Source organism: Mesorhizobium sp. B2-7-2, assembly GCF_006440775.1.
Classification (GTDB): Bacteria; Pseudomonadota; Alphaproteobacteria; order Rhizobiales; family Rhizobiaceae; genus Mesorhizobium.
Genome location: NZ_VFTZ01000022.1, coordinates 1 through 53,869, shown reverse-complemented (window position 1 = coordinate 53,869; position 53,869 = coordinate 1). Strand labels below are relative to the sequence as shown.

At 63.7% G+C, this 53,869-nt stretch carries 59 protein-coding genes and 1 pseudogene (1 of these 60 cut by a window edge); 34 read left to right on the top strand and 26 right to left on the bottom strand.

The window, feature by feature from the left end; translation table 11 throughout:
* The 4 genes in view from FJ425_RS24840 to FJ425_RS24825 are tightly spaced (at most 2 nt apart) and all read right to left on the bottom strand, a layout consistent with a single transcriptional unit that may run on beyond the window.
* A protein-coding gene (locus FJ425_RS24840) for an ABC transporter ATP-binding protein (protein WP_140631749.1) crosses the window boundary here: on the bottom strand, window positions 1-680 show its start. Its footprint begins 1,099 nt before the window's first position; only the first 680 of its 1,779 coding nucleotides appear in the window; it begins with the start codon at window positions 678-680; its stop codon lies off the left edge, out of view.
* Window positions 677-1,696, bottom strand: a complete 1,020-nt coding sequence (locus tag FJ425_RS24835) for a glycosyltransferase (protein WP_140631753.1) — start codon at window positions 1,694-1,696, stop codon at window positions 677-679. Before FJ425_RS24835 ends, FJ425_RS24840 begins: the two co-directional genes overlap by 4 nt.
* Window positions 1,693-2,802, bottom strand: coding sequence for a glycosyltransferase family A protein (locus FJ425_RS24830; protein WP_140631756.1), 1,110 nt, complete (start codon window positions 2,800-2,802; stop codon window positions 1,693-1,695). Before FJ425_RS24830 ends, FJ425_RS24835 begins: the two co-directional genes overlap by 4 nt.
* A 2-nt stretch (window positions 2,803-2,804) precedes the next feature.
* The gene (locus FJ425_RS24825) at window positions 2,805-3,959 is read right to left on the bottom strand and encodes an acyltransferase (RefSeq protein ID WP_140632072.1); all 1,155 of its coding nucleotides are present in this window, start codon (window positions 3,957-3,959) and stop codon (window positions 2,805-2,807) included.
* 458 nt (window positions 3,960-4,417) lie between these two features.
* On the opposite strand from FJ425_RS24825, the gene FJ425_RS24820 reads away from it, so the two are divergent.
* The 4 genes from FJ425_RS24820 to FJ425_RS24805 are packed head-to-tail and all read left to right on the top strand — an operon-like array spanning window position 4,418 to window position 8,421.
* On the top strand, window positions 4,418-5,296 hold the full coding sequence (locus FJ425_RS24820) for an ABC transporter permease (protein ID WP_140631759.1): 879 nt from the start codon (window positions 4,418-4,420) through the stop codon (window positions 5,294-5,296).
* The gene (locus FJ425_RS24815) at window positions 5,293-6,132 is read left to right on the top strand and encodes an ABC transporter permease (RefSeq protein ID WP_140631762.1); all 840 of its coding nucleotides are present in this window, start codon (window positions 5,293-5,295) and stop codon (window positions 6,130-6,132) included. The genes FJ425_RS24820 and FJ425_RS24815 overlap by 4 nt, the downstream gene beginning before the upstream one ends.
* Entirely contained in the window at window positions 6,129-7,271 is a 1,143-nt protein-coding gene (locus FJ425_RS24810) for an ABC transporter substrate-binding protein (protein WP_140631764.1), read from the top strand. The genes FJ425_RS24815 and FJ425_RS24810 overlap by 4 nt, the downstream gene beginning before the upstream one ends.
* Window positions 7,264-8,421, top strand: coding sequence for an ABC transporter ATP-binding protein (locus FJ425_RS24805; RefSeq protein WP_140631834.1), 1,158 nt, complete (start codon window positions 7,264-7,266; stop codon window positions 8,419-8,421). The genes FJ425_RS24810 and FJ425_RS24805 overlap by 8 nt, the downstream gene beginning before the upstream one ends.
* Before the next feature lie 230 nt (window positions 8,422-8,651).
* On the opposite strand, the gene FJ425_RS24800 is transcribed toward FJ425_RS24805, so the two are convergent.
* Complete coding sequence (locus FJ425_RS24800; RefSeq protein ID WP_140631837.1) at window positions 8,652-8,867, bottom strand: hypothetical protein; 216 nt, start codon at window positions 8,865-8,867, stop codon at window positions 8,652-8,654.
* A gap of 639 nt (window positions 8,868-9,506) precedes the next feature.
* Between FJ425_RS24800 and FJ425_RS24790 the strand changes: the two genes are divergently transcribed.
* Window positions 9,507-10,352, top strand: coding sequence for a hypothetical protein (locus tag FJ425_RS24790; protein ID WP_140631840.1), 846 nt, complete (start codon window positions 9,507-9,509; stop codon window positions 10,350-10,352).
* 57 nt (window positions 10,353-10,409) lie between these two features.
* The gene (locus tag FJ425_RS32180) at window positions 10,410-11,180 is read left to right on the top strand and encodes a hypothetical protein (protein WP_140631842.1); all 771 of its coding nucleotides are present in this window, start codon (window positions 10,410-10,412) and stop codon (window positions 11,178-11,180) included.
* A gap of 33 nt (window positions 11,181-11,213) precedes the next feature.
* Here FJ425_RS32180 and FJ425_RS24780 read toward each other — a convergent pair whose 3' ends face one another.
* Window positions 11,214-12,191, bottom strand: coding sequence for a GlxA family transcriptional regulator (locus FJ425_RS24780; RefSeq protein ID WP_140631845.1), 978 nt, complete (start codon window positions 12,189-12,191; stop codon window positions 11,214-11,216).
* 267 nt (window positions 12,192-12,458) lie between these two features.
* Here FJ425_RS24780 and FJ425_RS24775 point away from each other — a divergent pair, with 267 nt between their 5' ends.
* Window positions 12,459-13,175, top strand: coding sequence for a hypothetical protein (locus FJ425_RS24775; protein WP_140726718.1), 717 nt, complete (start codon window positions 12,459-12,461; stop codon window positions 13,173-13,175).
* On the opposite strand, the gene FJ425_RS24770 is transcribed toward FJ425_RS24775, so the two are convergent.
* A complete protein-coding gene (locus FJ425_RS24770) occupies window positions 13,113-13,982 on the bottom strand; it encodes a tetratricopeptide repeat protein (RefSeq protein ID WP_140726715.1) in 870 nt (289 codons plus the stop codon). The two genes, FJ425_RS24775 and FJ425_RS24770, sit on opposite strands and share 63 nt — an antisense overlap.
* 198 nt (window positions 13,983-14,180) lie before the next feature.
* Between FJ425_RS24770 and FJ425_RS24765 the strand changes: the two genes are divergently transcribed.
* The 4 genes from FJ425_RS24765 to FJ425_RS24750 all read left to right on the top strand — a co-directional run bounded on the left by FJ425_RS24765 (window position 14,181) and on the right by FJ425_RS24750 (window position 18,266).
* A complete protein-coding gene (locus tag FJ425_RS24765) occupies window positions 14,181-15,041 on the top strand; it encodes a xanthine dehydrogenase family protein subunit M (protein WP_140726712.1) in 861 nt (286 codons plus the stop codon).
* The gene (locus FJ425_RS24760; RefSeq protein ID WP_140631856.1) at window positions 15,041-15,517 is read left to right on the top strand and encodes a (2Fe-2S)-binding protein; all 477 of its coding nucleotides are present in this window, start codon (window positions 15,041-15,043) and stop codon (window positions 15,515-15,517) included. The genes FJ425_RS24765 and FJ425_RS24760 overlap by 1 nt, the downstream gene beginning before the upstream one ends.
* 3 nt (window positions 15,518-15,520) lie before the next feature.
* Window positions 15,521-17,785 carry a xanthine dehydrogenase family protein molybdopterin-binding subunit gene (locus FJ425_RS24755; RefSeq protein WP_140726709.1) on the top strand — a complete coding sequence of 755 codons (2,265 nt, stop codon included), beginning with the start codon at window positions 15,521-15,523 and terminating at the stop codon, window positions 17,783-17,785.
* A gap of 235 nt (window positions 17,786-18,020) precedes the next feature.
* Window positions 18,021-18,266, top strand: coding sequence for a MoaD/ThiS family protein (locus FJ425_RS24750; protein ID WP_140726707.1), 246 nt, complete (start codon window positions 18,021-18,023; stop codon window positions 18,264-18,266).
* A gap of 192 nt (window positions 18,267-18,458) precedes the next feature.
* Here FJ425_RS24750 and FJ425_RS32400 read toward each other — a convergent pair whose 3' ends face one another.
* The 3 genes from FJ425_RS32400 to FJ425_RS32175 all read right to left on the bottom strand — a co-directional run bounded on the left by FJ425_RS32400 (window position 18,459) and on the right by FJ425_RS32175 (window position 19,225).
* A complete protein-coding gene (locus tag FJ425_RS32400) occupies window positions 18,459-18,590 on the bottom strand; it encodes a hypothetical protein (RefSeq protein ID WP_281405771.1) in 132 nt (43 codons plus the stop codon).
* A gap of 78 nt (window positions 18,591-18,668) precedes the next feature.
* Window positions 18,669-18,893, bottom strand: a complete 225-nt coding sequence (locus tag FJ425_RS24745) for a DUF768 domain-containing protein (protein ID WP_140726704.1) — start codon at window positions 18,891-18,893, stop codon at window positions 18,669-18,671.
* Complete coding sequence (locus FJ425_RS32175; protein ID WP_246677998.1) at window positions 18,890-19,225, bottom strand: hypothetical protein; 336 nt, start codon at window positions 19,223-19,225, stop codon at window positions 18,890-18,892. The genes FJ425_RS24745 and FJ425_RS32175 overlap by 4 nt, the downstream gene beginning before the upstream one ends.
* A gap of 296 nt (window positions 19,226-19,521) precedes the next feature.
* Between FJ425_RS32175 and FJ425_RS24735 the strand changes: the two genes are divergently transcribed.
* On the top strand, window positions 19,522-19,701 hold the full coding sequence (locus FJ425_RS24735; RefSeq protein WP_246676305.1) for a hypothetical protein: 180 nt from the start codon (window positions 19,522-19,524) through the stop codon (window positions 19,699-19,701).
* Between the two features lie 283 nt (window positions 19,702-19,984).
* Window positions 19,985-20,173, top strand: coding sequence for a hypothetical protein (locus FJ425_RS24730; protein WP_140726701.1), 189 nt, complete (start codon window positions 19,985-19,987; stop codon window positions 20,171-20,173).
* 424 nt (window positions 20,174-20,597) lie between these two features.
* Here FJ425_RS24730 and FJ425_RS24720 read toward each other — a convergent pair whose 3' ends face one another.
* Window positions 20,598-21,083, bottom strand: coding sequence for a hypothetical protein (locus FJ425_RS24720; RefSeq protein ID WP_140726698.1), 486 nt, complete (start codon window positions 21,081-21,083; stop codon window positions 20,598-20,600).
* Window positions 21,080-21,922 (bottom strand): hypothetical protein, encoded by an 843-nt coding sequence (locus FJ425_RS24715; protein ID WP_140726695.1) that lies wholly within the window; start codon window positions 21,920-21,922, stop codon window positions 21,080-21,082. The genes FJ425_RS24720 and FJ425_RS24715 overlap by 4 nt, the downstream gene beginning before the upstream one ends.
* Before the next feature lie 329 nt (window positions 21,923-22,251).
* Between FJ425_RS24715 and FJ425_RS24710 the strand changes: the two genes are divergently transcribed.
* Window positions 22,252-22,917: a hypothetical protein gene (locus FJ425_RS24710; protein ID WP_140726692.1), complete on the top strand. Its 666-nt coding sequence runs from the start codon at window positions 22,252-22,254 to the stop codon at window positions 22,915-22,917.
* Window positions 22,918-22,989: 72 nt separating this feature from the next.
* Here the strand turns inward: FJ425_RS24710 and FJ425_RS24705 are convergent, their stop codons facing one another.
* Together FJ425_RS24705 and FJ425_RS24700 are read right to left on the bottom strand one after the other, a co-directional pair.
* Window positions 22,990-23,412 (bottom strand): DOPA 4,5-dioxygenase family protein, encoded by a 423-nt coding sequence (locus FJ425_RS24705; RefSeq protein ID WP_140726689.1) that lies wholly within the window; start codon window positions 23,410-23,412, stop codon window positions 22,990-22,992.
* A 595-nt stretch (window positions 23,413-24,007) separates the two neighbouring features.
* Window positions 24,008-26,143 carry an ABC transporter ATP-binding protein/permease gene (locus FJ425_RS24700; RefSeq protein WP_140726686.1) on the bottom strand — a complete coding sequence of 712 codons (2,136 nt, stop codon included), beginning with the start codon at window positions 26,141-26,143 and terminating at the stop codon, window positions 24,008-24,010.
* Between the two features lie 252 nt (window positions 26,144-26,395).
* Between FJ425_RS24700 and FJ425_RS24695 the strand changes: the two genes are divergently transcribed.
* From FJ425_RS24695 to FJ425_RS24680, 4 genes are all read left to right on the top strand, one after another.
* Entirely contained in the window at window positions 26,396-27,544 is a 1,149-nt protein-coding gene (locus FJ425_RS24695; protein WP_140726683.1) for an amidohydrolase, read from the top strand.
* Between the two features lie 41 nt (window positions 27,545-27,585).
* Window positions 27,586-28,143 (top strand): DNA-3-methyladenine glycosylase, encoded by a 558-nt coding sequence (locus FJ425_RS24690; protein ID WP_140726680.1) that lies wholly within the window; start codon window positions 27,586-27,588, stop codon window positions 28,141-28,143.
* A 79-nt stretch (window positions 28,144-28,222) separates the two neighbouring features.
* The gene (locus FJ425_RS24685) at window positions 28,223-28,522 is read left to right on the top strand and encodes a DUF2934 domain-containing protein (protein ID WP_181176042.1); all 300 of its coding nucleotides are present in this window, start codon (window positions 28,223-28,225) and stop codon (window positions 28,520-28,522) included.
* A 7-nt stretch (window positions 28,523-28,529) separates the two neighbouring features.
* Window positions 28,530-28,709 (top strand): hypothetical protein, encoded by a 180-nt coding sequence (locus FJ425_RS24680; protein WP_140631886.1) that lies wholly within the window; start codon window positions 28,530-28,532, stop codon window positions 28,707-28,709.
* A 55-nt stretch (window positions 28,710-28,764) separates the two neighbouring features.
* Here the strand turns inward: FJ425_RS24680 and FJ425_RS24675 are convergent, their stop codons facing one another.
* Window positions 28,765-29,079, bottom strand: coding sequence for an EthD family reductase (locus tag FJ425_RS24675; protein ID WP_140541711.1), 315 nt, complete (start codon window positions 29,077-29,079; stop codon window positions 28,765-28,767).
* Between the two features lie 199 nt (window positions 29,080-29,278).
* Here FJ425_RS24675 and FJ425_RS24670 point away from each other — a divergent pair, with 199 nt between their 5' ends.
* On the top strand, window positions 29,279-29,638 hold the full coding sequence (locus FJ425_RS24670) for a hypothetical protein (protein ID WP_140631889.1): 360 nt from the start codon (window positions 29,279-29,281) through the stop codon (window positions 29,636-29,638).
* Between the two features lie 21 nt (window positions 29,639-29,659).
* Here FJ425_RS24670 and FJ425_RS24665 read toward each other — a convergent pair whose 3' ends face one another.
* Both FJ425_RS24665 and FJ425_RS24660 read right to left on the bottom strand, forming a co-directional pair.
* Window positions 29,660-30,271 carry a dihydrofolate reductase family protein gene (locus FJ425_RS24665; RefSeq protein ID WP_140631892.1) on the bottom strand — a complete coding sequence of 204 codons (612 nt, stop codon included), beginning with the start codon at window positions 30,269-30,271 and terminating at the stop codon, window positions 29,660-29,662.
* 1 nt (window position 30,272) lies between these two features.
* Entirely contained in the window at window positions 30,273-30,803 is a 531-nt protein-coding gene (locus FJ425_RS24660) for a cupin (RefSeq protein ID WP_140631894.1), read from the bottom strand.
* 80 nt (window positions 30,804-30,883) lie between these two features.
* On the opposite strand from FJ425_RS24660, the gene FJ425_RS24655 reads away from it, so the two are divergent.
* Complete coding sequence (locus FJ425_RS24655) at window positions 30,884-31,423, top strand: hypothetical protein (RefSeq protein WP_140631897.1); 540 nt, start codon at window positions 30,884-30,886, stop codon at window positions 31,421-31,423.
* A 138-nt stretch (window positions 31,424-31,561) separates the two neighbouring features.
* Here FJ425_RS24655 and FJ425_RS24650 read toward each other — a convergent pair whose 3' ends face one another.
* The 4 genes and pseudogenes from FJ425_RS24650 to FJ425_RS24640 all read right to left on the bottom strand — a co-directional run bounded on the left by FJ425_RS24650 (window position 31,562) and on the right by FJ425_RS24640 (window position 34,680).
* Entirely contained in the window at window positions 31,562-32,578 is a 1,017-nt protein-coding gene (locus tag FJ425_RS24650; RefSeq protein WP_140631899.1) for a zinc-dependent alcohol dehydrogenase family protein, read from the bottom strand.
* 27 nt (window positions 32,579-32,605) lie between these two features.
* The gene (locus tag FJ425_RS24645) at window positions 32,606-33,001 is read right to left on the bottom strand and encodes a cupin domain-containing protein (RefSeq protein WP_140631902.1); all 396 of its coding nucleotides are present in this window, start codon (window positions 32,999-33,001) and stop codon (window positions 32,606-32,608) included.
* A 19-nt stretch (window positions 33,002-33,020) separates the two neighbouring features.
* Window positions 33,021-33,451: pseudogene (locus tag FJ425_RS31705) on the bottom strand (cyclophilin-like fold protein).
* A 29-nt stretch (window positions 33,452-33,480) separates the two neighbouring features.
* Window positions 33,481-34,680 carry an MFS transporter gene (locus FJ425_RS24640; RefSeq protein ID WP_140632075.1) on the bottom strand — a complete coding sequence of 400 codons (1,200 nt, stop codon included), beginning with the start codon at window positions 34,678-34,680 and terminating at the stop codon, window positions 33,481-33,483.
* Between the two features lie 177 nt (window positions 34,681-34,857).
* Here FJ425_RS24640 and FJ425_RS24635 point away from each other — a divergent pair, with 177 nt between their 5' ends.
* The 7 genes from FJ425_RS24635 (at window position 34,858) to FJ425_RS24605 (ending at window position 42,382) form a co-directional block, all read left to right on the top strand.
* Complete coding sequence (locus tag FJ425_RS24635) at window positions 34,858-35,751, top strand: LysR family transcriptional regulator (RefSeq protein ID WP_140631905.1); 894 nt, start codon at window positions 34,858-34,860, stop codon at window positions 35,749-35,751.
* A gap of 126 nt (window positions 35,752-35,877) precedes the next feature.
* Window positions 35,878-36,456, top strand: a complete 579-nt coding sequence (locus tag FJ425_RS24630; RefSeq protein ID WP_140631908.1) for a TetR/AcrR family transcriptional regulator — start codon at window positions 35,878-35,880, stop codon at window positions 36,454-36,456.
* A 38-nt stretch (window positions 36,457-36,494) separates the two neighbouring features.
* Entirely contained in the window at window positions 36,495-37,790 is a 1,296-nt protein-coding gene (gene fabF, locus FJ425_RS24625; RefSeq protein ID WP_140631911.1) for a beta-ketoacyl-ACP synthase II, read from the top strand.
* Window positions 37,791-37,851: 61 nt separating this feature from the next.
* Window positions 37,852-38,667, top strand: a complete 816-nt coding sequence (locus FJ425_RS24620) for an oxidoreductase (RefSeq protein ID WP_140631914.1) — start codon at window positions 37,852-37,854, stop codon at window positions 38,665-38,667.
* 564 nt (window positions 38,668-39,231) lie between these two features.
* Window positions 39,232-40,059: a transporter substrate-binding domain-containing protein gene (locus FJ425_RS24615; protein WP_140726674.1), complete on the top strand. Its 828-nt coding sequence runs from the start codon at window positions 39,232-39,234 to the stop codon at window positions 40,057-40,059.
* Between the two features lie 51 nt (window positions 40,060-40,110).
* Window positions 40,111-41,391 carry an FAD-binding oxidoreductase gene (locus tag FJ425_RS24610; RefSeq protein WP_140726671.1) on the top strand — a complete coding sequence of 427 codons (1,281 nt, stop codon included), beginning with the start codon at window positions 40,111-40,113 and terminating at the stop codon, window positions 41,389-41,391.
* Window positions 41,392-41,410: 19 nt separating this feature from the next.
* Entirely contained in the window at window positions 41,411-42,382 is a 972-nt protein-coding gene (locus FJ425_RS24605; protein ID WP_140726668.1) for an amino acid ABC transporter permease, read from the top strand.
* A 3-nt stretch (window positions 42,383-42,385) separates the two neighbouring features.
* Here FJ425_RS24605 and FJ425_RS24600 read toward each other — a convergent pair whose 3' ends face one another.
* Entirely contained in the window at window positions 42,386-43,198 is an 813-nt protein-coding gene (locus FJ425_RS24600) for a PfkB family carbohydrate kinase (RefSeq protein WP_140726665.1), read from the bottom strand.
* Window positions 43,199-43,238: 40 nt separating this feature from the next.
* The gene (locus FJ425_RS24595; RefSeq protein WP_140726663.1) at window positions 43,239-44,252 is read right to left on the bottom strand and encodes an SIS domain-containing protein; all 1,014 of its coding nucleotides are present in this window, start codon (window positions 44,250-44,252) and stop codon (window positions 43,239-43,241) included.
* A 185-nt stretch (window positions 44,253-44,437) separates the two neighbouring features.
* Here FJ425_RS24595 and FJ425_RS24590 point away from each other — a divergent pair, with 185 nt between their 5' ends.
* Window positions 44,438-45,169: a GntR family transcriptional regulator gene (locus tag FJ425_RS24590; RefSeq protein WP_140631931.1), complete on the top strand. Its 732-nt coding sequence runs from the start codon at window positions 44,438-44,440 to the stop codon at window positions 45,167-45,169.
* A 58-nt stretch (window positions 45,170-45,227) separates the two neighbouring features.
* Here FJ425_RS24590 and FJ425_RS24585 read toward each other — a convergent pair whose 3' ends face one another.
* The 3 genes from FJ425_RS24585 to FJ425_RS24575 form a co-directional block, all read right to left on the bottom strand.
* Window positions 45,228-45,593 carry a hypothetical protein gene (locus tag FJ425_RS24585; RefSeq protein WP_140541729.1) on the bottom strand — a complete coding sequence of 122 codons (366 nt, stop codon included), beginning with the start codon at window positions 45,591-45,593 and terminating at the stop codon, window positions 45,228-45,230.
* 130 nt (window positions 45,594-45,723) lie between these two features.
* A complete protein-coding gene (locus FJ425_RS24580) occupies window positions 45,724-46,470 on the bottom strand; it encodes an SDR family oxidoreductase (RefSeq protein ID WP_140631937.1) in 747 nt (248 codons plus the stop codon).
* Between the two features lie 37 nt (window positions 46,471-46,507).
* On the bottom strand, window positions 46,508-46,969 hold the full coding sequence (locus FJ425_RS24575; RefSeq protein ID WP_140631939.1) for a VOC family protein: 462 nt from the start codon (window positions 46,967-46,969) through the stop codon (window positions 46,508-46,510).
* 135 nt (window positions 46,970-47,104) lie between these two features.
* Here FJ425_RS24575 and FJ425_RS24570 point away from each other — a divergent pair, with 135 nt between their 5' ends.
* From FJ425_RS24570 to FJ425_RS24545, 6 genes are all read left to right on the top strand, one after another.
* A complete protein-coding gene (locus FJ425_RS24570; RefSeq protein ID WP_140631942.1) occupies window positions 47,105-47,992 on the top strand; it encodes a transcriptional regulator GcvA in 888 nt (295 codons plus the stop codon).
* 64 nt (window positions 47,993-48,056) lie between these two features.
* Window positions 48,057-48,284, top strand: a complete 228-nt coding sequence (locus FJ425_RS24565; protein ID WP_140631945.1) for a hypothetical protein — start codon at window positions 48,057-48,059, stop codon at window positions 48,282-48,284.
* Between the two features lie 310 nt (window positions 48,285-48,594).
* Window positions 48,595-49,593, top strand: coding sequence for a L,D-transpeptidase (locus FJ425_RS24560; RefSeq protein WP_140631948.1), 999 nt, complete (start codon window positions 48,595-48,597; stop codon window positions 49,591-49,593).
* A gap of 147 nt (window positions 49,594-49,740) precedes the next feature.
* Window positions 49,741-52,179 carry an FAD-dependent oxidoreductase gene (locus FJ425_RS24555; protein ID WP_140631951.1) on the top strand — a complete coding sequence of 813 codons (2,439 nt, stop codon included), beginning with the start codon at window positions 49,741-49,743 and terminating at the stop codon, window positions 52,177-52,179.
* A gap of 55 nt (window positions 52,180-52,234) precedes the next feature.
* Window positions 52,235-53,344: a mandelate racemase/muconate lactonizing enzyme family protein gene (locus FJ425_RS24550; RefSeq protein WP_140631953.1), complete on the top strand. Its 1,110-nt coding sequence runs from the start codon at window positions 52,235-52,237 to the stop codon at window positions 53,342-53,344.
* A gap of 115 nt (window positions 53,345-53,459) precedes the next feature.
* Window positions 53,460-53,789: a DUF2934 domain-containing protein gene (locus tag FJ425_RS24545; protein ID WP_140541736.1), complete on the top strand. Its 330-nt coding sequence runs from the start codon at window positions 53,460-53,462 to the stop codon at window positions 53,787-53,789.
* Window positions 53,790-53,869 lie beyond the last annotated feature (80 nt).

Sequence of the window (53,869 nt, the reverse complement as noted above, 5' to 3'; positions counted from 1 at the left end):
ACGAGATGCAGCATTTGCGAGGCCAGGGCGCTGTTGCGCGCCGAAACATTGCGGCTGGGCGCCCTGAGATGCGCCGACAGCGCCATATGCGCCGCTTGCACCAGCGCCAGCCCCAGCATCACCAGGAGCGTCATCGGCCACGAGAGCAGCAACAGAAAGGCGAGCAGGATGAGCGCCGCCGAGGCGCTGACGATCGCGCTGAGCATACCCTGGATGGCGTCCGACGCCCGCCAGGATTCGCTGGAGATGATGTTGAGCAAGCGGCCCGGGCTTTGCCTGAGAAAGAAGGGATAGCCGACATTGAGCAGCCGCTCGGCCAAGGCGCCGCGTATCGCTTGGCTCGCCTTGCCGTAGATATGAGCGGTCAGCACCGAATTGGCGAAGGCGAGGAGGTTCTTGAGCAGGATCGAGCCGAGGATAGCGGCCGAAATCGCAATCAGCCGCTCACGCTCGCCTAGCCCGGCGCCGACCTTCTGCAGGAGGGCGGAGAGGCCGGCCATGCCCGTCGTCGCGCCATGGCCCATGATGATGCCAAGCAGCGGGATGATCAGCCCGATGCCGAGCCCTTCGAGCGCGGCACTTGCAAGCCCGAGCACGACGACGACGGGCATCAGGCCGAGCTGACGCCGTCCGAGCGCGCGCTGCAATATCGACAAGATAGGGGCTTTGGGTTCGATCATCGCGCGCCGGCCTCGGCCCTGGCCTCGGTGGTTTCCTGGGCGGGCCGCTCCTGCCGGTCAGGCCGCCCGGCAAGCACCAAGGCCATGAACTTCGCCGCGCCCGCCAGGTTCATCAGCACGATCGGCCAGTGCGACAGGCTGAGCTCCTGGTCGAAGCGCGGACCGCCGAAGAGCTCGCGCGTGGCCGCCCGCGTTGCCCAGTAAAAGTGACGAAGCAGCCACGGGGCGCGGCGCATGTGTTTCAGGCAGAGCGCACCGTTGCCGAAGTGATAGTCGCGGTGCAGCCGTTCGATCGCCCTGCGGTCGCGCCTTCCATGATGGTGGAAGATCGTCATATCCGGCACATACTCCACCGCCATGCCGGCCAGCATGGCGCGCACCAGGTAATCCGTATCCTCGGCCGAGCGCAGCGCTCCGCCGGCGCCGAAGCGTTCGTCGAAGGGACCGATCAAGGCGGCAACATCGCGATGCATGGTCATGTTGCAGCCGAGCACGAAGCCGCCCGGATGGACGGCGCGCGTCAGCCGCTTGCGCTGTTCGCAGCGCTTGATGGTGAAGGGCAGGTCCCCGGCGTCGCCGATCTCGACGCGGCCGCCGCGGATTAGCCATTTCTCGCCGCTCGCATAATGCCGCTCGAGGTCGACGAGATAGTCGCGGTCGAGCCGGCAATCGTCGTCGACGAAGACCAGCACGCGCCCGCGCGCCCGCGCCATCCCGGCATTGCGCGCCGCCGCCAGTCCGGGCCGTGGCTCACAGATAGCCGTCAGCGCCATGTCGGACGTCGTGGCGATCCGCGAGAGATAGTCGGCCGTACCGTCGCGCGAGCCATTGTCGACCACCACCAGCTCGGCGGCGAAGGCAGGATGCGTCCGGCAGGCGGCGCGGATCGAATCGATGCAGGACTTCAGCACCGCCGCGCGATCACGCGTGCAGACGATGAAGGAGACCTCAGGCCGCGGGTTCGGGCCGGGAGGCGAGCGTAGATGCTGCAGCAGCGGATGGCGATCGGCGTTCATGCCGCCCCCATCCGATAAGGCGCAAGCACGGACGCCGCCGGCGCGGATTTGAAGCGATAGGCGACCCTGTCCGCGCGTTTGCCAGCCCATATCGAAGCCTGGCTCAGCCAGGGCGCCCAGGCGCCGGCGCGCAGCGCGTATTTCTCGCGGCGGCGGATGACGTCCCACTTCGCCGTCAGCGTCAGCAACTCATGCGCCAACGCCGGCCGCTGCTGGTCGTTGACGAGCTGGTAGAGGAAATAGAACAGGTTCAGCGCGCCGGCCTCGAAGCTCGGCCGCGATGCGGCCGGCAACTCGGCGATCCGCTCCTCCAGGCTGCGGATGAACGCGGCCGCGCGGCGCACGGTATCGAACGAAACACTGTCGCCAATGGCGCGCAGATCCTGCGTTTCGTCCGCCAGCCCCTCGCGCTCGAGATTTTCGCCGACAATCCGGAGGTGCGTGCGCCGCATCTCGCTTGCATGCAAGCTGGTCACGCTGCCGGGATGCAGGCGATAGACGAGCAGGCTATCCGGCATCAGCGCCGCCGGATAGCGGTCGGCAAGCCGCCGGAAGAGATCGAAATCCTCGGCGTGCCGGTAGCGGCCATCGTAATGCAGGTCTGCCTCGCCGATGACCCGGCGGTTGTAGACCACCGTCGGATGCATGAAGATCGTGAAGAACTTCGACAGCACGGGGAGGAGACCGAGGCCGAACACCGGATCCAGCCTGCCTCGCGCGACGCGGCCGTGCAGCAGCGTGTCGACAAGCGAGCCGCAGAAGCCGAGTTCGGGCCGCGCGGCAAACAGCGCCGCCTGGCGCGACAGGCGCCAAGGATAGGCAAAGTCGTCGGCATCCATCCGCGCCACCAACTCGCCCCGGGCTATTGACAGCCCCTCGTTGAGGCTGGCGACGAGGCCGCGATTCTCGCGCGAGATTATGGATACGCGGCCGTCCGCCTTGCGGAAGCGCTCCAGGATTTCCAGCGACCTGTCGGTCGATCCGTCATTGATGGCGATGACTTCGAGCCGCTCGTAGTCCTGCCGCAGTATCGATTGGATTGCAGCGCCGACATAGAGCTCGGCATTGTAGATCGGCAGCACGACGGAGATGAGCGGGCGTATCATTGTCAGCTCCGGTCCGTCGGCTGCAGATCGAGCGCCGCTTTTGCGCCGGGATATGTGGCGCCGAACCGCCGGGCCTCGCTCGGCGCACGAGCGCGTGGCCGCGCGATATAGGGGAAATAGCGCTTGAAGCTGTTGAGCGGCTTTTCGAACAGCACCCAGGACAGCGAGGCGACAATCAGCGTGGCGGCGCCCGCGACCAGGAAGCGGCCCGGCCCCTCCTCCGAGACGTTGAGCGGGATCCACGGCTGCGCCTTTACGGTATAGGCGAGGAGGATCGCGTGATAGAGATAGACGCCGTAGCTGATGCGGCCGAGGAAAAGCAGCGGAGGCAGTTCGGCCAGCCAGCCGAGCGTGCCGGGAAGGCCGTTCGAGCACATCGAGACGATCGCCACCAACGGCACCAGCGGCAGCACCTGCACCAGGAGCCAGCGCGGCCATTCCCATGTCGAGTTCGCCGGCCCCGGGTCGGACAAGACGACGAGTAGGAAGAGCGCCACGAAGGCCGGCCAGCCGAACCGCATCCAACGCGGCACGCCGGCGCCCCTGGCGCGACGTACGGCAAGCAGCGCGCCGCAGGCAAGCGCATCCATCGAGGCCGGCGGCAACAGGTCTCGGGCCAGCGCCGGGTTGGCGGCGATCGGCCAGTAGAAGCGGTAGGCGAGCGAGAAGCAGATGAGGCCAATGGTGATCGCCTCGATGCGCCTGCGCGGCGCCAGGAGCACGATCAGCGGCCAGGCGATGTAGAACTGCTCCTCGATGCTGAGGCTCCAGAAATGGCAAAGCAGCCAAGGCGTCCAGTCGTTGCGATGCGCGTACCAGAAGTTCGACAGATAGAGCGCGTGCCAGACGAGCGACGATCCAGCCTGTTCAAGATCGGTGAACCAGACGAAGGCCAGTACCGCGAAATAGGGCGGGAATATTCGGATCGCGCGCCTGGCATAGAAGGAGCGCAGCGCCGATCCAGCCGCGAATTGGTCGGCGTCGCGCGCCTCCAGCAAAAGCCTGGTGATCAGGAAGCCGGAAAGCACGAAGAACAGCCGCACTCCGAGATGACCAAGGAAGGACGTGCCGCCGGGCGCGAAGAAATGCGAATAAAGCACAAGCGTGACGGCAGCAGCCCGGAGCGCGTCAAGCTGGAGGTCGCGACCGCCGGGCATCATTCGCAGCCGCTGGTGCTGACGACATGGCCCGGGCCGCCGGCCGCAACATCCGTGCCGGTCAACGGAAAACGCAAGCGTGCCGACTCCTAAACCGTATATTCGCCTACGCTAAAGGACTGCGGCACAAAATGGTGCGGTGCAACACAGAATAGTTATCAGGCTGAATGAAAACGTGACTGTTCGTTCCAGGAAATGACACATCTATGCCGCTATTCTGCCTCTTTTGACGAAGCGGCAGGCTCTAACCAATGCGGATGCATCAAGCTCTTCGAGGCTGCTGGAGAACTGCTCAGACAACGCCACAATGTACCCGGCGACATACCAAAAGGGGTTACCCTCCTCGCTTCCATCTCTCTGGCTCAATCACCGCCTGTAGACATAGAGGCGGCAATGAAACAATCTTCACTGCGGGAACATAAGCGCGCCTCGAAGAAGGCGCCTAGCTCCGGGTGCGCATGAACAATCGCTGGACCTTGTACGATCCGCGCCTGGCCTGGATGCTGGTTGCACCGGTGCTCTTGCTGCTGATCTTCTTCCTGGTGCTGCCGATCGCGGTGATGGCGGCCTATACGTTCTTCACCTTCGTCACCGCAGGCGTCGAAACCAGCGCGCTGACCACCGCCAACTGGCAGGAATTCTTCACGGACAGCTATTATTCCGGCTTCCTTCTGAAGACGCTGAGAGTCGGCGCGATCACCGCGCTGCTGTGCGGCGTGCTCGGCTATTTCCCGGCCTATTTCATCTGGGCGACGAGCTTCAGGCACAAATGGCTGCTCTTGCTCCTGCTCATCGTGCCGTTCTGGATCAGCTTCACCATCCGCACCTTTTCCTGGATCAACATCCTTGGCGAACAGGGCGTCATCAATGTCGCGCTGCTCAAAATGGGCATCATCAATGCGCCGCTGCCGATGCTCTACAACGAAGGCGCGGTGATCCTGGGACTGCTGCACTTTCTACTGCCCTACATGATCCTCAACGTCTATGTCAGCCTCGAGGGCATCGACCGAACGCTGATCTCGGCGGCGCGCTCGATGGGCTGCACCAGCGCACAGGCGTTCCGCGAGGTGACCCTGCCGCTGTCGCTGCCGGGCCTGGCGGCGGGGCTGCTGCTGTGCTTCGTGCTGGCGGCCGGCAGCTATGTGACGCCGCAGCTCTTGGGTTCGGGCCGCGACGCGCTGTTCGGCAATCTGATCTACGACACCATCATGAGCGAATTGAACTGGCCGATGGGCGCAACGCTGTCGATCGTGCTGTTCCTCTTGCTCGGCTTCTTCGCCGCCATCTACACCCGCTACATGGGCATGTCGCAGATCGTGAAGGGGTTGGGCGGATGAAGGCGCGGCGCAAGGAGGAAGGCAGATGGGCCTGGCGGCTGACCGGCTTCGTCACGCTCTGCGTCTACATCTTCATGTTCGCGCCGATCGTCGCGACCGTCATCCTATCGTTCAACGCCTCGATGTTCGGCGGCTTCCCGATGACGGGCTTTTCGCTGCAATGGTACGCTAAGCTGATGGGCAATGAAGCCGTGCTGGCCGCCTTCCGCACCTCGCTGTGGATCGCGCTGGTCACTGCCGCCGTCACCACAGCCATCGGCGTCGTCACGGCGTTCGCGCTGGTGCGTTTCGAGTTTCCCGGCAAGCAGGCGCTGAGCACGCTGGTGATCCTGCCGGCGCTGGTGCCGGAAACCATCCTCGGCGTCGGCCTTCTGGTGCTGATCAAGGCGATCGACCAGCCGCGCACGATGCTGCTTCTGGTGCTCGGCCATATCCTTTTAGCCGTGCCCTATGTGGTGCTGATCGCGCAGGCGCGCATGGTCGGAATCCGGCGCGTCTATGAGGAGGCGGCGCTTTCGCTGGGCGCCTCGCGCTTTTCGTCCTTCCGCGAGATCACGCTGCCGCTGCTCATCCCGGCGGTCGTCGGCGGCGCGCTGCTCGCCTTCACCATCTCGTTCGACAACACGTCGGCCAGCCTGTTCTGGCGGCCGGCAGGCGTCGAGACCATGCCGACGCAAATCCTCTCGATGCTGAAAATCTCGATCAGCCCGGAGATCAACGCGCTCGGCACCGTGATGATTGTGGTGACGGTCGGCATCCCGCTGATCGGCGGCCTGCTGATGCAAAGCCTGACAAAACTGAGAAGACGTAGCGAACCCAAGGAGGAAGCACGATGAAACTGACCACCACCAAGCGGCTGGAGCGGCTGCACGACCGCTATGTCAACGGCGATCTCAGCCGACGGACGTTCCTGAGCCTGACCGCGGCTGCCGCGGCCTCGGCCGGCCTCTCCATGCCATGGATGAGCCGGGCGCTTGCCGCGGTCGAGCAGGTGCGCTTCGACGGCTGGGGCGGGACCGTGCAGGACGCGATCGACAAGTTCGCCTTCCAGCCCTACACGGCCAAGACCAAGATCAAGGTGGTCCAGGGCACGTTCGGCGACGAGGACGAGATCATCACCAAGATCAAGACGGCGAAGCCCGGCGACTACCAGGTCATCCATTCCTCGGGCGTCAACTACTACATCAAATACGTCAATGGCGGCCTGACCTCGGAAATCAACGAGGCCAACATTCCCAACATGGTGAATGTGCTGCAGCCGATGATCGAGCCGTTCCGTAAGCTGACGCCGAAGCTTTCGGCCGTGCCTTACGACTACGGCACCACCGGCATTGCCTACAACACCAAGGTGATCTCGCCGGAGGAAGCCAAGGAAAAGGGCGCCGCACTTCTGCTCGACAAGAAATATGCGGGCAAGGTCGGCGGCTATTCCGACATGACGACGCGCGTCTGGTACGCGGCTCTCGCCACCGGACAGGACCCCAACAACCTCAAGGACATGGACACGATCTGGGCCAAGGTGCGCGAGACGCGCGACCTCGCCAAGAAGTTCTGGAGCTCCGGCGCCGAGCTGATGGACCTGCTGTCCAAGGGCGAGATCGTGGTGACCGATGCCTGGTCGGGCCGGGTCGCCGCTTTGCAGGATCAGGGCCACCCGATCGGCTATCTCGATCCGGCCGGCTCCTATGCCTGGATGGAGGACATGCTGATCCTGAAAGGCTCGCCGATGGCTGAGTGCGAGGAGCTGATCAACTTCATGCTCGATCCGGCGACCTCGATCGCGGTGGCCGAGGGCCAGAGCTATCCGCCGTCGCTCGACCCGAACAGGGTCAAGCTGACCGACAAGATCGCAAAGCTGCCGGCATTCGATCCGACCGGCACGATGAAGGCGTTGACCTTCGCCGATCCGACCTACTGGGCGACCAACGAGGACGCCTGGACCAAGCAGTGGAACAGGATCTCGAAAGGTGCCTGACAGCCAGGACACGAAAATCCATCCCCGGCCGGCCTCGGCCGGGGCGGAAGGCGCGGGCACGGCCGCCGGGGCGAACAGCCCCGCGGTCGAGTTCCGCAACATCGATATCGCCTACGGCAAGTTCGTCGCGGTGCGCGATTTCTCCCTGTCGATCGGCAAGGGCAGCTTCGTCACGCTGCTCGGCCCTTCGGGCTGCGGCAAGACGACGATCCTGCGCTCCATCGCCGGGCTGGTCGACATTTCGGCCGGCCAGATCATGATCGGCGGCCGGCGCGTCGACGACGTGCCGATCTACAAGCGCAACATCGGACTGGTGTTCCAGAGCTATGCGCTGTTTCCGCACAAGAGCGTGTTCGACAATGTCGCCTTCGGGCTGAAATATCGCAACGTCGCCAAGCCCGAGATCAAGCGCAAGGTCGGCCAGGCGCTCGACATGGTGCGGCTGCCGGGCAGCGAGAAGAAACTGCCCTCGCAATTGTCGGGCGGCCAGCAGCAGCGCATTGCGCTGGCGCGCGCCATCGTCTTCGAGCCGCAGGTGCTTCTGCTCGACGAGCCGCTCTCAGCGCTCGACGCCAACATGCGCGAGGAGATGCGCGTCGAGATCAAGAAGATCCAGAAGGAAACCGGCATCACCGCCATCTTCGTCACGCACGACCAGGAAGAAGCGCTGTCGATGTCGGACCGCATCGTGGTGATGAATGCCGGCTCGGCCGAGCAGGTCGGCACGCCGGAAGAGGTCTATGAGCGGCCGGCCACCGCCTTCGTCGCCGACTTCCTCGGCAAGGCCAACATGCTTTCGGGCACGGTGAGCAGAACCGACGGGCCGACCATTGTCACGCTCGCCGGCGGCCAGACGATTAATGTCCTGTCACCCAGGCCGCTGCCGCAGGGAAGCGCCGTCACCGTCGTGGTGCGGCCGCAGAAACTGTCGGTCGGTGGAACGAGCGCCAACCGGTTGTCCGGCCGGGTCGTGTCGGCCTCCTATCTCGGCGGCAGCGCCATCTACGAGGTCGACATGGGCGGCAAGGCGAACATCCGCGCCAACGCCCCGATCGACGGCCGCGTGCTGCGCGAAGGCGAAGCGGTCGAACTCGGCTTTGACGCCGACGACTGCGTCTTGCTGGACGAGGCCGGGCTGCGAATTTCCTGAAGCCAGCGACCGCGTTCCCCCAGGCATGGGCGGTTGCCACGCGTCCCGTTCTGATCGATGCACCACGGCGGCGGCCTTTCGTCGGTCGCGGTGCCTGGAGCGGTTCACCGTTTCACCGAAACAGCGAGCGGGTCCATGTCCTTGCTTTGACGCAATTCCGGACGGAGAACCACCTTGGCGGTCCGTAGGTCTGCCGAGTAATCAGTACGATCCTTGGCGGCTATTACAGCTCATTTCTTGGAGAGAAACGCCTTGCAGGCAGGAGTGAGCTCACTGATATGCTGTTTAAGACAGCTTAACCCCTTTGCGTTGTCGACCATCTTGCACAGTCGTTGGGCATCCGCCCTGCATGGTGTTTTGTAGGCGTCTTTCGCTAAAACGGCGTCGGCGAGGAAAAGCGATATAGAAGCAAGAAGTGCCAGTCCAAGCGATTTCTGTTTGCGCATGATTTAATTCCCCTCTGAAAATGAGCATAGTAACGCAGCCTTATATACGCGACTCCTGATATAATGGGAAGGCAAACAACTTCGTGACGACGCGGTCACCGGATTGGCCGTGAATGTGCCGCCATGCGGCAGCGTGGTCCTTGCCTGCGGTCGGATCGAACACCGCCGTGACATCGGCGCGCCCGCCGACGGCACCCGCCGGGAAGCCGCCGCCGATGATCTTGCCAGCGCGCCGTCAGGTCCCTGCCGCCACAAGTTCTGCCGCGAAACGATCGACATGAGGTCTAGTCCATTTGGATGATGCTTCCTACGCCTGAAAGCGTATTTGGTATAAGCGGCCGGAACGATTTCGAAAAATACAGATTATTCAGCGGTATAAATCAAAACGGAGCGAACTGTTACAACAAGAACCGCAATTCATGCACAGAGCCGCTATGACACGTTCTTGAGCATCGCGAGGAATGCCCAGTAGACAGAGGACCGTGGCCAGTGACGTCCATACATGGATCTTACGAGGAGTTCGAAGACGACCCGCGCCCGGCATGGGTTCGCTTCAGCATGCGCCACTGGAGGTGGAGCGCCGTTCCCGGATGCATCCTCCTCTTGGCGGCGGTATCTCCGCCAGACAACGGCGCCGAAATGCAGCAACAGATCGCGGCGGCGCGAGGCGAACTGGCCTCGACAAAAGCGCAACTGGGCCTGAGTCAGGATGCCGAGCGCACAGCAAGCGCCCAGGCAAGGCTGTTGGCCAGCACTTCCGCAGAGCAGACAAAGGCCCTGAGAGAAGCGAACCAAAGCAACGGAACCCTCAAGCTCGATCTGGAAGCGGCGCAGCGCGTCATCAAAGACTTGAAGGCACAATTGATTTCCGCAAACGAAGCACGCAACGCCGTGGAAGTGTCCCTGGCCGAGGCAAATCAATCGGTTGCCGAAGAGCGCCATAAGGTCGAACAATTCGAGCACGAACTCGCCATGGCTCGCCAGGCCGGCGAGGCCGATCAGAAACGTGCAAATCTGGCTGCGGCCGAGCGGGCCACCGCCCTAAAGGACCTCCAACTGGCGGTTGCTGCCGCAAAGCATGTCAACGAGGCATTGGATCTGGAACACACGCGCGCGGTTTCGGCCGCAAGCGATGCCGATGACGCCCGTCGGGAAAGAGACGCTGCGAAGCAGGCATCTGCCGACTTGAGCGCGGCGCTGGAGCAGGAGCGCCAAAAGCTGACCGACATGTCCGTGTCTCTTACCGCTGCGCGAAAGGCGATCGACCTCGTCAAGGCGCAAAGTGCGCGCCGCGCAGCGCAGATGGAGCGCGCGCCCGGGACGCGTTCCGCCGCGGTTCCACTTGCCAGCCAGGATGGCCTAGCTGTCCGCCAAACGGGCTTGCAGGATAAGAACAGAGCGAAGATCCCAAGATCGCCGAAACGGGTTCTGGCGGCGACGACGATCACTCTCCCCGACGCGTTGCTTCCGACCCCGCCTCGATGATGATGGTCGGGAGTACATTTGGATTGGCACGAACGCATGCCCAGGAGGGGTCCCGAAATGGGCAAATACGTGGCGGTCGCCTTGATGATCGCAGCCGCTACCGGACCGGCGGCCGCCCTTGATGTCGGCGGTGGCGGCAAGGTCGGCGGCATTGGCGTCGGCGCTGGAGTGAGCGCCGGATCACAAGGTGTCTCCGCTGGCTTGGGGGCAAGTGTCGGCGGCTTGGGCGGCGCAAGCGTTGGCGCGTCGGTGAGCTCAGGCGGCGTCAGCGTTGGCGCGTCGGCAGGCGCAGGAGGGACAAGCCTTGGCGCGTCCGCGAATGCTGGTACCGGATCGATCGGCGCGAGCGTTTCGACGGGTGACGCTGCAGGCAGCACAAGCGCGGGCGTGTCGACGGGTGCCGGCACCGCAACGTCGGGCACCAGGGACACCGCGCCCCCCGACAATCCCACCGTTTTCTCCGCCAAAAGCGCAACAACCGCGATCAGCCTGCCATCCATCCTCAAACCTTCCAGCGCACGTGGTGGGGAGTTCGGGCGGTTTAGAGCGGGCTATCCTTTTGCACCCCTTGTATCGCTGAAAGCGAAGCCAGGCACGCCGCCCAAAGTCGTGAGCGCTTGCCGCGCGGCGATCATGTCAGTCGCGACGCCGCTTGGTGCTGTGCGCGTATACGCGGTCAGTGCCGGTCCGATGCGCCAACGCAGAGCCGGTCTGGCGGCGCCGATCGAGGTGAGAATAAACTATGCGCTTCCAGGCGGCATCCAAGTGCGACAAGCGAAAGTTCTGTGTCGCCTTGGTGCGACGGGGAAAGTCATCGCGGTGACATAGAAGCCAGCTTGCCGAGGTCGTGCGCAGGGACCGCTATCTGGCAACGTCACTCGCTGCCCGGTTCGGATGCCTCAGATGGGTCGGCGTGATGCCGGCCTGCTGGCGGAAGACGCGGCTGAAATGGCCGGCATTGGCAAAGCCGCAGCGATAGGCGATCTCGCCGATCGCGAGGTCGCTGCCTTCCAGCAGCGATCTGGCATAGTGAACCCTGAGCGCCAGATAGGCGGCCATCGGGCCGATGCCGAGCTCGGCGCCGAACAGGCGCTCGAGCTGGCGGCGCGAGCAGTTCTGCCTGGCGGCGATCTCGGCGATCGGGATCGGCTCCTGAAGATTGCTTTCCATCAGGAGCAGCGCCCGCCTCACCGCGCGGCTCGCGGCCGCTGGAAAAAGGTCGCCGACCGGCTGCACGTCGCGGCTGGAGCGGATGCGGTCGAGCACCAGTATCTTGGCCGCCTTTTCCGCTGCCTTCCGGCCGATGAATTGCGAGACGAAATAGCCGGCGAGGTCGGCCGCTCCCGTGCCGCCGGCGCAGGTGGCGCGGCCGCGGTCGACGGAATAGAGGCTGTCGGCATGGGCGTTCACATCGGGGAACTCGGCGCGAAAATCCTTGATGTGGAACCAGCTGACTGCGGCGCTGTAGCCGTCGAGCAGGCCGTAGCGCGCCAGCACGAAGCTGCCGGTGCAGAGCGCGGTGAGCGGCACACCCTTCTGCGCGGCGCGCAACAGGAATGCCTCCTTTTCCGAGCTCAGCTTGCGGCTGGTGTCGAGCAGGCCGCCGACCACCACGACATTGTCGAAATCCTCGGGATTGCCCATCGCCCTGGTCGGCAGCAATTCGACGCCGCAGCTGGCGCGGATCGGCAGGCCGCGCTCGCCGACGATCTCCCAGTCGAACTCGATTCTGCGGCTGCGGTCGCCCTCGTCGCCGGCGAGCCTGAGCGTGTCGATGAACAGCGACAGCGGCGACAAGGTGAAATCGCGCACCAAAAGAAATGCGAACTTCTTGGCCATTGTTTCGCGAACCGACCTTTCCGAACCAGGCGCCACCCTGGAGCGCCGGCCGTGAGGTTTATCTACCGGCGAGCGGACTGGATAGCGTGGCGTTGAATAGCGTTTTGAACCGTTGCATGATTCCTCGTGCGCGCCTTCGGCGATCGGCAGGCGTCGCAATCCGGCACGGCGCCGTCATCGCCGGTCACGGCAGGTTGACACCTGACTGACCGGGCGCCGCTTGGAGCGCGGCGGGCAGGCATGGTATCGCAATGCCGGGAGGTGGCGATGCGTGTGATTTTCCGATGTGATCCGATGCTGGCGGAGCATTTGCCGCGCCCGGTGCCGGCGCGCGGCGTGTTGCCGGACTGGCTGCGCATGATGCCCGCCACCGCCTATTCGGCGATCCACGGCCGCGATATTCGCACGCTCAAGCAATGCCCGCCGGTGGTCGACGCGATGACTTACGGGTTCATGATCCTGCTGCCCTGCGATGTCATGGTCGACCAGGGCAAGTTTTCGTGGGATTGGAAGGTTCCGGAACCCGCCACCGGGAACCACCCGCGAGCGCCGCTGAGCTTCCACACGCCGGGGCAACTCGCCGGCAGCCCGTTCGCCGCGCCTGGCCAGGCCGCGCTCAAATTCAACAGCTTCTGGACCATCGAGGTCGAGGACGGCTGGTCGCTCTATGCGACGCACCCGGTCAATCGCGAGGACCTTCCCTTCAGGCTGGTGACCGGCCTGGTGGATTCGGACCGGTTCAGTGATGGCGGCATCAATTTCCCGGCGATCTGGAAGGAGCCCGAATTCTCCGGCGTGCTCAGCAAAGGAACTCCGGTCGCGCAATGCTTCGCGGTTCCGCGCGCCGCGCCGCGGCTGGAATACGAAGTGTTCGACGAAAAACGTCAGGCCGCCTATGCGCGGACGGTCGCGGATGTCCTGTCAACGCCGGGCGTCTACCGCAAGCGGTTCCGCGCCAGGCGCGGACGCTCCACCGGCGAGTGAAAGACGCAGCGCATCCTCGTCGAGCCAGAGCCGGCCGCATGGCGCGGAGGTAAGCGCCATGGCGATGACGCCGAAGGTGGACGGGGCGAGACGATAGGCTCGCGAATAGGCCGCCATTGCCCCCTCGAGGTCGCCCGTCTCCTGCAGGACGACGCCGAGATTGACCGCGGCTTCCGCGGCGTCCGGGCTCATCTCCAGCACATGCCGGTAGGCCTCGGCGGCGGCGTCGAACTTGCGCATGTCCTGGCGCACCAGCCCTAGGTCGAACCATTGCGCCGGATGCCCGCCGCCGGCGACGGCGCGTTCGAGGAAACCTTCCGCCTCGGCAGGCACGCCACGTTGCCAGGCCAGGCGTCCGAGGCGCGCCATCGCCTCAACGGATTTCGGATCGCTTTGCAGGACCTTTGTCCAGGCCGCGCCCGCGGCGGAAGCATCGCCCGCCTGATCGAGGGTGCGTGCCCGCTCGAGAAGGATTTCCGCCTGGGACGATCGCCTGGCGGCGCGATCCAGGAACTGCAACGCAGCATCGAACCGTCCCTCGGCCCGGGCGATCCTGCCTGCCAGGATCAGGGCGGGAACGTTGTCCGGACGCGTGGCGAGGCTCGCCTCGATGCGCGCCCGGGCTGCAGGCATGTCCGCCCTGGTGAACAATACGGCCGCCAGAAGGTGGCAGAGCGCGGAATCGCCCGGGTGCTGCTTCAGGCCAAGCTCGCACAGGTCCATCGCCCGGGCGTGGTCGCCGGAATTGAAGGCGGCCACGGCGCGGCGGACCAGATCCTCGCTGTTGGCTTGACCGGTGCTGGTCACTGAATTTGAAGCTCCTCTGTATTGGCGCGGACGCCCGGCTCAATGCAGGCGCGTGGTTGCGGGGCCCAGGTCTGGAAGATTGGGCCAGGAATTAGGGCCAACCTGCCTGACTTGGATGGTGCAATGCACGAACGGGATGGCCATTATAACCAGACGCTTTATAACGGGCGATCCGATTATGACCACCAAGGGGAGACGATGCGTTACATACGTCCGCTTTCAATCGAAGATGCCGTTGGCGAGCTCGCCAAGGCAGTAGGCCCGGCCGCTATCCTGGCCGGGGGCAGCGACCTTTTGGTGAGGATGAAGGGCGGCTTCATCGAGCCCGAGCTGATCGTCGACATCAAGGCAATCGGCGGCCTGGCCGACATCGCCGAGACGGCCGACGGTTTCCGGATCGGTGCCGCGGTGCCCTGCGCGGTGCTGGGCGAGAACAAGGCGCTCAAGCAGGCATGGCCGGGCGTGGTCGAGGCGGCCAACCTGATCGGCTCCAAGCAGGTGCAGGGCCGTTGCACCATCACCGGCAATCTGTGCAACGCCTCGCCCGCCGCCGACAGCGTGCCGGCGCTGGTCGCGGCCGCGGCACAAGCAGTCGTCGCCGGGCCCTCGGGCAAGCGCACGATTGCCGTGGAAACCGTGCCGACGGGACCCGGCCGCACGTCTCTGGCCAAGGGCGAGATGATCGAGGCGATCCTGCTCGACAAGCGGCCTGAGCATGCGGGCGACGCCTATCTGCGCTTCATTCCGCGCACCGAGATGGACATCGCGGTGGTGAGCGCCGGCGTCAACCTGACGCTGGACGAGAAGGGCGCGATCAAGACCGCCCGCGTGGCGCTCGGCGCCGCCGCACCCACGGTGCTGCTGGTCGAGGAAGCCGGGCAAGTGCTGATCGGCTCGAAGCTCGACGAAGAGACGCTGGAGCGGCTGGCGAAGATCTGCTCCGGCGCCTGCCGCCCGATCGACGACAAGCGCGGCACCATCGAATTCAGACGGAAAGTCGCGGGCGTGCTGGCACAGAGAGCCGCAACGACCGCCTACAAGCGTGCGGGAGGCAAATAATGGCCGGGATAGCTGTATCAACCACGATCAACGGCGACGCCGTCGAGTATCTGTGCCAGCCCGACGAGACACTGCTCGACGTGCTGCGCGATCGCCTCGGCCTGACCGGCGCCAAGGAAGGCTGCGGCACCGGCGACTGCGGCGCCTGCAGCGTCATCGTCGACGGCAGGCTGGTCTGCTCCTGCCTGGTGCTGGGCGCGGAAGCCGAGGGCCGCAAGGTCGAGACCATCGAAGGCATGGCGCATGGCGACCAGCTGCATCCGCTGCAGCAGAAGTTTCTGGAGCATGCGGCCTTGCAATGCGGCATCTGCACGCCGGGCTTCCTGATCGCGGCCAAGGACCTGCTGGAGAAGAACCCCTCGCCCACCGAGGAGGAAATCCGCTTCGGGCTCGCCGGCAATCTCTGCCGCTGCACCGGCTATGACAAGATCGTGCGCGCCGTCCAGGATGCGGCCCAAGTGATGAAGGGAGCGTAATCCATGAACTTCGATCCGCGCTACTCCGGACGCAATTTCTCATCGGTCGGCACCCGGCCGATCCGCCCCGACGGCGTCGACAAGGTGACGGGACGCGCCCGCTACGGCGCCGACTTCAACATGGCTGGCCAGCTGGTCGGCCGCGTTTTGCGCAGCCCGCACGCGCATGCGGTGATCAAAAGCATCGACACGTCGAAGGCGGAAAAGCTCGCCGGCGTGAAGGCGGTGATCACGGCCAAGGACCTGCCTGATCTCACCGACGGCGACGCCGCCATGTACGACATCCTCGACAATTCGATGGCACGCAAGAAGGCGCTCTATGACGGCCATGCGGTGGCCGCGGTGGCGGCGATCGACGCCCGCACCGCCCGCCAGGCGCTGAAGCTGATCGAGATCGACTATGAGGTGCTGCCGCATGTCACCGATGTCGACGAGGCCGCGCACCACCACGCGCCGTTGATCAACGACCAGGTCTTCACCGAGGGCCTCGAGGAAAAGCCGGCGAAACCCTCCAACGTCACCAAGCGCACGCAGTTCGGCCATGGCGATGTCCACAAGGGCTTCGCCGAGGCTGATTTCATCGTCGAGCGCTCCTTCAAGACCGAGCAGACGCATCAGGGGTATATCGAGCCGCATGCCTGCGTGGCGAGCGTCAACCCGGACGGCACGGCGGAGCTTTGGGTGTGCACGCAGGGCCATTTCGTCTACCGCCAGCATTGCGCCCAGCTGCTGGGGCTCGAAGCCTCGAAGCTGCGCGTTACCTCGTCGGAAATCGGCGGCGGTTTCGGCGGCAAGACCCATGTCTGGGCCGAGCCGGTGGCGCTGGCGCTGTCGCGCAAGGCCGGCCGTCCCGTAAAACTGGTGATGACCCGCGACGAGGTTTTTCGCGCGTCGGGCCCAACCAGCGCCACCTCGATCGACGTCAAGATCGGCGCCAGGAAGGACGGCACGATCACCGCGGCGGAAGCGACGCTGCGCTATAGTTGCGGCCCCTATGCCGGCTCCTGGGCCGAGATCGGCGCCATGACGGCCTTCGCCTGCTACAAGCTCGAGAACGTCAAGACGGTCGGCTACGAAGTGCTGGTCAACCGGCCCAAGACCGCGGCCTATCGCGCGCCCTCCGCGCCGATGGCCGCCTTTGCCGTGGAAAGCGCGGTGGACGAGCTCGCCAAGGAGCTCGGCATGGATGCGGTGGACTTCCGCATCAAGAACGCCGCGCAGGAAGGCACGCGCTCGTCCTACGGCCCGGTCTACGGACCGATTGGCATCGGGCCGACGCTGGAGGCGGTGAAGAGCCATCCGCACATGAAGGCGCCGCTGAAAGCCAACCAGGGGCGCGGCATGGCCTGCGGCTTCTGGTTCAACTTCGGCGGCCAGACCTGCACGGATCTGAACATCGGCATGGACGGCACGGTGTCGCTGGCCGTCGGCACTGTCGATGTCGGCGGCTCCCGCGCCTCGCTGTCGCTGGTGGCGGCGGAGGAGCTCGGCATCGACTACTCCAACGTCAAGGCGATCGTCGCCGACACGTCCTCGCTGGGCTACAACGATATGACCGACGGCAGCCGCGGCACTTTCTCCTCCTCAATGGCGACGATCTCGGCCGCCCGCAACGCGATCAAGATCCTCAAGGATCGCGCCGCGCAGATGTGGGATATCCCGGTGGAGGACGTGACCTGGGAAAAGGGCCACGCCATCGCCAAGGGCGAGAAATACGGCAACCTGTCGCCGCTGTCGCTGAAGGACATCGCGGCCAAGTCGGGCACGACCGGCGGGCCGATCGCCGGCCATAGCGAGCTCGTCGCCGACGGCGCCGGCGTCTCCTTCGCCACCCATATCTGCGACATCGAGGTCGACCCCGAGACCGGCGCGACCAGGGTGATCCGCTACACGGTGGTGCAGGACGCCGGCAAGGCGGTGCACCCGACCTATGTCGAGGGCCAGTACCAGGGCGGTGCCGCGCAAGGCATCGGCTGGGCGCTCAACGAGGAGTATATCTACGGCAAGGACGGGCGGCTGCAGAACGCCGGCTTCCTCGACTACCGCATCCCGGTATGCTCCGACCTGCCAATGATCGACACGCAGATCCTGGAAATCCCCAATCCCAACCACCCTTATGGCGTGCGCGGCGTGGGCGAAACCTCGATCGTGCCGCCGCTGGCGGCGATCGCCAACGCGGTGTCGAACGCGGTCGGCGTGCGCATGACCCACATCCCGATGTCGCCGCCGCGCATCCTGGCGGCGCTGGAGGCGGAACGGGAAGGCTGAGAGGTATCCAAGCTAGGGCAAGGTGTGTTGAGATTCAGGTCAGGCCGAGCCGAGAATGATGGCTTCCGAGAACCGGAGCGGAGCGTACTTGAAGTACGTGAGCACCGGCCTGCGCCGGCCGTAGCCTTGGCTGCGCGGCGTCTTACGAGTGCTTCAGCCGGCGAAGGCCGGAAGCGCAGGAAGCCTTCATTCGCAGGCCGGCCTCACCTGAATATCGACGCACCTTGAAGCGCTAATGGTCGCAGTCACCCTTTGGGGCTCGCTCAGCGCCGTCGCCGGCGGCAAGGCCAAGCACGAGATCGAGGCCAAGGACATAAGGGAGCTGTTCCGCAAGCTGGCGGAACAATATCCCGGGATCGAGCCCTGGATCGATCGCGGCATCGCGGTGGCGATCGATGGGACGATTTATCGGGATACGTGGAGCAAGGAGTTGCCGGAGGGGGCGGAGATTTTCCTGCTGCCGCGGCTGGCTGGGGGGTGATGGGGACGCGCGGCCCCATAGGCCCTGCGCGCGGGAGACCAAAGCGTCCTCCGTTCGGATGGCTATAATTTAGCGTAAGCTGATATAACAATGTCAGCCGGCGCCCTGCGTCTAGTCCGTCCCCCCGCCGGTCAGGCCCGGCTCGTGGGCACCCCCCGCTTTCGAGCTGGGCCGCTCATGATTATCGGGCGGCTATCGGTTTGGCCGGTCTTCGCGCACAACGTTGTAGAGAAGAAGCCCCGCAGTCAAAGACACAATGGCGCCGACCATGTCGTGGCCGGTCAGGCCCGAATAATACACAAAAGCAAATGCCAACTCGGCCATGATTCCACCTGGGTGTGTGATCCTTGCTGAGAGAACTTTTAGGGCACGCTAATGTTCCCATGGACGGCCATCCGATCGTTACGGTTTGCCGCTGTGCTCGGAGCCGACTATCGCCTCCAGGATCGCCTCGTATGCGCTTCCGACTTCTTCTTCAATCTCCTCCTCGGCGATACCTGCCGCCCTGGCATCGGCGAACAGCTTGGTCGTCAGCTCGGCAACCGAGACGACATCCGCGCCCACTTTGCCGCGCATCACATTATCGGTGATCCATCTGCCGAAGAACTCCGCGCCACGCTCGCTCATTTGCCCTGCTCTTTCAGAAAATGAGCTTCGCGAAGAAGCGACCCCCAGTCGGTTCCGATTGTCTCGATCAGCTCGCCGGCCTGCTCCTGGGTGATGCCGGTTTCCCTTGCCAGGCGTCCTGCAAGCAGTTCGAAGACAGCTTGGTCGCTCTCCCCCAAGCTGCCTTCGCGATGCTGCAACGCCTCGAAGATCACCTCGAAAACGCTGTCGATTTCCTCGTTGATCTCGCTGGCCGCGATGCCTTCGCGCTCGGCCGCCTTGATCATTTCGTCGGCCAGGTCGGCAACTGCGACGGGGTCATCCGTCATCACGTTTGGCAGATGCTCCGCCATCCATCCGTCGAAGAAATCGAGACCTCGCCTGCTCATGTGGCCATAAGCACGCGGCCAACATTAGGTTCCGCTGATACGGCCCTCGATCCGACTGAGGTCCCATTCGCCAGCGCATTGGTCCGTCGCGTGAAACATAAGTCCGGCGATCTCATTAGGGCTGCGCTGACGAGCAATCAGTCCCTTCATCGTCAGCTGGCTGGATCGCCCGCCACCTGCTCCCAGGTGGTGGGCATCCGGAGAAAGAACGGGGCTGGGGACAGAGGTGGACAATGTCGATTTCCGAGGAGTTGCGGGACGTGAGTCTTCGCTATGAATGCCCCAATTGCCGCCGGCCGATCATCAGGAATGGTTCATGGTTCAAGTCGGTGAGCACCTTCCGATGCGATGCCTGCAAGACCAAGCTCAGGCTTGGCTATTCGGCCAAGCTGGCGCTTTTCGAACGCCACGGCAAGGCGGCGTTTTCGGGGGGTGTGTGACCTATGCGGATGATTGCCCGCGAACCTTTTGCCGAGCAGCAGCTTGCTTTCCGAGAGCGATGGGAGATGCCCCCGACGGCCGTAAACGACAACAGCGCGCTCCGCGATCTTTCCATCCTCGTCCCGGCCGATGACGGTCTTGCAAAGGTCGCCGCGAAAGCGGGGCGGATGGGCATTGCGGCGGCCGTGGGCATAGTCATCAGCCTTTTCATCGGGCCGGTCGTGTTCACGTGCCTAATGCTGAGCGTGTGGAACGCGGCGTTGGACAGCAACGGAGGCAAGCATGATCGAGACTTCCAGGATCCTGGAAACCAAGGTGGCGGGCTTGCAAGACAGGCTGAGGGAAGCCAAGCTCAGCATGGATGACATGCTGGCCTTTCAAAAGGTCGCGAACGTGCTGGACAATGGCCATGGCGGCATCGACGTCGACGACCTGATCGCGCTTTCGTTTGTGGTGGAGGAGGAGGGTTGAGGGCGTAACAGGGCCCGGTCCAAGCTGGGGAAGTCATCCTCTGGGGCTCGCTTGGCGCCGTCGCCCGGGGGCAAAGCCAGGCACGACATCGAGGCCAAGGACATCAGGAAGCTGTTCCGCAAGCATGCGGACGTATCCCGGGATCGAGCCGTGGATTGATCGGGGGATTGCGGTCGCGCGATCGACGGGGTGATTTATCGGGATACGTGGGGGAAGGAATTGCCGGAGGGGCCGGAGGTTGTTCTGTTGCAGAGGTTGGCGGAGGGTGAGCGGGCTTTGGTAGCTTGCTTCCAATGAGGCTAGCGCGTTCCGCGAACTGTCAGAACTTGGTTATCTGCACGGCGCTGTAAACCATAGCGCCGGGAGTGGCTTAGTAGCCATCGCTCTTAGGGGCGGTCGAACCGCTACCCCGCGCCTTTGGCTGTCATCCTGTAATTCTGTTCTGGTCAGCCGGTCGAATCAAGTGACCGAAGACATACGCTACCCGCAAGAAGGCGAAAAAGGCCCAAATCGAGAAAAACGACCATCCAATGAAGATCACATAGCGCCACCAAGCCGCTGGCGTTATCGAAAAATCGACAACTATCAATGGGATGGAAAAGAACGTAACAAAGAATCCCAGATATGTCGCCACCTTGGTATACCCAATAAACAAAATCATAGCCGGCGTGTTTTTTACCGCTGCGATAAAACCATCTGACTTACCGGCGACATAACCATAAATTCCGAATAAGAATCCAGTCTGGATTGACGACCAGTCGAACACTGATGAATATAGTCCCGAAAAATCTATTTTCTCTTCCTGCGCACCATCGCTAAGTGGAACTCTAAAATAATAGACAAGCGCAGCCAAAACCAGAGCCAAAGTTGACGGCCCATACCTTTCGGCAAGATATCTAAATTTTTTCATCCGAATATCTGCTGCATCGTTTGGTTTAAATAGTTTCTTTTCACCTGCCAGTTTATGTCCGGGTCTCGGTCGTGGATTTCTAGCGTTTCTCGCGCGACGACACGATCTTCAATCAGGTCAATCTCTTCCGAGGCGTCGTTCACAACGGTTTTTGCGGTCAGTCGATCCAGGCGCACACCGGGGAAGTTCATGTTGGCAAGTTGGGCAGCCAGCCCTCGCACCGCATTGGAAAGGAAGCCTCTGTGGTGGCCCATGGAAATCTCGACAGTAACGAGTGGTGCTCCGTATGCGTCTCCCATCGCTCTGAAGCTATCGCTGGCCGCCTGAGCTGGCCCAGCGAACACGCCCATATCGTCAGGATTGGCTATTCTGATCGAGAGCTTCCTTGTTTCGCCCGCATTGAATTTCGCCCAGGCCTCTTCGTTGATTCTGGGCTGCATCTCGTAGATCGCGGCTGCGTTGAAAGCCGACAGATATTCGAGAACGCGACCCGGCGAGATAATTCGAGGGTCATATTGAATGCCCAATACGCCCATTTGATGATTGAACCGGAAGACGACGCTATGTCCCAGCCGCTCTACCTCAAGCGGTCTCCTGTCACCGTGATCTATTTCCGATGGGAGATTTGTATTCTGGCACCGGGTTAACTCCCCGACTACAGCATTTGGACCGTCATCTTCTAGGTTTTCAAGCCGAACGATGTAGTCCGTGGCCAGAAGTTTCTCTCGCTGGGTTTTGTCCGCGATACCGGCAACCAAACGAAGGATATCAACCATGGCCGGCGTGTGATTGTTATTGCGTGTCACGTTATAGAAACGGAACGTGAAAGTCTTTTCCACGATAATAGCCCCCCTTTTTGCCCATCCCATAGGATCAGAGAGACGGCAAAATGTGGAGTCTGATTCTCACGCTGGGTGGCGGCTAGGGTGGACATGACGATGCATTATCGCACATGTTCCCTTTTTGTTCCATGTCCAAATTTGATAAATTCGCACGGACCTCCTGCGAAACAAAGGAGACGTTGCTCGTGGGCTTGCCCTTGTGGATAGCCGGACGAAGTCGAGCAAAGGCTAATCCAAAAACCAATGATTAGTGGGAAACTGACAAATTATATTGACATGAAATTAGCAAGAAAGCCACTTTTGGCTTCTATTGTGATGAGGTACGCATGTCAGTGCAAGACATCCCACTCCGTAAAATTCTGCAATTGTTCTATGCGCCGGATCGGCTGCGCCGCTCGATTTTAAAGAAAGATATTCAACTTGACCGCAAAAAAGAAGCAGGGGGCAGCAGAAGCCAAGGTGGCGATTTTTACGTGCCTTTTTGGTCCGACGTGAAAAGGCATATTGCTGGTGTCGCAGACCTTTCAGAGATGACCGACAGCCGAATAAAGTCAAATAGGAATTTCAAACGACTATACCCTCTCCTGAAGGATGGGGTAGTCGACCTACTTAACGCGAAACTGCGGTGGTCAAACGAACCTGTCGAAATAGTGCCGAAAAGTGTGCACGGAAAGCTACAATTCGGAGATATGGGAAGTATCGTTCGCGTACATGATGCTGTGCATGCCCGCGTAAGAGGTGAGTACACACGTATCGTCTACCCCTACTTCAGCGAGGAACCCTCGTTACCTGAAGAAGGCGGCAGGTTGGGCTTGTGGGCTATGCAGCAAGCTTTGACCAAATACGATCCAGATGACATGCGCATTATCGACATCCTTCGTCGAACCTTCTTCTCGCCGCGGATAACTCCATTGAGAGGCGATGAAGGGAAGGTGTTCCGGGAAAATTACATTTCAATAATCCGTGAATGGGAGCATCTGAAGCTCGATTAACAGGCCATGTAGTCTCCCGCTGAAGGGGAGCGTGATTCTTGGGCCAGGCCAATATAGCCAAGCCTCGCCCCCTCACACCCCCAGCGTCGGCTCGGTATTCACCTCCAGCGGCTCTTCCGCCTCGTCCTCCTCGCCGAGCACCTCGCCCTTCACCGGCAGCGCCTGGCCGATCCAGATCGGGTCGACCAGGTGGTCGCGCTTGGGGTTGGCGGTGTTGGGGTGGATGAGGATGCTGAGGCCGCCGTGGTTCAGCATCAGCCAGGGGACCAGCGTGGCGAAGAGCTCGGTGGCGAAGGAGACTTGGTACATGGCCTGCTCGTGCGGGCCGACCGGCTCGTCGCGCCAGTTGCCGAGCCGTACGCGAAAACGTTCGCCGATGCGCTGGCGCAGCCATTCGGCGTGTCGGCGCTGCGCCTCATCGCCGTAATAGATGTGGGCGTGGTAGCTGGCGATCTCCGAAAGCGGTCTCGGATCGTGCGGCCTGGCTGCGTTCATCGCGATGCTCCCCTCCCGGTGGTTCCAGTCTGTCGTGCGGAACTCTAGGCGGTTCTTCGGTTCCTGGAAACGGCGAGCAGCTCTACAGACTGTTCAGTGTGGGCGCGTTTGGCCGTAAGCGCAGCCGCGCGGGCCCGCCCCGCTCCGTCTCGGCTGCGCCGTAACACCTCTCCCCGCCTTCGCCTACGGCATGCAGACATTTCCAAGCCGCTGGTCTTTGGCAATAGCGTTCATGGCAGCTTGGCGAATGCACTGTTTTATGTAGCGCTGGTCGACCCCCACTCCGTCTCGGCTTCGCCGAGCCACCTCTCCCCCGATCGACGGGGTAGAGGAAGGCGCCAAGCTTTTTGCCGTCAATGCTCGTCCAGCAACGCTCCCTTCCTTTCCTCCGGAGGGGGAAAGGTGGCGCTGCGAAGCAGCGACGGATTGGGGGAACCACCTGGCAATCAAGCCTCAGGCCGATCAGTCGCGCAGTCACAGAAGATGTGCACGGCGTAGCCACTTTGTGGGGCGAGAAACCCAGGCTTGCGAAGGGCCGCGCGCTTGGCGATTGGGGGAGCGCCGCCGGCGATTACGCACGACGTCAGAGTGCCCCCTACCCCTTATCGCCGCCGCTGCCCCACAGCGCGCGCTGCAGCAGGCCCGGCGCGCGCTTCTTCGGCGCGAGCTCGACATCGCTCACCAGCCGCGCCCCGCCCTCGCGCCTCTCCAGCGTGATCTTTCGCGTGTGGAAGGCTTCCAGCTCGGCGCGGTGGGCGACGCTGATGATGGTGACCTGGGGCAGCACCTTGATCACCGTCTGCATCATCTTGTCCTGGCTCTTCTCGTCCAGCGCCGAGGTCGCCTCGTCGAGCACCACGATGTCCGGCGCGTGCAGCAGCAGGCGGGCAAAGGCCAGACGCTGCTTCTCGCCGCCCGACAGTGTCTGGTCCCAGGGCGCCTCTTCCTCCAGCCGGCTCTTCAGATAGTTCAGGCCGACCTTGTCGAGGGCCGCATTGATCTCTTTCGTCTTCCAGTTCTCGGCGGCGGCGGGATAGGCGGTGGCGCGGCGCAGCGTGCCGGACGGGATGTAGGGGCGCTGCGGCAGCATGAAGAGGCGCTTGCCCGGGTGGAAATCGACGCTGCCGCTGCCCCAGGGCCAAAGGCCGGCGATGGCGCGCACCAGCGTAGACTTGCCCGAGCCGGATTCGCCCGAGACCAGCACGCGCTCGCCAGGCTCGATCTCCACCTCGGTTTCCTTGACCACGGCGGTGCCGTCGTCGAGCGTCACGGAAACATTGTTGAGGCTGAGCATCGCGCCGTCCGCGGTCTCGCCGCGCTGGATGCGGCCCAATTTGTCGTTCTCCTCGGCGCGCTCCAGCCCGTCCAGCGACATCATCAGCGAGGCGATGCGGTGGGCCGAGGCGTTCCAGTCGGCCAGGCGCGGATAGTTGTCGACCAGCCAGCCGAAGGCGCCCTGCACGATGGCGAAGGCGGAGGCCGCCTGCATCACCTGGCCCAGCGTCATCGAGCCGTCGAGGAATTTCGGCGCGCATAGAAGCACCGGCACCACCGGCGCGAACAGGCTGGAGCCTTGCGAGACCAGTGCCGTGCGCATGTGCTGGCCGGTCAGCCGCGCCCAGCGGCCGAGCACGCCGGCGAAGGTGCGGTCGATGCCGGCGTTCTCCTCCTCCTCGCCGCCCAGCAGTGCGATGCTTTCGCCATTCTCGCGCACGCGCGTCAGCACGTAGCGGAACTCGGCCTCGGCCTGGTTCTTGTCCTCGGAAAGCTGGACGAAGCGGCGGCCGATGGCGAACATCGAGGTCGAGGTGATCGCCGCGTAGATGACCGCGGTTACGACGAGGAAGCCGGGCACGGTGATGGTTGAACCGCCCAGCGAAAAGCTCAGCGCGCCGCCGATCGTCCACAGAACGACGATGAAGGTCGAGGCCGACAGGAAGGCGTTGAGGACGCCGGCGATGAAGTCGACCGGCGATTCGGTGGCGATGCGCAGATCCTCGGTCAGGCGGGCCTCCGGGTTGGCATGGTCGCCCTTGACGAGGTTGAGCTGGTAATAGCGGCCGCTGGCCAGCCAGCGCTGGATGACGGCCGTGGTCAGCCAGGAGCGCCAGCGGCGCTGCATGGTCATGCGCAGGTACACTTGCGCGACCACGAGGCTGATGCTGCCGGCGACCAGCGGCAGGAAGACGGCGCTCAACCAGTAGACGGTGCGCGCGTCGCGCAGCTCGATGGCGTCGAAGATCGCGCGGTTCCAGCGGTTGATGCCGTATTGGAAGCCGACATTGACGCAGATCAGCGTGAGCAGCCCGATCGTCAGCGGCCAGGCAAGCCTGTCGCCGCGCAGACCCCAATAGCCGCGCCCGCTGATCCAGAAGCGCCGCAGCAGATATTTCTTGCGCGCCCGCACGGCCTCCTCGGGCGAAAGCTCGGGATCCGGCTCGATCGCCTCGGGCGGCGGCGACCCGGCATGGCCGATGGCTTCCGGCGCGGCGTCGGCGGATGCCTTTTCTTCGGCCTCGCCGGCCTGCGGCTTGCGTTGCTGTGCCTTGTCGTCCTTCAACCGGTCGTCCTGCGGTGTGTCTTCGCGTGCCATCTCCGCGCGCGGCTTCGGGGCACCGCGCGGTTCCGACTGGCGCGGCTTGTCCTGGCGCGGCGGCGCCGAACGCGGCTTGCTTGCACCGCGCTGCGTGGCGCTGTCGGCCGGTTTCGGTTTGTGCTTGGCCGGGGACATCGCGCCACAACGGCCCAAAAATCAAAAGGTTTCACGCTGCCCGGCAATCGGCTGAGGCGGCGCTGCCCCCTCTCTGTCTCGGCCCCGCCGAACCACCTCTCGGGGGCAAGGAAACCTGCGGTCTTGCCGGCGGCGCCCGAAACATAGGGTCGGGAATTCGTCGATGGACCATTTGAATTGATCGGCATGGCACGGCGCGAGAAAAAACCTATCGTGTTTGTGTGACCCGCAAGTCGATCGGAGCCCCAACCCATGACCCTGACCAATCGAGACATCGTCGAGCTCACCGAATGGCGGCGCAAGCTGCACCGGCAGCCGGAAATTTCGAACGAGGAGGAAAGGACCGCGAAAGAGGTGGTGAATTTCCTCGCCGATACAGGGCCGGACAAGGTGCTGACCGGGCTCGGCGGCCACGGCGTGGCGGCGGTCTATGACAGCGGGCAGGCCGGCCCGACGGTGCTGTTCCGCTCGGAGCTCGACGCGCTGCCGATCGAGGAGCTTTCGGGCGTCGCCCATGCCTCCGAGGTGCCCGGCAAGTCGCATATGTGCGGCCATGACGGGCACACCGCGATCCTGGCCGCGCTCGGCCGCCAGTTCGGACGCGAGAGGCCGGCGCGCGGCCGCGTCGTCTTGATGTTCCAGCCGGCCGAGGAAACCGGCAATGGCGCGGCCGGGGTCGTTGCCGACCCGCGCTTTGGCGAGATCCAGCCTGATTTTGCATTCTCGCTGCACAACCTGCCGGGCGTGCCGTTCGGCGAGGTGCGGCTGAAGGCCGGCACCGTCAACTGCGCCTCGCGCGGCATGCGCATCGTGCTCGAGGGCAAGACGGCGCATTCGTCGATGCCGGAGACCGGCGTCTCGCCGATGCCGGCGGTGAGCGAGCTGATGCCGGCGCTGCCGGCGCTTGGGCGCGGGACCTTCACCGACGAGGATTTCGGCATGGTGACCGTCACCCATTGCGCGATGGGCGAAGCCGTGTTCGGCATCGCGCCCGGCTATGCGGAAGTGTGGGCGACGCTGCGCACCCGCCGTGACGAGCGCATGGCCGAGCAGGTCGCCGCGGCCGAGGCGCTCGCGGCAAAAATCGCCGCCAGGCACGGCCTTGCCGTGCGTTTCGACTATCACGAAATCTTCCTCGCCAGCGTCAATGCGCCGGACGCGGTCGAGCATCTCAACCGCGCGCTCGACGCGGAAGGCGTTGCGCGCAGCGAAGCGGCTCTGCCGATGCGTGCCTCGGAGGATTTCGGTATTTTCGGCCACAATGCGAGGTCGGCGATGTTCTTCCTCGGCGCCGGCGAAAGGCACCCTTCCCTGCACAACCCCGACTATGATTTCCCGGATGATCTTATCCCGATCGGCTCGCGGATCTTCATGCGCGCGGCGCGCAATCTTTTGGGCTGAGCGGACGCCGACGATGACCTGTCCGAACGACGCCGATCGCCATGCCGCTTAGTGTCGGGCCCGATTTCTTCGCCCGCGACGCGGTTATCGTCGCGCGCGCGCTGATCGGCGCCAGGCTTGGGCTCGCCGGCGTCGGCGGCATCATCGTCGAGACCGAGGCTTACCGGCCCGACGACCCCGCATCGCACAGCTTTCGCGGCCGCACGCCGCGCAATGGTCCGATGTATGGCGTGCCCGGCGACGTCTATGTCTATCGTTCCTACGGGCTGCATTGGTGCCTGAACGCGGTGTGCCTGCCGGGCAGCGCCGTGCTGATCCGCGCCATCCAGCCGCAATCCGGCATCGCCGCGATGCGCGAGCGGCGCGGAACGGATGACGACCGGCTGCTCTGCTCCGGTCCCGGCAAGCTCTGCCAGGCGCTGGGCATCGACGGCTCGCATAACCGGCTCTCGCTTACCGCGCCACCCTTCGAATTCGCCCGTTCCGAGGCCGACCCGGCCGCGATCCTCGCCGGTCGCCGGATCGGCCTCACCAAGGGCGTTGAAGCCGAGTGGCGCTTTGGCCTCGGCGGATCGGCCTATCTCAGCCGCAGGTTCTGAGCCGCAAGCTTATCCCGTCCCCGTCACGGATCATTCGCGGCCAGCGCGCGTTTGAAGACAGATGACGGAGGATCGGACAATGGCGACCGACAAATACGAACGCATCAAGCGCCGCGCCTATGAGATCTGGCAACGCAGCGGCGAAGCGAATGGCCAGGACGAGGAGCACTGGCGTCAGGCTTGCGAGGAAATCGAGCGCGAGGACAACGGCTTGGGCGAACAGCCGGGTGCTGCGATGCCCGGCGCGGTCACGATACCGGCCGGCCATCCGGACCGGTCGGCGGCTGAGGCGCTGGCGCGCAAGGCCCTGGCAAATCGTCCGGACAGGCCGGCCGTCGACGATCCGGCGCCGAAGAAGCGCAGCCGGCGCAAAGGCTGACCTTGCCATGGTCAAAAATGTCGAACAGGCATTGGACGACGCGTTGCTGGCCATGCGCATGCTGCGCAAGTCGATCGTCGATCACGGCCATCTGGAGGCGATGGCCGATCTGGATGCCGTGATGGAAACCGCGATTGCCGCGGCCGAGCAAAAACGCATCGACATCGAGCGGGCAAAGTCGACATGAGCAGCAATGCGGCCGCGGTTGTCGGCGGGCCGATCATCCTATCTCGGCCGCGGGCTCAAACTTCCCTGCTGTCGAAGAGGAACATCTGGACGCCCGATTCATCGGGCGCGTAAAGCCGGCGGTCCGCCCCGGCCGCCTTTCCCTGCGGGCTTGCGAACGCCTTTTTCATCGCTTCGAGATCGTCAAAATAAAGCGTCCCGATCAGGTAGACATCGGATGGTCCGGCCACCACGGTGATCGGCCCCTGGCTGACCTCGTATTTCCTCAGACCCGGGATCTTCTTGGCCAGCGGTATGTGCGTCTCGAAATAATGCTTGTCGAACGCCTTGGCATCAGCCGGCTGCTTGTAGATGACGACCATTCCAGCCATTGCGGTTCTCCTTTTTCGTTGGGACGGAACCAAGGACGAAATGGTGGGGGCAAACGGAACGGAACGTTGAAAAAATCTCGAGAGCGCCGAAGGTCGACAATGGCGGCTGTCCCGCCTACCCGTTCTTTTCGCCGCTGTCTCGCTTGTGCGAAGGAGCGTTCTGTGTTCTCTCCGCCTTAAATTAGCAGGGACTCAAACGATGAGAATTGCGGTGCTTGTTGCGCTCTGCGCGGCAGCGGCGGGATGCGTGTCCTCTGCCGCCGATAATGGCGCTTCGCTGTTGCAGCAGGATCCGAAATGGGCATCGCCGGAATGCCAGCAGGCCCGCGCCGCGGCATCGGACTACGCCCAGCGCGAGAAGGACCATCCCGGCTGGGGGTTCGGTGTGCTGCTTGGCCCTTACAGCATGGGGATGGTGGCGGCGGTCAAGGAGCATGAGCACCAGCAGCGACGGCTTCTTGCCCGCCAGATGCACCTGCAATGCTCGAGCCAGCCGCTGCCGAAGGAGCTCGATTTCGATCCGGCAAGCTACGCGCCGAAGAAAACGCACTATCCATAGAGGAAGGACCTCGGGTTCCGGTTACTCTGGCAGCTCCGCCGCAGCCTTGCCGTCGAATGCGTAAGTGAGGATCGCCACGCCCGTCGCGGTCGCGATCTGGCCGGACAGCTTCAGCATCGAGGGCGCCTGCCCCGGCTCGAAAAGGCGCGAGCCTGCGCCCAGCACCAGAGGGTGGACCATCAGCACCATCTCATCGACAAGCCCGTGCCGCATCAGCGCGCGCAGCAGCTTGCCGCTGCCGAACACAATCAGCGCCTTGTCGTGACCTTGCTTGAGCGCGCGCACCGTCTCCCCGGCATCGCCGGCAAGCAGCGCCGAATTCTCCCAGCGCGGCTCATAGCCGGCGTCATGCGAGGCGACGAACTTCCGCGCGCCGGTCAGCGCCCTGGTCATCGGACTGGCCGGTTGACGAACAGCCCAGGCTTCGTGAAGATCCTCATAGGTCGTGCGGCCGGCGAGCAACGACCAGCCGCCGGCCATGGCGCGGCCAATGACTTCCTGCATCTTCGGGTCGCTGCCTGGATTGCCCCAACCGCCGTGCGCAAAACCATTGCGAGTGTCCTCGTCGGCGCGCCCCGGCGCCTGGAAGACGCCGTCCAGCGTCACATGCTCGATGGCGACGATGCTTGCCATTTCAGCCTTCGCTCCATGCCTTGAGCAACGGCCCTTCGCCGCCGAAGAGCGGATCCTTGTCGGGCCGGCCGACCTTCGGGACGGTGCGCAGCGCCTCGGCGTGCTGCTCCGGGCTCCGGCACAAATCATAGGTGCCGAAGGGCGGATAGGCGCCGACCACCAGAAGATCGGCCGAGCCGGACAGGCGCTGATGGCCGGTGCCGGCCGGCAGCACCGCCACGTCGCCCGCCTTCACCTCCAGCACCTTGCCCTTGTCGCCGCCGAAGCGGACCTCGGCGACGCCGCGCGCGATGCCCAGCACCTCGTGAATGCGCGAGTGATAGTGGACGAAGCTGTAGATGCCATTGCGCCAGCTGTCGCCCCACCCATTGGCGCCGAAAATATCCTCGAGGACAGCAGCCGGATCGCCCTCGTCCGGCAGTTGCACGGCACCGGGATAGACGAGCATGGGCCAGCGCGGATGGTTGGGCACCAGCCCGTCATCGGCGAAGCGGAAGGCGAGCGGTTCCTGTTTGTCGACGGGTTGTGCCATCCTTGCGGTTTCCTGCATGGTCTTAATCGGACCTAACGGTTTCCCGCGGATTTTGCTCCGGCCAGTCTGAGGAGGTCACAATGGCTGCATTTCGTCTTTCGGCAATCGGCCTTCTTGCATCGGCATTTGCCTTCACCGCCGTCGCCGCCGACAACGCCAAGGCGGCGCCTGCGACCGCAATCGCGGCGCCTGCGCAGGATCTCCGCAAGCTCTGCCGCCAGGTGAAAAACGACGACACGGTCCGCCCCTATTCGCACGCGCTTCACGCCGGCACCGTCAAGGCGTTCAACAAGCTGTTTCCGCAGGCCAAGAGCGCGCCGCAGGAATCGGAGCTTACGACGCAAGCCAATTATCGCTGCATGAACGGCAAGCTGCTGGCCTGCTTCGTCGGCGCCAACCTGCCCTGCGCGAAGATGAACGCCGCGCGCGACAATCCCGGCGCGGACGAGTTCTGCCGGACCAACCCGAATGACGACGTCGTGCCGGCCTTCGCGACGGGACACGACGCCGTCTATGCCTACAAATGCGTGGGTGGCAAAGCGGTGATCACCGGCCAGCCATGGGCGCTCGACAAGCGCGGCTTCGCCGAAAAATTGTGGGCGGTGGTTCCAGAGCGCTGAGACGGTTCAGCGCCCGATCGGCGCCTAGAGCCGGATGATTTCAGGTCGAGTCGACCTGAAATCTGAATCCGGCTCTAAATCAAAGAGATAGAGCATGATGTCGTCCGAAAACCGCTCCACACTTTTCGGCATCATGCTCTAGACCTCGAGCATGACCTTGATGGCGCGGCGCTCGTCCATGGCGCGGTAGCCTTCGGCCACCTCGGCCAGCGGCAGCTTGAGGTCGAAGACCTTGCCTAGCTTGATGCGGCCTTGCAGCACGCGCTCCATGAGGTCGGGCAAGAAGCGGCGTACCGGCGCGGGGCCGCCGAGCATGCGCTTCTGGCCGAAGAAGAGTTTCTGGCCATCGAAGCTTACGCCATGCGGCACGCCGACATAGCCGATCGTGCCGCCGGGCCGCGAGCAGGCCAGCGCCTGCTCGAAGGATTCCGCCGTCCCGACGCATTCCAGCACCGAATCCGCACCCACCCCCTTGGTGAGCTCCTTGATGCGTGCAACGCCTTCCTCGCCGCGTTCGGCCACAATGTCGGTCGCGCCGAACTCGTGCGCGAGTTTCTGGCGGCTCGGGTGGCGGCTCATGGCGATGATGCGCGCGGCGCCCATCTCCTTGGCCGCAAGCACGCCCATCAGGCCGACGGCGCCGTCGCCGACGACCACGACCGTCGAGCCTTCGCGAACCTCGGCGGCATCGGCGGCGTACCATCCGGTGCCGAGAACGTCCGAGACGGCCAAAAGGTCAGGAATAAGCTCGACCGGCGGAACCTCGGACGTCGCCACCAGCGTTCCATCGGCCAGCGGCACGCGGGCGTAAGGCGCCTGGGCGCCGCTCATGAACTCACGCTGCTCGCAGGACGACTGGAAGCCGAAGCGGCAATGCGGGCAGGTGTTGTCGGAGAGGCAGAAGGAGCCGACGACGAACTGTCCTGGGCGAACCGTACGGACTTCGCTGCCCACCTCAACCACTATGCCGCAATACTCATGACCCATGTGCTGCGGCCCGTCGACCGGCTGCAGCCCCCGATAGGGCCAGAGATCCGAGCCGCAGATGCAGCTCGCCGACAGCTTGATGATGGCGTCGGTCGGGCGCAGGATTTTCGGGTCGGCGACGTCCTCGCAGCGGATGTCGCCGGGCTTGTGAAGAATGGTTGCGAGCATTTTCTTGCTTTCCTTTCGTCGATCGGGTCAGGCGCCGTAATCGGCGTCGCTGACATGTTCCAGCCAATCCACGACCTTGCCGTCCTTGACCTCCTGGAGGGCAATGTGGGTCATGGCGGTTTCGGGGGATGCGCCGTGCCAGTGCTTCTCGCCGCGCGCGAACCAGATGACGTCGCCCGGTCGGACCTCCTCGATCGGACCGCCCTCGCGCTGCACGCGGCCGAGGCCGGAGACGACGATCAGCGTCTGCCCCAGTGGATGCGTGTGCCAGGCGGTGCGGGCGCCGGGCTCAAAAGTCACCTGCGCGCCCTGCACCCGGGCGGCATCGAAGGGATTGAAGAGCGGATCGATCCGCACCGCGCCGGTGAACCAGTCGGAGGGGCCCTTGCCGGAAGGCCGAGAGCCTGCGCGAAGAATGTTCATGGTGATCTCCTTTGCGTCGTCAGATGCGTTCTATGTGAAGCGGGAACTCGCCGCGCACATGCAGCGCCTGCTCGCCCTCGTCGAAGCGAGCCTGATCAGCCCGGGATGGCGATAATCGGCGTAAAACATCGCCAGATTGCCCCAGGGCATGAAGTAGCTGAGGTCGTAAGGCTGCTCGTTGCCGAACGGACCGCTGCCCTCCTCGGTCAGCTTGCGCGGCAGATAAGCGATCTTCTCGTTGTGGGCGTAGTCGCTGACGATGAGATGGAGCGGCAGCATGGAAAAGAAATCCCGCGCCGAAGGGTTGTCGTAGAGCGTGGCCGACATGGCGCGGCCGTCGAAGGCCATCCTGATCCGCATACCGGTCGGCTGCTGGTTGGCCGGGTCCCTGCCCTGTCGGCTGTTGGCCGCTCCCGGCGGGACAATGGTTGCAAGCGCGGCATAAAGCAGCGTTCGTCGGCTGATCGGTCGTCGCTTCGTCAATAGTGACCCCCGCTTTTCGTCGCCGCGATGGCCAACAGCGCCGAGCCGAGAAGAAGGAATGCGCCGAGCGCGAAGGGGCTCCACCAACCGGCGCTGTCGAACAGCAGTCCGCCGGCGAACGCGCCGAAGGTGATGGCGAACTGGATCAGCGCGACCTGCAGCCCTCCGCCCGCTTCGAGATCGTTGGGGATCATTTTGGCCATCCAGGTATTCCAGGCGACGGGGATCGGCGTGGTGAACAGGCCCCAGACGACCAGTAGGGACGCGGTCGCGATAGCGAACGGGCCGAGTGCGATCAACGAAAGCGCAATGATCGCCAGGACCGTCGGCAGGCCGATCAGCACCGCGCCGAGATGCGTGCGAAGAACGAAGCCGACGAGCGACGTGCCGACCAGGCCCGCAAGTCCCAGCCCGAGCAGGACCATCGACAACGTGTTAACGTCGAGGCCGGTGACGCCTTCGAGGAACGGGCGCAGATAGGTAGCAAGCGCAAACTGCCCCATGAAGGCGAGCGTGGTGGCGGCCATGCCTATGGCGAACACACGATTGCCGAGCAGGCCAAACATTTTGCCGACCGACGCCTGCTCATCGGCGGGCAACCTGGGCAGGATGGCAAGCTGCCAGACGATCGCGACGAGGCCGATCGGGACGACGACGAAGAAGGCGCCGCGCCAGCCGATCAGGCCGCCGAGAAAGCTTCCGAGCGGCGCAGCGATCACCGAGGCGAAGGCCGTTCCGCCCTGCAGCATGGCGATCGCCCTGGGCAGGTCGGCGCCAGGCACGATGCGCGCCAGGATGGCGGTCGATAGAGACCAGAAGCCGCCGATCGAAACGCCGATCAGAGCCCGGCCGAGCATGAGGACGAGATAGTTTGGTGCAAAGGTGACCGCCAGGCCGGATACCACGAGGACGGCCGTGTAGAGGATAATGACGGTCCGCCGGTCCAGCCGCGACAGCAGCGCATTGCCGAACAGGCTGGTGAGGATCGCGAAGAAGCCGGAGACGGAGATCGCCTGGCCGGCCTGCCCCGCGGAGATGGCGAGCTCATTGGCGATAGGGGTGAGCAGGCTGACCGGCATGAACTCCGCGGCCACCAGCACGAAGGTGAGCAGAGACAGACACGCCACCGCTCCCCAGGCGCTCGGCTCTTTCACCAGTTGGGCTTTCGCCAATTGGCTGTCGTAGGTCGTATCCATGTGCCGCGGCTCGTCGTCGAGCCCTCCAGTCATTTCGCTGGCGGCTATATAAATCACCGGCACTATCCGGATTAGCCGTTGCAATCTGCATGGACTTATCCATTGTTGATATGAATTGACGAATGGTGGCCTTGAACCGCCGCGGCTTGAGCGAGCGGCTGAGCCAGGATGGTGCCCATGCAGCGCGAGGATCTGAAGGATTTGCTGTGGTTCCTGACGGTGGCCAGGGAGCGCAGCTTCACCAGGGCGGCGGCCGAGCTAGGCACGTCGCAATCGACGCTCAGCCATACCATCAAGCAATTGGAGGCACGGCTCGGCGTTCGGTTGCTCACCCGCACGACCCGCAGCGTGGCGCCGACGGAAGCGGGCGAGCGGCTCTACCAGTCGCTCGTCCCGCGGTTCGAAGGCATCGAGGCCGATCTTTCGAGCCTGGTGGCTTTCCGCGACAGGCCCGCGGGCACGGTGCGCATCACGCTGTCCGACCATGCGCTGCGGATGATCGTCTGGCCGAGGCTGCAGCCGATGCTGCGCGACTATCCCGACATGCGCGTCGAGCTCTACAGCGACAACGGCATGCGCAACATCGTCGAGGAGCGCTTCGACGCCGGCGTGCGGCTCGGCGAGAGCGTCGACAAGGACATGATCGCGGTGCGCATCGGCCCCGACTGGCGGCTGGTAGCCGTCGCTTCGCCGGATTATTTTTCGCGCCGCCCCACCCCGAGGACACCGCAGGACCTGGTCACGCATGACTGCATCTGCCTGCGGCAGACGACGTTCGGCGGGCTCTATGCCTGGGAGTTCGAGAAAAAGGGCCGCGAGCTCAGGGTCCGGGTGGAGGGCCAACTTACCTTCAACACGACCATCCCCATGGTCGATGCCGCGCTGAACGGATACGGCATAGCCTATGTCCCGGAAGACCTCGTTAGCCAGCATGTAGCCGAGGGCCGGCTGAGACTCGTGCTCGACGATTGGAGCCTGCCCTTCCCGGGCTACCACCTCTACTACCCAAGCCGGCGCCAGCTCTCGCCGGCGATGGCGGTGATCGTCGCGGCGCTTCGGCATCGAGGCTGATCTAAGCCTGCCGCAGCCACATTCAGCCCGCAGCAAACCGCCACGTGGGGCGCCACCCATTGATAGATTGCGTTCGGCTTCTAACTGAAGTATAGATGTCGTACGTAATCTAAATGGAGATCGACGATGCGCGTGAGCCGCATTCAGGCTGAGCAGAACCGGCAAACCGTGATCGATGTCGCAAGCCGGCTTTTTCGGGAGCACGGCTTTGACGGTATCGGCCTTAAGGACCTGATGAAGGGCGCCGGGCTGACGCAAGGCGCTTTCTACAAGCAGTTCGCATCAAAGGAGGACCTTGCGGCGCAAGCTTCCAGGCGTGCGATGGAGAGCGCTGCCGACAGATGGACGGCGGCGACTGCGGCGAATCCCGGCGATCCGCTTGGGGCGGTGATCGAGTTCTACCTCAGCATGGGCCATCGCGAGGAAAGGATGGACGGCTGCCCGGTCGCGGCGCTCGGGTCGGATGCGGCCCGACAGGGGACCGAGGTGAAAGCGTCGTTCGAAGTCGGCATCAAAGCATACCTTGAAGTGCTCGGTAGGATGATTGCCAGGACTGAGATCGAGGAGACCGGTGAAAAAGCCATGGCCGTCCTCTCGACGATGGTCGGTGCGGTGGTTCTCTCGCGCATCGTCAATGATCCCGACCTCGCGCAGGCCTTTCTGGATGCAGCGGCCGAACAGGTTCGCGACACCGTCAGCGTCTGACCGGCGCGGGCTGGCCACTCAGATCGATAGGAGAATAGATGCGACGGATTGTTGTCACGGGCATGGGCGCGGTCACGCCCCTTGCCGCGAATACCGAGACGTCGTGGTCGCGTCTCCTGGCCGGCCGCTCAGGCATCCGAAGGCTTCCTGAGGACATGGTGGAAGCCCTGCCGACAAAGATCGGCGGAACGGTTCTTTCCCTGGAGGAGGATCCCGAAGCCGGCCTCGATGCGAATGCCTTCCTGGCGCCGAAGGATCAGCGCAAGATCGATCGCTTCATCCTTTTCGCGCTGGCGGCGGCGGAAGAGGCGCTTGCCCAGGCGGGGTGGCAGCCGGCCTCGGAAAAGGATCGGCTTCGCACCGCGACGATCATTGCTTCAGGTATCGGAGGGTTCCCCGCCATAACCGAGGCGGTGCGGACCGTCGACCAGCGCGGCGTTCGGCGTCTTTCGCCGTTCACGGTTCCGTCTTTCCTGGTGAACCTCGCCGCCGGCCACGTCACGATCCGTTACGGCTTCAAGGGCCACATCGGCGCGCCGGTAACGGCGTGCGCCGCCGGTATCCAGGCGATCGGCGATGCGGCGCGCATCATCCGCGCCGATGAAGCCGACATCGCCGTGTGCGGCGGCACGGAAGCCTGCATGAACGTCGTCAGCCTGGGCGGCTTCGCGGCGGCGCGCTCGCTTTCAACCTCCTTCAATCACCGTCCCGATCAGGCCTCGCGTCCGTTCGACATGACGCGGGATGGTTTCGTCATGGGCGAAGGCGCCGGCATCCTGGTCATCGAGGAATTGAGCCATGCGCTGGCGCGCGGCGCGAAACCGCTCGCCGAGGTCGTCGGCTACGGCACGACGGCGGATGCCCATCACGTCACGTCCGGTCCCGAGGATGGGGATGGCGCGCGCCGCGCCATGGAAATCGCGATCGCCCAGGCCTGCATTTCAGCGCGCGAGATCCGCCATCTCAATGCGCACGCGACCTCCACGCCGGTGGGCGATCTGGGAGAAATCGAAGCGATCAAAACCGTCTTCGGCACGGATTTCTCCATAGCCGTCAGCGGAACGAAGTCGGCGACCGGACACCTGCTCGGAGCCGCCGGCGGAATTGGCGCCATCTTCACCATCCTGGCGCTGAGGGACCAAATGGCGCCGCCGACCCTCAATTTGAGCGCCCCCGATCCGGCCGGCGACGGAATAGACTTCGTCGCAAACCGGGCCCGGCCGATGGAGATGGACTACGCGATCGCCAACGGCTTCGGCTTCGGCGGCGTCAACGCCAGCGCGCTGTTCCGGCGCTGGGACGGACATGGCGTGAACGGGTCGAGCCGCTCGTGATTGACGCTCTTTGCTCCAGCCTTTCCTGCTTTTCCAGTCCAACCCAAAGAAAGTGATCTCCATGAATAGGACCAATCCTGGCGTCGCCATCGTCACAGGGGCATCCAGCGGCATCGGGCACGCAACGGCCAAGGCCCTGCAGAGCGCCGGCTTTCGCGTGTTCGGAACGAGCCGTCGCGCGGTCTCCAAGAAAACCGACGGCATTACCATGCTGACCTGCGACGTGACCGATGACGCGTCCGTGGCGAAGCTGGTCGATGAGGTGCTGGCCGATGCCGGGCGCATTGACGTGCTGGTCAACAATGCCGGCATCGGCCTGCTCGGCGGCGCGGAGGAATCCTCGACTGCACAGGCCCAGGCTCTGTTCGACGTGAACGTCTTCGGTGTCATCCGGATGATCAACGCGGTGCTGCCGATCATGCGACGTCAAGGAAAAGGCAGGATCGTCAACTTGAGCTCAGTGCAGGGGTTCATCCCCGCCCCCTATTTCGCGCTTTATTCGTCGACCAAACATGCCGTTGAGGGCTATTCCGAATCGCTTGATCACGAAGTGCGGCCGTTCGGAATTCGCGTCGCATTGGTCGAGCCGGCCTATACCCGGACTTTGTTCGAAGACAATCTGGCCAGGCCGGACCAGGTGCTCGATGTCTATGACGCCGCGCGCGCCGGCATGACCACAGCCGTGCGGAAGGCAATGGAAAAAGGCGATACACCCGAAGTGGTGGCCAACACCGTTTTGGCGGCTGCGACCGATCCCGCTCCGAAGCGGCGCTATGCGGCGGGAAAGACAGCGCGCCAAGTCAGTTTCCTGCGCCGTTTCGTCCCCGCATCCGCATTCGACAAGAGCCTGCGAAAGCAGCTCGGGCTGCCGGCCTGACAACGGAGCCTTTCACCCCAGCCACCCTGCCTCCAGATCAAAGCGCCGGCAGCAATTAGCTGTTCGTCACTGACCGCATATAAGCGTTCTCTATTGCAATCCCCGGAAGAAAAAAGGTTGATTAGAATCTCTGGGGGAAACGAAATCGTGAATAGAGGCGTGGTGCGGCTTCTTCCGAAGCCCAAGATTTCAATGTTCATTTGCGGATGCGGGCATATGGGTCAACTTTGCTCGCCCGGATACTGGCTGCGCATCCGAGCGCCCGCGCCTGCCATAAAATGAGCAACACCTTCAGCATGGATTGGGCGCGCACAACGGGCCGGTAACCAGCAGCCAGCGCCGAGAACTGGTGGCGGGCCCGATTGATCCGCGAATTCGCAACTGCCGGCTGCCGCGGCCGATCGCATAGAAGTCCAGGAAATTCGACCAATGCCGATTCGGCCAACGCCGGGAACGCGCATCGCAGGCCAAACTCGACGATCGCCCGATAAAGACGCTTGACTCACCCTCCCGCTTACGGACAAGTTGCGTTGTCAGACATCTTACATACGAGAGGGAGGTTTCGTGAGGAGATTTATCGCTTGTTTCGCGCTGGCTGCCGGCGCGCTCGCATTTGCGTCGGCAGCGTGGGCGGGAGAAACCCTGGATCGCGTCACAACCAAGAAGGCCATGGTGGTCGCGACCAACAGCGGCTGGCCACCGCAGAGCTTTCTCGACGAGAGCAACCAGTTGGTCGGCTTCGACATCGACGTCTCGAAAGAGATCGCCAAGCGCCTCGGCGTCGAAGTCAGCTTCGAGACGCCCGATTGGGCGACTATGACCGGCGGCCACTGGCAGGGCCGCTATGATCTTGGCGTCGGCTCGGTGACGCCGACCAAGGCCCGGGCCAGGGTGATCGATTTCGCCGGCATCTATTATTACAGCCCTTATGTCTATGTGGTCCACAAGGACAGCAAGGCAAAATCGGTGAATGATCTGAACGGCAAGGTGATCGGCGTCGAGACCGCCACCACTTCGGAAGATTTCATCCGCCGCCAATTGGAGATCGACGCTCCCGGCCTTCCGCCAATCGAATACAAGCTGCAGCCTGGCGAAATCCGGACTTTCGCCGATTCCATGCTGCCCTTCGACGATCTGAGACTTGGGGACGGCGTGCGGCTCGACGCGGTCATCGCGCCCGAGCAGACCGCTCAAAACGCCATCAAGAACGGTTATCCGCTGCGCATCGTCGAGGGCGACTACGCCTTCCGCGAGCCGCTGGTGGTGATCGCCGACAAGGGCGATGCCGAGTGGACCACCAAGATCGGCGGCATCATCGACCAGTTGAAGAAAGACGGCACCCTCGCCACGCTGACCACCAAGTGGTACGGCAAGAATTACAGCGCCGATTGACGCTCATCGCGGGCGGCCCCTCAAGGCCGCCTGCTTCCGTCAGAACCTATCATGACTTATCCCGATACCTATTATCGCCGTACACTTGCCGACGAGAAGGTCAGACCACCGCTCGCGGGTCCGGCCGAATGCGACACGGTCATTGTCGGCGGCGGACTGGCCGGTCTGACGACGGCGCTGCAGCTGGCGCGCGCCGGGCAGCAGGTCGTGCTGCTCGAAGCCGAGAGCATCGGCTTCGGCGCCTCGGGCCGCAACGGCGGCTTCGTCAGCCCCGGCTTCGCGACCGGCAGCGACAAGATCGCCGCGATGGCCGGCGCGGCGGCGGCACGAGAGCTGCATCGGCTGTCGATCGAAGGCGTCGATTTCGTGCGGCAGACGATCAAGGATCTCGACATCACGGCAGCGAAGCCCCGCCCCGGAATCATGGGCGTGCTACGCCATGACGGCGGCGCCGAACTGAAGGCTCATGCAGAGAAACTGGCGCGGGATTTTGACTATCCGCTCGAATATCTCGAGCGCGACCAGGTGCGCGCTGTGCTGCGTTCCGAGCGCTACTACCAAGGCCTACGCGATGGCAACGCCTTCCACATGCATCCGCTGAACTATCTGCGCGCCATCGGGGCGGAGATCGAGCGGCTGGGCGGCAGGATTCACGAGGGCTCCAGCGCGATCGAGGCTAAACTCGATGGCCCGCACAAGACCCTACGCACCGCAATCGGCGAAGTACGCGCGCGGCAAGCGGTGTTTGCCACCGGCGGCTATACAGGACCGCTGGTCGGTCGGCTGAAGCAGGCCATGTTGCCCATCGCGACCTATGTGATGCTGAGCGAGGAAGCCGCCGATCTCATCGCCGGCGCTATCGCGACGACGGATGCCGTCGGCGACAACCGCCGGGCCGGCGACTACTACCGCGTCGTGGAGGATGGAAAGCGGCTGCTCTGGGGCGGGCGCATCACTACGCGGGCCGCTTCACCGACGGCGCTGGCCAGGGAATTGCGCCGGGAGATGGTTGGAACCTACCCTCAGCTCGCTGCGCTCAAGACCGAACTCGCTTGGTCGGGGCTGATGGCCTACGCCCGCCACCTGATGCCCCAGATCGGGCAGTTGCAGCCAGGCGCCTGGTATCTCACCGCGTTTGGCGGGCACGGCATCAACACGACGGCCATAGCCGGCAAGGTGGTCGCCGAGGCGGTACTCGGCCAATCGGACCGCCACCTTCTGTTCACGCCGTTCGGACTGGCCTGGGCAGGCGGACCGGCGGGGCTTGCCGCGGCGCAACTCACCTATTGGAAGCTGCAGGCGCAAGATTGGTGGCGCGAACGCCCCCGCTAACCAGAAGGGATATCGACAGGTGATCGGCAGACTGCTGCTCAACTATCCGGACGCCACGCGCCGCATCGGCGTGTGCCTGGCGCTCGCCGCTTTCGCCGCGGGCCTCTACGGTCTCGGCATCAAGGCAGACTGGATCGGCAAGCTGATCCCGAGCTCGATCGAATGGCTTGCGGCCAATCCCGTGGTGGCGCGAGCCGTCTCGGCGGTGCTGATCGCGCTGATCGTGGCCGCCAACTGGAAGGCGCTGCAGCAACTCGGGCGCAAGCAGCAGATCGTGGCGGTATGGATCGAGCTGTTCGTGCTGCTGATGCTGTTCTTCTATTCCTTTGACCTGTCCTTTTCTTTCATCGCCCGGAAGATCGGTTTCCTGATCTCGCAGGGCGTGGTGACCACGCTCTACATCTCCGCCATTTCGATCGCCATCGCGACGGTCATTGCCTTCATCGGCGCCATAGCCAAGCTCTCCAAGAACGGCATCGTCTATGGCCTGGCCACGTTCTACACCTCGCTGTTTCGCGGTTTGCCGCTGCTGATGCAGATCTACATCATCTATCTCGGCCTGCCGCAGGTCGGTTATGTGATCGGGGCCGTGCCCGCCGGGATCATGGCGCTGTCGCTTTGCTACGGCGCCTATATGACCGAGATTTTCCGGGCCGGCATCGAAAGCATTCCGCGCGGCCAGACGGAGGGAGCTACCGCACTTGGGCTCAGCCCCAACCAGACGATGTTCCTGGTGATCCTGCCGCAGGCGATGCGCGTCATCGTGCCGCCGACGGGCAATCAGTTCATCGCGATGCTGAAGGATTCCTCCCTGGTCTCGGTGGTCGGGGTCTGGGAGATCATGTATCTGGCGCGCACGCAGGGCCAGACCGAGTTCCGGCATATCGAGATGCTGATCACCGCCTCGATGATCTATTGGATTTTGTCCATGGGGCTCGAATTCCTGCAGTCCCGTATCGAGGAACGGTTCGGCCGCTCGCTCAAACGCTGAGCTTCAATGGGGCATCCCCTCCTGGGGAAAGCCGCCGAGATGGCAGCAGGCCACAGCGGCATGATCGCGGCCGCTTTCGAGGCATCGCAAGAGCGGCTTTCTCGCCAGCCACGCATGCAGGAAACCGGCGATGAAACTGTCGCCGGCGCCGGTCGTGTCGACGACTTGGACCGGGCGGATGCCGGTCTGGGCGCGCTCGTGGGCCGTCAGCGCCATCGACCCCTCGGCACCGCGCATGACGACGGCGCAGCCTGCGCCGCGCGACAGGAGATCCGCGGCCATCGCTTCGGCCGCGTCGCGATGTTGGCCGGTCGAGCAGAAAACTATGCTCAGACCCGCCACACCGAGATCGGCGGGATCGGCGTTGACCGAGATATCCTGCGAGACGCTGACGCCTGCCCGCGACAGGCGCCTGCGTAAAGCGCCGCCGTCATCCAGCCAGCCCATATGGACGTGATCCATCGTCCCCAGGATCGCCAGTTCGGCCTGGTTCGGCGCATAACCGGCGCAGGCGCCGAAATCCTCGGCGGCAATCAAACGCTCGCCCGACGGCAAGACTTTGATGTCGGTCCAGGCGGTGTTGCGCTGGTCTACGCGCAGGTGCTTGACCGCCACCCGATTGGCTTCGAGCACAGCGCGGGTGCGTTCGCCCTCGGCGTCGCGGCCGACCGCGCCGAAATAGAAGCTGTTATGGCCAAGCCACGCGAGCTGGACGGCAACGTTGAGCGCGTTGCCGCCGACCAGCGAGCGGCCGATCGGCGCTCCGAGGCGGTCGATGCAGTTGTCACCGACGGCGGCAAATCGAAGGCTGCTCATATCCTGCGCTGCACGATCAAGCTGACGCCGAGAGCTAAGCTCAATAGGCAACGCGCTTATAGTAGCGGCGCGTCGTCAGCGGGTGGTTACGGATCACCTCGAGATGCGCGCTGACCCGTTCGAGGGCGGTCGCGAGCACTATCGGCGAAACCAGCGCGCGCACATCCGGCGAAATGCCGGGCAATTCAAAATCGGCGGTGTCGAGCACCGTCAACTTGTCCGTATAGGTAGGGGTGAATTTCTCGACGCGATCGGCCAGCGGCCGCGCGCTGTCCTCGCCCTTGAGGAGCACCACGCTGACATCTTTGTCTACCAGCTCCAGGGTGCCATGGAAAAAGTCTGAAGCATGCACGGGGCGGGTCCGGATCCACTGCATCTCCTCCAGGATGCACATGCCGTAATACCAGGCCTGCGGCCAGACATTCCCGGCGCCGGTTATGATGTGATAGTCGGTGGCGGCCAGTTTTTGCGCGAAGCCGGCGGCTTCCTGTTCATAGCTCTGCTTCACCTCCAGCAACAGTCGCGGCAACTGCTCCAGTTCGGCGAAAATCCGTTCGGATTCGGCGAGCTCGCCGCGATGCTTCAGCGCTGCAAGCGCGATGAAGAGCGACTGGAGATAGAAGGACTCGCAGGACGTGTCGTCCTCGGCGAAGTTGACGAAGACATGGTCCCCGCCCTTGCCGAGCGGCGTCTCCTCATGTCCGACCAGCGTGATCACCGTCGCCCCGACGTCCTTGATCCGGGACAGCAGTGCCACGCTTTCCTTCGTGGTGCCGGAGAGCGAGGGCAACACGACGATCGATTTGTCGGTCAGGTGCACGGATTGGACAAGCTGCAGCTCGGCGGTGATGTCGACGAAGGCCGGAAAGCCAGATCGGCGCTGCAGCAATTGCGCCGCCGGATGCATCAGGATCGCTGCACCGCCGGTGCCGAGAAAGAAGATGTTTTGCGCCTCGGCGGCGAGGCACTGCGCCACAACGGCCTCAATGCGCTCGCGCAAGGCCACCGCCCCCGATTGGATGCGCATAAACCGGGCTTCATCGAAATTGAGCATCGTTCCCTCGATCAATTCAGTTGTAAGACAACTGACATCTGTGGGAGCGCATTTCAAGAGAAATTTTGCGGATAGGTTCCCATACGTTGCCTATACGACATGCGATCGCCACGGCATGCCTCCGCTTGACCTGAGCGCGATTGTCCGACAACAAAAGGAGAGTTGGCACAATGGGGAAGAGGGACTTGGACGAGCCGCTTCGGGACGCGCGCACATTGGCGGTTCAGCTGCGCGACCGCATGGCCGACCTCATCAGGACCGAAGGGCTCAAGCCCGGCGACCGGCTGCCAACGGAATCCCAGCTGACGCAGCGCTTCCGCATCTCGCGCCCTGCCCTGCGCGAAGCGCTGAAGCTTCTCGAACAGGACGGCATCATCTCCGTCACTCATGGTCTCGGCCGCTTTGTGACCGCGAACTCCGCCGTCCAGGTCGACCGTCCAATCACGGTGTTCGAAAGCGTGACCGACATGTCGCGCCACTATGGCTACAACACCGTCAACAAGGTTCTTTCCATCAACGAGGAAACGCCCGATCCATTGATCCAGCAGCAATTGCGGTTAGCGGACGGAGAGCGCGTCATCCGGCTTGAACGGCTGCGGCTGCACAATGATCTGCCCCTCATTTATTCGCTCGACTACGTACCACGCAGCCTTTTGCCGGGGCGCCTTTTCGACATCGAATGGAGCGGCTCGCTGCTCGCCCTGCTGGAAAAGCACCGCCATCAGCCGCGTATGTCGGCCGCCTCCGTTGCAGCCGTAACGCTGCCCGACGAAATCGTGCAGCGCAACGACTTACGCGACTTCGGGCCAGCCCTGCTCATTACGGAAACCTGTTTCGATGGGACCGGAACCCCGGTCGTCCATGCCGCCGTCTATCACCGCGGCAGCCATTTCACCTTCAGCTTCGCACGAAAGTGAAAGCTCAAATGGTGGCGATGACCAGTGTCAGGTGCCATGCAGATATCGCGGGCCGTGACTAGCGCGGGAGCAGTCGGGAGACCTTGAGCCGCGGCGCGAAGAAGCAGCGCAGATAGGGCTGGTTGGTTATGACGTAATGGTTCTCGCAGATATGGTATCGGCCGTCCGGCGATTCCTGCACGCGGTCTCGCGGGATGTTGAAGCCATCGGGAAGATAGACATAGCCGCCGTCGGCCCCGGATTGCACGGCAGACTCGGGGATGGGGCGGCAATCCGTGCCGCCGCAACATTTGAAGTTGGTTACCGGGTCGACCTTGTTTTCGTACCAGTCATGAGCATCGGCGCCTGTCGCGGCGACAATCCACATGGCTGTGACGATGACCCTTCGCATGGCGTTCCTCGACGGTGCGGAGGCGCTGCTCATTCGAGCATCATCTATATTAGCGTTCCGCTGGAAACGCCATTGGCCGGCGAAAGTGTGGAAGGCGGCGCCCGGCCTTTTGGGTGGCAATAGGTGAAGCCGGAACCTTCCAATCAAGGTCCGGCTCTACCGCTCACACCAGCCGCTGTCCGCCGTCGATGTGGATGGTCTCGCCGGTCATGAACTCGTTCTGCATGAGATAGAGATAGGCCGGCGCGATATCGGCGGGCCTGGCGATCTTTCCAGCCGGCAGTCGGGCGCCCATCTGCTCGAAATAGCCTGATTTGGCGGTGCCGACGATCTCGTCCCACATTTCGGTGTCCACCCAACCAGGCGAGACGATGTTGACGCGGGTTGGCGCAAGTTCCAGCGCCAGCGCCCGGGCGAAATAGGTGAAGGAGCCGGCGACCGCCGAAACGACCGAGCCGCCGGGGACCGGCGGGCGGTCCTTGTTGATGCCGGAGGTGAAGATCATCGAGCCAGCCTTGTTCAGCGTGCGCACGGCGTGCTTGGCTAGCATCACCGCGCCGATCAGCTTGCCGTCGACAAATCGGCGCACGAAATCCATATCGGTCTCGCCGATCGGATGATTGGGCGGCGGCGTGCCGGCCGTCGCCACCAGATGATCGAAAGCGCCGGCCTGCTCGAACAAGCCGGACACCTCGGCCTCATTGGCCATGTCGGCGGCGATGCCCGTCACGCGCCCTGCCCCGCCGAGCCGCTTTTCGGCGGCCTTCAGCTTTTCGGCCGAACGGCCGGCGATCACCACCTCCGCGCCGCTTTCAAGCGCCGCTGCCGCGACGCCGAAACCGATGCCGGAGCTGCCGCCGACGACAATGATCTTCTTTCCATTGAGCGATGTCATGGGGAGACTGGTCATGGGGGTCTTCTCCGTCCTTCCAATGATGGGTTCAAAATCAGGCGCGGCCGGCGTGGGCTGCTTCGATATCGGCGAGGATGATCTTCTTCATCGAATACATCGCCTGACGCGCCCGGTCGGCCTTGGCGCGGTCGGGGTCGTCCATCAGGCGCAGCGCCGGTTCGGGAATGACCTGCCAATAGACGCCAAACTTGTCCTTCAGCCAGCCGCAGGGCTGCTCCGAGCCGCCGCCGGCGGTCAGCGCGTTCCAAAAATAATCGGTTTCGGCCTGGTCCTTGGTTTCGATGTAGAGCGAAATCCGCTCATTGAAGGGCGGCACTCCGCCGGCGTTGAGCGCGGTAAAGCGCTGGCCTTCGAGCTCGAAATCGAAGATCGCATGCGGCTTGTCGGTGAACTCGATGGTCCGCAGCGCGCGGCTGTTGCTGAAGACCGAGAGATAGAAATCTCGCGCGGCTTCGGCATCGAGGTTGAACCAGAGGAAGGGATGAACGGTCGCCATGATGTCCTCGCAGGTTTGATCTTGAGTGAGTATTGATCACAAATTCTGTGAGGATTTTTGATTGGAAAAGGCTCGACGGACAAACCAAAATTTGGCAAGTATTTGTTACCATAACTCACAAATGGCTTTGTCGTCATGGCCCGCAGACTGCCGCCGCTCAACGCCTTGCCGGCCTTCGAGGCCGCTGCACGGCATTTGAATTTTTCGCGGGCCGCCGACGAGCTCAACCTCACCCATGGCGCGATCAGCCGCGCGGTGAAGCATCTCGAGGACCAGCTTGGTGTGCAGCTCTTCGAGCGGGCAACGCGCTCAGTGCGGCTCACCCCCGTCGGGGAGCCCTATGCGGTTGCCGTGCGCGAGGCGCTCGACCAGCTCGCGCTGGCGACGCAAACCGCGACCTCGCGTCATTCCGGCTCGACGCTCAACGTCAGCACCTCGGACGGCTTCGCCGGAAAATGGCTGGTGCCGAGGCTCTACCGCTTTCATCGCGCGCATAGCGATATCGACGTGCGCGTCTCGACCACCGGGCGACTGACCAATTTCCGCGGCGACGGCATCGACGTCGCCATCCGCTACGGCGCCGGCCACTATCACGGGCTGACGTCGGAATTTCTCACCGGCGAGGAAGTCTTTCCGGTCTGCAGCCCGAAGCTTCTGGAAGGGCCGTATCCGCTCAAGCACCCGCAGGACCTCAAGCACCACACGCTGATCCGCGACGGATACCGCATCGACTGGGCCGCGTGGCTGGCCAGCGCCGGCGTCGAAGGCGTCGACCCGAACAGCGGGCTCACTTTCGATTCAGCCACTTTCGCGGTGGAATCGGCCGTGCAGGGCGAAGGCGTGGTGCTCGGCCGGACCATGCTCGTCTCGGCCGACCTCGCCACCGGCAGGTTGGTCCGGCCCTTCGACCATGCGCTGAAGGCGGTCTCCAGTTTCTATCTGGTCTACCCGCCGGAAGCGATCCGCCAGCGCAAGGTGAAGGCGTTTCGCGATTGGCTGTTTTCCGAGATCGAGCCGGGCTGAAGCAAAGGCTTGCCGAAATCCCCAGCCTTGCGAAGACGCGCCGATTGCGCGATGCTGCGCAACCATGACTGGCGAGTATCTGGACCACAAATTGGAATGCCCGTTTTGCGGCACCATCCGTTTGCAAATTCCGGCCGATGCTCAACCCGAAACGGCGATCCATTGCGCCGAGTGCGGTAAATATCTCGGCTCATGGGATGAGCTTCAAACCGATTTCGAGCTCCAGGGCGGCACGGACGGCGTGTTCCGGCTGGATAAGGGCCGTATCCAGAAGCTTAATTCCAGCCGATAATTAGCCGCTGCTGACGCAGCCGTTCGGGCTCAGACGCGCCCAACAGGGCAACCGACGGCATGGGCGGGGGGTGTTGGGGAGCCGCCGGTTACCAGGACGAGGAGCCATGGAATAAGAAAATGCGCAGGCCCTGATACCATAATGCCAGTTCTCTGCGTTCATGGGAACTGGTTTCCAGCTTAAAATTCAAACGTATATGGGAGAAAGCGCACCCTCGTGATGATCTTCGTGCGGCTCCTCGCGACAGGAACCACATCGGCCGTGCCGCGTCATAGAGACAGGCTCTTGCCGCGATCCTGGAGTGACGTCGATGATCAGGCTGCTTGTTATCGCTGGATTGGCGCTGGCGCTCGCGTGCGGCGGGACGCTGGCAGCCAAGCTCGACCTCGCCGCTGTCAACCAGGCGCAATTCAGCGAGGGCGAGCCGAAGGGCGTCGATCCGATGGTGCTCAGAGCGCAGATCCTTCTCGATCGCGCCCGCTTCTCCCCCGGCCTGATCGACGGTCGCCTTTCCGACAATTTCTCCAAGGCCGTCGCGGCCTTCCAGGCGGCCAACGGACTGCCCTCCGACGGCAAGCTCACCCGCGAGACCTGGGACAAGCTCGCGGCGACTTTCGCCGGGCCGGTGCTGATAAACTACGAGGTCACGGCCAAGGATGTGCGCGGGCCGTTCACCAGGCGCATCCCCGCCCGCATGGAGCGGATGGCGCATCTGAAGCGGCTCGGCTATCGCAGCGCGCGGGAAAAACTGGCGGAGCGCTTCCATGTCAGCGAACAGTTGCTGAGGCTGCTCAATCCCAAAGCCGGTTTCAGGAAGGCCGACACCACGTTGGTGGTGCCCGATGTCGGCCGTGGCGATCCTCCCGCGGCCGTCGCGAGCGTCGAGGTCGACAAGGGCGCCCGCCAGGTGCGCGCGCTCGATGCTTCGGGCAAAGCGCTCGCGGTCTATCCTGCCTCGATCGGCAGTGAGGAAAAGCCGGCGCCGAGCGGCATGGCCGAGGTCAAGCGCGTGGTGCACAATCCGACCTATCGCTACAATCCGAAATTCGGCTTCAAGGGCGTCAAGAGCAAGCGGCCCTTCACCATCGCCAAGGGGCCGAACAATCCGGTCGGATCGGTGTGGATCGATCTCTCGATCGAGAGCTACGGCATTCACGGCACGCCTGACCCAGGCAAGATCGGCACCACCTTCTCGCATGGCTGCATCCGGCTGACCAACTGGGACGCCGAGGACCTCGCCGCCATGGTCAAGCCGGGCACCAAAGTCGACTTCAAGGACGAGACGGCGCAGGACGGGCAAGTGCAGTGAGATGCCGGCAGGTCGCGATCCGCCGAGCCGCACCGCTGCATAAGCCCAATTTATCGTCATCCTCAGTTTTTCAGAACGTTACACCGCCTTGCCTCGCCTGTAGCTTCGACGGCGCGGTTTGGAGAATGGTCCGGATTTGGTGGTTCGATGCAAGCACATGCGCGGGTGGTGATCGTCGGCGGCGGATGCGTCGGCGCGGGTATTCTTTATGGCCTGGCCAAGCGCGGCTGGACGGATGTCGCGCTGCTCGAGCGCACGCAGCTTACAGCCGGCTCGACCTGGCATGCGGCGGGGCTGATTCCGTCCTATTCCCGCAACATCAATGTTGGGCGGATGATCAAAAAGACGATCGAAATCTATGAGGGCCTCGAAGCGGAGACCGGGCAGCCGGTCGGCTGGCACAAATGCGGACAGTTGCGCATCGCCAATTCGAGAGACCGGCTCGACGAGTTCAAGAGCTATATGAGCGTCGCCGAGGTGCAGGGTATGCGGGCGCAATTGCTTACCCCCGACGAGGCGCGCAAGCTCTGGCCGCTGCTCGACAACAAGGACATGCTGGGCGCGCTCTACCATCCCGATGACGGCCATATCGCGCCGGCCGACGTGACGCATGCCATGGCCAAGGGCGCGCGGGATCTCGGCGCAAAAGTCTATCTCAACACCGAGGTCACAGGCTTCAAGCGGACCGCTTCCGGCGAATGGCTGGTCGAGACCAACCAGGGCGACATCACCTGCGAGCATGTGATTTGCGCCACCGGCAATTACGCGCGCCAGACCGGCGCGCTGCTTGGCTTGGAGATCCCGGCGATCCCCATCCTGCACCAGTACTGGATCACCGAAGCGGTGCCGGAAGTGGTGGAGCGCAAGCGCGCTGGCCGGCCCGAAATGCCGATCCTGCGCGACGAAGGTTTCGAGGGCTATCTACGCGAGGAAGGCGACGGGCTGATGTTCGGTCCCTATGAGCGCACCGAAAACCTGAAGCTGTTCGCCGAGGACGGCGTTCCCGACTGGTTCGGCGCCGACCTGCTGGAAGAGGATTTCGAGGCGGTGTCGTGGAACTGGGAGCAGGCGCTGCAGCTGGTGCCTGCGCTCGGGCGCGTCGGCATCAAGGCCAATGTGCGTGGCCCGTTCCAGATGACGCCGGACGAGCTGCCCTTGATGGGGCAGGCCTGGGGCCTGCCCAACGTCTGGCTGGCCGAAGGCGTGCCGGGCGGCATCTTGTGGGGTGGCACGATCGGCTACTATTTGTCGGAGCGGATCGTCGAAGGCGGCAACAGTATCGACACATCCGACCTCGACCCGCGCCGCTTCGGCGACTACGCCAACAAGGAATGGACGCGCGAGAAGGTGCGAGAGGCGTGGGGCACGCATGCCGAGCAGAAATACCCGGGACAGGACATGCCCGCCGCGCGGCCGCAGAAGACCGCGCCCTCCTATGACCGGCTGACGGAACTGGGAGCGGTTTGGGGCGTGCTCAATGGCTGGGAGATGCCCAACTGGTTCGCGCGCGACGGAGTCAAGGCCAAGGACCAATATAGCTGGCGCTGGACGCCCAAGGGAAACCTCGTCGGCGAGGAAGTGCAGGCGGTACGCAACGCCGTCGGGTTGGTCGAGATGACGCCGATGACCAAGTTCGAGGTGTCAGGTCCCAGCGCGGCCGCCTGGCTGGACCGGATCATCGCCAACCGCCTGCCGGCCGTCGGCAAGGTGACGCTGGCGCATCAGCTGACCGCAACCGGCGGCGTGCAGGCGGAATATATGGCGGCGCGGCTTGGCGAGGACCTGTTCTACCTGATCTCGACGCCGCGCGCCGAACGCTGGAACTTCGACGATCTTTCCAAACTGCTTCCCGCCGACGGCAGCGTATTCTTGAAGAACGTCACCAACGACCGCGGCTGCTTTACCGTCGTCGGACCCAAGGCGCGCGAGGTGCTGCAGCCGCTGACCGAGATCGACCTTTCCAACGAAAATTTTCCGTGGTTCGGCGTCAAGACCGGCAGCGTCGCCTTGGCAAGCGACGTGCGGCTGCTGCGGGTGAACTATGAGGGCGAGCTCGGCTGGGAACTCTATCACCCCCTGCCCTACCAGCGGCGATTGCTCGACGCGATCCTCAAGGAAGGCGAGAAGCACGGCATGCGGCTGGTCGGGCTGCACGCGCTGGAGTCGCTCAGGCTCGAGAAATCCTATCGCGCCATGCATCGCGACATGAACCCGGAGCTCAACGCGCTGGAGAGCGGGCTGGAGCGCTTCATCCGCCTCGACAAGGGCGACTTCGTCGGCCGTGACGCGGTTCTGAAATACAAGGAGCGCAACGACCAGCGCCGATCCGTGACGCTCAGGATCGACACCGACGGCGCCAGCACGCTTGCCAATGAAGGACTCTACAGCGACGGCGCGCTGATCGGGCGCATCACGTCGGGCGGCTACGGCTACGCGCTCGGGCATGACGTGGCGCTGGCGCTGCTGCCCGAGCGGTTTTCGAAACCCGGCACCAAGCTCGACGTCGCGATCCTGGGCGACTGGAAGGTCGCCGAGGTGATCGCGGATTCGCCTTACGATCCGACCTCGGCCAGGGCGCGGATGTAATAGGCAGGGCCTGCAAAGGCCCCGTTGCCGACGTGTCCTTCGGAGGGAAGCCCGTATGCGTATCGATCGGATCAACGTCTATTCGGCGCAATTGCCGGTCAAAGGCGGCGTCTACCGCATGGCCAGCGCCGATGTGGAGGCGCTGGACTCGACGCTGGTCGAGATCGTTACCGATGACGGTTTTGCCGGATGGGGCGAGACCTGTCCGATCGGCCCGGTCTACCAGCCGCATCATGCGCTGGGCGCCCGCGCCGCGATCGCCGAAATCGCCCCGGGGCTGATCGGTTCGGAGATCGCCTCGATCAGACTTCTGGCCAAGCAGATGGACGAGCGGCTCAACGGCCACGGTTATGCCAAGGCCGCTTTCGACATAGCGTTCCTCGACCTGCTCGGCCAAAAACTCGGCGTGCCGGTCTCGACGCTGCTGGGCGGCGCGCTGACCGACCGCGTGCCGGCCTATTATTCGCTGATCGTCGGCCCGCCGGAGGAGACGGCGAGGATCGCCGCCGACAAGGTGAGCGCCGGTTACCCGCGCCTGCAGGTGAAGATCGGCGGGCGCAATCTCGAAGAAGACGTCGCCGTCGTCCACAAGGTCTGGGAAGCGGTCGGCTACAAGGCTCGGCTAGCGGTCGACGGCAACCGGGGCCTGACGGTGGCCGCAGCGATCCATCTTGACCGGCTCTGCCAGCAAATTCCCTTCGTCTTCGAGCAGCCCTGCAACACGATGGACGAGATCGCGACGCTGAAAGGCCGCATGACACATCCGGTTTATCTCGACGAAAGCACCGAGGATCAGAACGCTGTGCTGCGGGCGATCTCGCTGGGCATCGCCGATGGCTTCGGCTTCAAAGTGACACGTCTGGGTGGCCTGACGAAGATGACGACCGTGCGCGACCTTTGCGCCATCCGCTCGCTGCCGCACAGTTGCGACGACGCCTGGGGCGGCGACATCATCGCGGCGGCCTGTGTGCATCTGGCCGCGACCGTCGAGCCGCGCCGCATGGAGGGCGCCTGGATCGCCCAGGAATACATCAAGGGGCATTTCGACCAGAAGCAGCCGGTGATCATCAAGCAAGGGCACATCGCCGTGCCGCAGGGGCCGGGGCTGGGCGTGAAGCCGGAGCCCGGCATGTTCGGCAAAGCGGTGGCGATATACGGACGGTAACACTAGGCGCAAATCTGCGCGGTGGAGGCCGAAATTGTGCCGGCGATCACTTCGTGAACGACGCGGATCGTTCCGCCCTGTCCTGCGTTCTTGTGACACGCAAGGAGGAACGGCGATGGACGACGATCGGACCGAAAAGATCAGGCAGCGTGCCTATGAGATCTTTCAGCGCGAGGGCGGCATCCTGGGCAATCATGAACGGCACTGGCATCAGGCGGAGATGGAGATCGACCGCGAGGCCGCCCTGCCGCTGACGGCAGGCGATGCGCTGCCAGAAACGCGCGAGATCGACAGCGCCGATGTGCTGACGGTGGAGGCGCTTGCCATGCGCACCGGCATTTCGGGCGACGAGGCGCAAGAGCTGCTCGACAGGCTGGGCAACGACCGCGCTGCGATCGAGCAAGCGGCGCGCGATCTGCAGGCACGCAAGCGCGGTGTCGATTAGTGGCACTGCACTGAGATTTTGACCGGTCGGCTCTGTTTGCGTTGGCAGGTGGCACGCGTTGGAGATTGGCCGAAAACGCC

What these genes read in the sequence shown, in the direction of transcription:
- FJ425_RS24835 (WP_140631753.1), bottom strand. Translation starts at nt 1,696, where the DNA reads ATGAACGCCGATCGCCATCCGCTGCTGCAGCATCTACGCTCGCCTCCC.
- FJ425_RS24830 (WP_140631756.1), bottom strand. Translation starts at nt 2,802, where the DNA reads ATGATACGCCCGCTCATCTCCGTCGTGCTGCCGATCTACAATGCCGAG.
- FJ425_RS24825 (WP_140632072.1), bottom strand. Translation starts at nt 3,959, where the DNA reads ATGCCCGGCGGTCGCGACCTCCAGCTTGACGCGCTCCGGGCTGCTGCC.
- FJ425_RS24820 (WP_140631759.1), top strand. Translation starts at nt 4,418, where the DNA reads ATGAACAATCGCTGGACCTTGTACGATCCGCGCCTGGCCTGGATGCTG.
- FJ425_RS24815 (WP_140631762.1), top strand. Translation starts at nt 5,293, where the DNA reads ATGAAGGCGCGGCGCAAGGAGGAAGGCAGATGGGCCTGGCGGCTGACC.
- FJ425_RS24810 (WP_140631764.1), top strand. Translation starts at nt 6,129, where the DNA reads ATGAAACTGACCACCACCAAGCGGCTGGAGCGGCTGCACGACCGCTAT.
- FJ425_RS24800 (WP_140631837.1), bottom strand. Translation starts at nt 8,867, where the DNA reads ATGCGCAAACAGAAATCGCTTGGACTGGCACTTCTTGCTTCTATATCG.
- FJ425_RS24790 (WP_140631840.1), top strand. Translation starts at nt 9,507, where the DNA reads ATGCAGCAACAGATCGCGGCGGCGCGAGGCGAACTGGCCTCGACAAAA.
- FJ425_RS32180 (WP_140631842.1), top strand. Translation starts at nt 10,410, where the DNA reads ATGGGCAAATACGTGGCGGTCGCCTTGATGATCGCAGCCGCTACCGGA.
- FJ425_RS24780 (WP_140631845.1), bottom strand. Translation starts at nt 12,191, where the DNA reads ATGGCCAAGAAGTTCGCATTTCTTTTGGTGCGCGATTTCACCTTGTCG.
- FJ425_RS24775 (WP_140726718.1), top strand. Translation starts at nt 12,459, where the DNA reads ATGCGTGTGATTTTCCGATGTGATCCGATGCTGGCGGAGCATTTGCCG.
- FJ425_RS24765 (WP_140726712.1), top strand. Translation starts at nt 14,181, where the DNA reads ATGCGTTACATACGTCCGCTTTCAATCGAAGATGCCGTTGGCGAGCTC.
- FJ425_RS24760 (WP_140631856.1), top strand. Translation starts at nt 15,041, where the DNA reads ATGGCCGGGATAGCTGTATCAACCACGATCAACGGCGACGCCGTCGAG.
- FJ425_RS24755 (WP_140726709.1), top strand. Translation starts at nt 15,521, where the DNA reads ATGAACTTCGATCCGCGCTACTCCGGACGCAATTTCTCATCGGTCGGC.
- FJ425_RS24750 (WP_140726707.1), top strand. Translation starts at nt 18,021, where the DNA reads ATGGTCGCAGTCACCCTTTGGGGCTCGCTCAGCGCCGTCGCCGGCGGC.
- FJ425_RS32400 (WP_281405771.1), bottom strand. Translation starts at nt 18,590, where the DNA reads ATGGCCGAGTTGGCATTTGCTTTTGTGTATTATTCGGGCCTGACCGGC.
- FJ425_RS24745 (WP_140726704.1), bottom strand. Translation starts at nt 18,893, where the DNA reads ATGAGCGAGCGTGGCGCGGAGTTCTTCGGCAGATGGATCACCGATAAT.
- FJ425_RS32175 (WP_246677998.1), bottom strand. Translation starts at nt 19,225, where the DNA reads ATGGCGGAGCATCTGCCAAACGTGATGACGGATGACCCCGTCGCAGTT.
- FJ425_RS24730 (WP_140726701.1), top strand. Translation starts at nt 19,985, where the DNA reads ATGATCGAGACTTCCAGGATCCTGGAAACCAAGGTGGCGGGCTTGCAA.
- FJ425_RS24720 (WP_140726698.1), bottom strand. Translation starts at nt 21,083, where the DNA reads ATGAAAAAATTTAGATATCTTGCCGAAAGGTATGGGCCGTCAACTTTG.
- FJ425_RS24710 (WP_140726692.1), top strand. Translation starts at nt 22,252, where the DNA reads ATGTCAGTGCAAGACATCCCACTCCGTAAAATTCTGCAATTGTTCTAT.
- FJ425_RS24705 (WP_140726689.1), bottom strand. Translation starts at nt 23,412, where the DNA reads ATGAACGCAGCCAGGCCGCACGATCCGAGACCGCTTTCGGAGATCGCC.
- FJ425_RS24700 (WP_140726686.1), bottom strand. Translation starts at nt 26,143, where the DNA reads ATGTCCCCGGCCAAGCACAAACCGAAACCGGCCGACAGCGCCACGCAG.
- FJ425_RS24695 (WP_140726683.1), top strand. Translation starts at nt 26,396, where the DNA reads ATGACCCTGACCAATCGAGACATCGTCGAGCTCACCGAATGGCGGCGC.
- FJ425_RS24690 (WP_140726680.1), top strand. Translation starts at nt 27,586, where the DNA reads ATGCCGCTTAGTGTCGGGCCCGATTTCTTCGCCCGCGACGCGGTTATC.
- FJ425_RS24685 (WP_181176042.1), top strand. Translation starts at nt 28,223, where the DNA reads ATGGCGACCGACAAATACGAACGCATCAAGCGCCGCGCCTATGAGATC.
- FJ425_RS24680 (WP_140631886.1), top strand. Translation starts at nt 28,530, where the DNA reads ATGGTCAAAAATGTCGAACAGGCATTGGACGACGCGTTGCTGGCCATG.
- FJ425_RS24675 (WP_140541711.1), bottom strand. Translation starts at nt 29,079, where the DNA reads ATGGCTGGAATGGTCGTCATCTACAAGCAGCCGGCTGATGCCAAGGCG.
- FJ425_RS24670 (WP_140631889.1), top strand. Translation starts at nt 29,279, where the DNA reads ATGAGAATTGCGGTGCTTGTTGCGCTCTGCGCGGCAGCGGCGGGATGC.
- FJ425_RS24665 (WP_140631892.1), bottom strand. Translation starts at nt 30,271, where the DNA reads ATGGCAAGCATCGTCGCCATCGAGCATGTGACGCTGGACGGCGTCTTC.
- FJ425_RS24660 (WP_140631894.1), bottom strand. Translation starts at nt 30,803, where the DNA reads ATGGCACAACCCGTCGACAAACAGGAACCGCTCGCCTTCCGCTTCGCC.
- FJ425_RS24655 (WP_140631897.1), top strand. Translation starts at nt 30,884, where the DNA reads ATGGCTGCATTTCGTCTTTCGGCAATCGGCCTTCTTGCATCGGCATTT.
- FJ425_RS24650 (WP_140631899.1), bottom strand. Translation starts at nt 32,578, where the DNA reads ATGCTCGCAACCATTCTTCACAAGCCCGGCGACATCCGCTGCGAGGAC.
- FJ425_RS24645 (WP_140631902.1), bottom strand. Translation starts at nt 33,001, where the DNA reads ATGAACATTCTTCGCGCAGGCTCTCGGCCTTCCGGCAAGGGCCCCTCC.
- FJ425_RS24640 (WP_140632075.1), bottom strand. Translation starts at nt 34,680, where the DNA reads ATGGATACGACCTACGACAGCCAATTGGCGAAAGCCCAACTGGTGAAA.
- FJ425_RS24635 (WP_140631905.1), top strand. Translation starts at nt 34,858, where the DNA reads ATGCAGCGCGAGGATCTGAAGGATTTGCTGTGGTTCCTGACGGTGGCC.
- FJ425_RS24630 (WP_140631908.1), top strand. Translation starts at nt 35,878, where the DNA reads ATGCGCGTGAGCCGCATTCAGGCTGAGCAGAACCGGCAAACCGTGATC.
- fabF (WP_140631911.1), top strand. Translation starts at nt 36,495, where the DNA reads ATGCGACGGATTGTTGTCACGGGCATGGGCGCGGTCACGCCCCTTGCC.
- FJ425_RS24620 (WP_140631914.1), top strand. Translation starts at nt 37,852, where the DNA reads ATGAATAGGACCAATCCTGGCGTCGCCATCGTCACAGGGGCATCCAGC.
- FJ425_RS24610 (WP_140726671.1), top strand. Translation starts at nt 40,111, where the DNA reads ATGACTTATCCCGATACCTATTATCGCCGTACACTTGCCGACGAGAAG.
- FJ425_RS24600 (WP_140726665.1), bottom strand. Translation starts at nt 43,198, where the DNA reads ATGAGCAGCCTTCGATTTGCCGCCGTCGGTGACAACTGCATCGACCGC.
- FJ425_RS24595 (WP_140726663.1), bottom strand. Translation starts at nt 44,252, where the DNA reads ATGCTCAATTTCGATGAAGCCCGGTTTATGCGCATCCAATCGGGGGCG.
- FJ425_RS24585 (WP_140541729.1), bottom strand. Translation starts at nt 45,593, where the DNA reads ATGAGCAGCGCCTCCGCACCGTCGAGGAACGCCATGCGAAGGGTCATC.
- FJ425_RS24580 (WP_140631937.1), bottom strand. Translation starts at nt 46,470, where the DNA reads ATGACCAGTCTCCCCATGACATCGCTCAATGGAAAGAAGATCATTGTC.
- FJ425_RS24575 (WP_140631939.1), bottom strand. Translation starts at nt 46,969, where the DNA reads ATGGCGACCGTTCATCCCTTCCTCTGGTTCAACCTCGATGCCGAAGCC.
- FJ425_RS24570 (WP_140631942.1), top strand. Translation starts at nt 47,105, where the DNA reads ATGGCCCGCAGACTGCCGCCGCTCAACGCCTTGCCGGCCTTCGAGGCC.
- FJ425_RS24565 (WP_140631945.1), top strand. Translation starts at nt 48,057, where the DNA reads ATGACTGGCGAGTATCTGGACCACAAATTGGAATGCCCGTTTTGCGGC.
- FJ425_RS24560 (WP_140631948.1), top strand. Translation starts at nt 48,595, where the DNA reads ATGATCAGGCTGCTTGTTATCGCTGGATTGGCGCTGGCGCTCGCGTGC.
- FJ425_RS24555 (WP_140631951.1), top strand. Translation starts at nt 49,741, where the DNA reads ATGCAAGCACATGCGCGGGTGGTGATCGTCGGCGGCGGATGCGTCGGC.
- FJ425_RS24550 (WP_140631953.1), top strand. Translation starts at nt 52,235, where the DNA reads ATGCGTATCGATCGGATCAACGTCTATTCGGCGCAATTGCCGGTCAAA.
- FJ425_RS24545 (WP_140541736.1), top strand. Translation starts at nt 53,460, where the DNA reads ATGGACGACGATCGGACCGAAAAGATCAGGCAGCGTGCCTATGAGATC.